Genomic DNA, 55,893 nt, shown 5'->3' on the forward strand with positions numbered 1-55,893 from the left:
TGCGCATGCATTCCGGCACGACAAGCTGCTGGCGCTCCAGCCGGCGATGATCGCGGCGGCCGAAGAAACCGGACGGCGCTGGCGGTCCCAGGGTTCGGGAACCGTCGACATCGGGCACGAGATGATGCGCACGACCTTCGATATCATTGTTGAGACGATGATGTCGGGCGGAGCAGGCATCGACGTGGCAAAGGTCGAGCAGGGCATCACCGACTACCTGAGGCCGAGCGGATGGACGTTCGCCCTCGGCATCCTCGGCGCACCGGACTGGATCCCTTACCCTGGGCAGCGGAAGGCAGGAGAAGCGGTCAGGTTCCTACGGTCCAGCTTGCATACGGTCATCGCGGAACGGCGCAAGAGCGGTGTCGAGAGGCAGGACCTCGTTGCCATGCTGCTCGCGGCCGCGGATCCGGAGACGGGCCGGACCATGACCGACGAGGAGATCGTCGACAACCTGATGACGTTCATCACGGCCGGACACGAGACCACGGCGCTCGGCCTCGCATGGACCTTTCATCTGCTGGCGCTCCATCCGGCTATCGAGGCCAAGGTCCTCGATGAGATCGAAGCCGTGACGCAAGGCCAGCCGATCACGTCGGATCACATAGCCAAGCTGGCCTTCACTCGCCAAGTGTTCTCCGAGGCCATGCGGCTCTATCCGCCTGCCCCCATCATCACCCGGACGGCGATCCGTGACTTCGTACTCGGCGAGCATGCTATCGCCAATGGGACGGTCGTCTACGTCCCGATCCACGCGGTGCACCACCACAGCGCCCTGTGGCACAACCCAGAAGCATTCGACCCCGATCGATTTGTTCCGGAAGCCAGCAAAGCCAGACATCGCTACGCCTACATGCCGTTCGGCGCCGGACCACGCGTCTGTATCGGGAACGCCTTCGCCGTAATGGAGGCCGTAGCCGTGCTGGCCGTGCTTCTTCCGGCATTCAAGGTGACCGCGGCATCGGTCACACCTCCGCAGCCGATCATGAGAGTCACGTTGCGACCGAAGCAGAGCCTCCGGATGATGGTCAAGGAACGGCGCGTTCCCTAATCAGGTCGGTGATACGACGTGGTCTTGTATTCATCGCTGCCGGGAAGCAGCGGTTCCGTCTGGTCCGGCTGTGGAACCCAAAGCCCTTCAACGAGAAGCGGGCAAGATAAGCCCTTCAAGAACGATAGCGGCATGGCTGTGGGCCAACTCCGGCAAGTCGGGGCTAAAACCAGTTGCCTGCCCGAACACCTCCCGGAACAGGATGGCCATGACCATCGGCCCGACGAGCGAGAAGGCCTGAAGCCGCGGGTCGCCCTGTCTGACCTCGCCGTGTTCCTGCGCCTTCAGCAGCGCCCCCGCGAGAAGGTTGAGCACCCGGGCCACGACGTCGTCGTGCCAGATCTGCGCAATGTCCGGAAACTGGCGCGACTCGCCGATCACCATACGCGCGATAGCGGGAATCCGGCTGTCGCCAAGCCCCTCTGCGGCGCCCTTCAGGAGCATGGGCACCAGATCCCTCACTGATCCCTGGAACCCCGTTGCCGCGTGCTCAACGACATCGAGGTTGACCGCTACCGCAGTACGGGCGACCGCCCGAAACAGGTCCTCCTTCGTCTCGAAGTAGAGGTAGAGCGTGCCCTTAGCGACACCCGCCCGACGGGCCACCTCGTTCAGGTTCGTGCCGGCGTAGCCGTTCTCGGCGAACACGCTTGTCGCCGCATCCACGATCTCGGCGGGACGGGCTTCTTTCCGACGCCTGCGCTGCGGGCGTTCTGCTTCTTCGGTCACGCGTGTCCTCCGTAGGTTGGCGGTATCTGGGACGGGATCGCAGCCCGCGGACAGTCCGACACTTGATTACTGACTCAAAAGTCATTAAGTATCAATTCTCGCGACGACGCAGGTGCGGATGTCCGCCCCACACGACTGCCTGATCTCTACGAAGGGAAAGCACATGTCCAAGATCGATGTCCTCATCGTCGGCGCAGGGCCCACGGGTCTCGTCCTTGCACTCTGGCTGACCAAGCAGGGCGTCGGCGTCCGCATCATCGACTGGAGTGCCGGCCCCGGGGAGACCTCGCGTGCCATGGCCGTGCAGGCCCGCACCCTTGAACTCTACCGTCAGCTCGACATGGCCGAGGACGTCGTCGCCGCCGGCTACAAGACCCCGGCCATGAACATGTGGGTCCGCGGCAGCCGCAAGGCGCAGATCCAGTTGACCGACGCGGGCGAGGACATCTCTCCCTATCCCTTCGTGCTCGTCTTCCCGCAGGACAAGCACGAGCGCCTCCTCATAGCGAAGCTCCGGAGCCTTGGAGTCGAGGTCGAGCGCCGGACCGAGTTCGTATCCTTCGAGGACAAGGGCGACCACGTATCCGCCGTCCTGAAGCACGCGGACGGTTCGGAGGAGACCTGCACGGCTAGCTACCTTGCGGGATGCGACGGCGCCCGTTCGCCGATCCGGCACCAGATCGGTGCCGGGTTCGAGGGCGGCACCTACAAACAGATCTTCTACGTCGCGGACGTCGTGGCCAGCGGCGTCGAGCCCGCAGGGGAAGCCCATATCGCGCTCGACAGGTCCGACTTCGTCCTCGTGATGTCCTACGGCGACGCCAACCAGTACCGCCTCATCGGCACGGTGCAGGGCGAACGCGCCGCGCACCCCGAGACCCTCACCTTCGACGACGTGGGGCAGGACGCGATGAAGGGCCTTGGCATCAAGGTCGACAAGGTGAACTGGTTCTCCAACTACCGTGTCCACCACCGGGTCACCGACCACTTCAGCAAAGGCCGGGTCTTCCTCCTCGGCGACGCCGCGCACGTGCACAGCCCAGCGGGCGGCCAGGGCATGAACACGGGCATAGCGGATGCCGTCAACCTTGCCTGGAAGCTGACCGCCGTCGTGAAGGGAAGGTCGCCCGAGACCCTGCTCGACACCTACGAGGAGGAGCGCAAGGCGTTCGCCCACAAGCTCGTCGAGACGACGGACCGCCTGTTCACCTTCGCCACGGCCGAGGGCGGGTTCGCCGCGTTCGTGCGCACCCGCATCGCGCCGATCTTCGCCAGCGTCGCCTACGGCTTCGACAACGTGCGGGAGTACATGTTCCGCGTGGTGTCGCAGACCATGATGGACTATCCGAACAGCCCGCTCAGCGTCGGCAAGGCCGGAAAGGTCAGCGGCGGCGACCGCTTGCCGTTCGTCCGGTTCGATGATGGCGACAACTATGGGTCCCTCTCCTCGATCGGTTGGCAGATACACGTCTACGGCACTGCCTCCGAGGAACTCATGGAGTGGGCAAGGCAGATCGGCATCGAGCTTACCGTCTTCCCTTGGCGAGAGGTATTCGGCAAGGCGGGCCTCGGAAAGAACTCCGCATATCTGCTGCGTCCGGACACCTACGTCGCCCTCGCCGAAGGGACGCCGAGTGCTGAGCCTTTTCGGAACTACTTCGCCGAACGATCGATGCGCCCGACTTCCTGAGCCTCAAGGATGATCCGGTACTTGACGATCGCCGCGGCGACGATCGTAGCGGCGTGGCTTCTCTTCGAGGCTACCATCTACCTGGAATATCGAAGCGAGGCCGCACGTCTGTCGGAAAGGCTTGATCCGGCTCCGGTGCCCGCGGAGCGAGAGGCGCCCGACTGAGCGTCCCGAACGGTCTTGGTCGCCGAGCCGCCAAAGCCTGATCCACCAACCGTAGACGGCTTTGGAAACCAAGGGCATGAACGCATGATGAGGCTTCTGCTGATCGTCCTGACACTCGCGGTCGGGGGCTGCGCCGCGCGACCGGGATACGAGGCCTTGCTCGTCAGCGGCGCGACGGTCCCTGGCGCGAAGACTGTCACAGTGCTCGTGGCAACCGATCGAGGACCTGACGGGGCGCGGCAGGTAGACTTTGGAAGTGGCCGAGCTGCTCTGCGTTACGAGGAGCTGACGATCTCGGTTCCGCCCAGGCACCGCCCGGGTGAGATCGAGTGGACACAATACACCGCGCGCGATCCGGCCAGAAGCTTTTCCGTGGTTCACCGACGCCCCTTGGACGAGGCAGGGTTCAAGAACCGCGCCGCTGCCCGGGCAACTGCGGACGGATCCCTCGGGATCTTCGTCCATGGTTACAACTACACCCTGGCGGAAGCGGCCTTCAGGCTGGCCCAGATCGGCGCGGACACGGGCGCCGTTTCCGTGCCCGTCCTCTTCTCCTGGCCGTCCGAGGGAGCCGTGACGGGCTATGTCGCCGATCGCGACGCCGTCAGCTACGCTCGCGACGATCTGGCGCACGTTCTGGAGATACTCGCCGGCATCCGGACGAAGGACCGCATCGGCTTGGTCGCCCACAGCATGGGAGGATGGCTGGTGATGGAGACGCTGCGTCAGCTTCGTTTGGAAGGCCGTGACAAAGTCATCGAGCGGTATCAGGTGGGCCTGGCCGCGCCGGACATCGACCCTGACGTCTTCCGACGGCAAGTGGAAGTGTTGGGTCCTCTCGATCCTCCGTTGACTATCCTTGTTGCCACAGACGACCGGGCATTGGGCGTATCCGCCCGTCTCGCGGGCGACCGACCGCGGGTAGGAGCGATCGACGTCGACAAGCCGGGTCTTCAGACCATCGCCCGACAGGCAGGATTGCGCATCGTCGACATCACTTCGCTCGAGGCCCACGACGGTGCCCGGCACAATCGGTTCGTCCGCTTCGCAAGCCTTCAGGCGCGTGCGCAGACCACGGACCGTGGTCATCCATATCGATCCCCGAGACAAGCGGGTGCGTTCGTTTTTCAGGCTGCGGGATCAGCCGCGGCCAGCCCTTTCAGGCTTGCGGGACGCGTGTTGGAGGAGCCGTGAGCCGAGGTTTCTTCTTCGCAGTGGTTGCGGTCGTCGCCGTCGGCCGAGGAACCACCGGACGGGCTGGTTGGCTCTCTGACGTTGACGCTGTGATCCTCTCGAGAGCACCCCGTTTCCTCGAGGCTTCACCTAGCCCGGACATGGGCGAGGCGACACATCGAAGACTGGGCATCAGGCATAGATGCCCCTTCGGTGGTCGAAGATCACGAACGAGGGACCTGTGCCTCTACCTTTAGCCACGTTGATGCGGCATGAGAACGGATGGAAGCGAGGCACGATGGGTTGGCCCAAGAAGGTTGAGCACGAACTTCTGAGCATGCTGCTCAGTCCAGTCGTGCCCGTGTCGGCACTTGGGATAGCTACGCTTGCCATCGGTTGCCTGACGGCGATGGCTCTTTCCGACGGTACTCTTCTGGCCCTCACGGCGGCCTCCACGATGGTGACCGTCGTCCAGCTCGGCGTGATGGTTCTCTACCGGATGCGACCACACCGCCTTGAAGTCTCTCGCTGGCGCGGCCTCTACGCCTCCATCGCATGTGTGCACGCCCTAGCGCTCGGCATTATCGGAGCCCGGATCATGCTGGCGCCGATCCAAGACTTCCGCATGCTCATGCTGGCGGCGACGTTCAGCTACGCTGCGGGTGTCGTCGTGCGCGGCTCCGTGCTGAGGTGGATGTGCATGTCGTGCCTCGGCTTGGCCGTCCTTCCGGTGGCCGCCGCACTTGCTCTCGGATCGACAATCGACATCGGTGTCGCCGTTCTGCTGGTCGCGATGATGGTGACGAGCTTCGAGACCGTCCAGACTGCATACGTCACGACCGTCGAGTTGCTGGTAAGTCGAGCCAAGAGCGTCCAGCTCGCAGGATTGGACTTCCTCACTGGCGTATCCAATCGCTTGTCTTTCGAAGCGTATCTCGATGCTGCCCTGTCCGATCCGGCGGCCTCCAAGACCGCGTTGCACTTCATCGATCTCGACCGCTTCAAGGAGGTCAACGATCGGCACGGCCACCCTATCGGAGACAAGGTGCTGGTCGAGGTGTCGACACGGTTGTCCCGCCTTGTTCGCGAGGACGACAGGATTGCTCGAGTTGGAGGTGACGAGTTCGTCATCGTGCAGAAAGCCGTGTCCTCGCGGGACGCTGCCTTGGCCATGGGCGCCCGTGTTGTCGGAGCCTTGGGTGCGCCGTTCGTCATTGACGGCCTCAGCATCGACATTGGGGCAAGCGTCGGAATCGCGGTCGCCCCCGACGATGCCGACACCCGCCGCCCGCTGGTCGCCAAAGCCGATGCCGCCCTCTATCGGGCCAAGCGGTCCACCCGCGGTGTCGTCGTCATGGCATCGTAGGTCTGCATCGTCTGCACGAGTACGCCAACGGTCGGCGGACGAAAGCCCTGTCGCAACTCCGCGCCCCGCTCGCCGTTTCGATCGGAGAACGAACGGAGAAGCCTGATGCGGAAGCCATCGCCCTGCCACGAACGGCCCACCGAATGATAGCGTCCCTTCTCATGGGCATCGTTGCCGGATCGCGATCGATGACACCGCTTGCCGCTGTCTCATTGCTCGCGCAGAAGCACCCTCTTCCCGGCGGCAGACCTCTCGCCACGCTGCTCGGAAGCCCATGGGCCTCGGCTGGCGCAACCGCGGTGGCAGTCGCCGAGCTGTTGGGCGACAAGATGCGTTCGGCACCCGACCGCACCGTCCCGCCCGGCATGGTGGCCAGACTGATCACAGGCGGGGTTGCAGGAGCGGCGCTCGCCGATGACCGCAAGGCTGGAGCGGTGGCGGGAGCGGCGGCGGCCGTCGCGTCTTCGTACGTCACGCTTGCGGTCCGAAAGCGTTCCATTGCCCGCTATGGCCAACGGCCTACGGGCATCGTCGAGGACGCAGTTGTTGTCGCACTTGCCCTCTGGGTTGTCAGTTGTGTGGGAAAGACGCGGAGCGACCCATGAGGCTTCTTCTTCTCGGCGCCACTGGCCTCGTCGGGAGCCACGTCCTCGAGCAAGCGCTGCGTGACCCTCGGATCGCGGTAGTGACGGCTCCAGCGCGCCGGGTGATCCCGTGGCGGGACGGTCTCCATTCCATCGAGGTCGACTACGAGAACCTTCCTGAGCAAGCGGACTGGTGGAAGGCTGACGCCGTCATCTGCGCGCTTGGCACCACCCGTCGGCTGGCTGGCTCGGCCGACGCCTTCCGTCGGTTCGACCATGACCTCGTGCTCGGGGCGCTCCGACTGGCGCGCCGGAACGGGACGCCAACCCTCGCGCTTGTTTCGGCGGCGGGCGCGAACTCGGATTCCCGCTTCCTGTATCCGCGGGTGAAGGGCAACACGGAACGGGACGTCGCATCCTTGGGGTTCAGATCGCTGACCATCCTGCGTCCGGGGCTGATCGCAGGCGACCGAGTGGACAACCGTCCCGTCGAGCGGGCGGCCGTTGCACTCGCCCGCGCGTTTCAGCCGATCCTGCCGTTGGACTGGCGGATCAATCCCGCGGAACGGATTGCCAGAGCCCTCATCATGGGGGCCACCCATCCCTCGCCCGGCCATCACATGGTCATGGCTCGAGACCTCGCCTGAGACGCTGTCTCGTGGTTGCAAAAGAGATACGAGTATTCAATCAAACAATTAGCCGTTTCATGTTATGTTGATCGAGCTCACGAATTCTCGAACACTGAACTGGCGAAGCCTGTGGATGACATTCGTGCTGAACGGCAACGCCTCGATGCGTTGCATGCGCTCGAGATCATCTCCGGCAACGATCCCGGCATGGACCAAATCTGCGCACTGGCGAGCGAACTCTTCGGGGCTCCCGTCTCCGCGGTGACGCTCTTGGACGAAGATCACCAATGGCTGAAAGCGCGGTGCGGTCTCACCGTCGCCTGCCTTCCCCGCGAAACCGCGCTCTGCAACCACACGATCAGGAGCGACGACGTCCTCGTCGTACCTGATGCGTTGACCGATGAACGCTTTGCATCCAACCCCCTCGTCACCGGGGAGCCTCACATCCGGTTCTATGCCGGAGCGCCGCTGGTCACGGAGGCTGGGATCCGTCTTGGTGCCCTTTGCATCGTGGACTTCAAGCCAAGGACGTTCTCGCCTGAGGACAGCCGACGGCTCGCCCAGCTCGCCTCGCTTGTCGTCGGTCAGATCCGGCTGCATGCGGCCAACCTGGCCATGGCGCGAAACGCCGAGCAGCTCGAGATCCGTCAGGCCGCACTGGAGTGGTCGGCAACGCATGACGCGCTGACCGGCCTGCCGAATCGACGTCCGTTTCACGAGGCCGTCGACAAGGCGATCGAGGGAGCGACGCCGGGGCGTGGCGGCGCGGTGCTCATCATGGATCTCGACGAATTCAAGCGCACCAACGACCTGATGGGCCGGGAAGCAGGCGACGCGCTTCTCGTCGCGGTCGGCAATCGCCTCGTCGAGCTCGTCGGGGACCGCGGCATGGTTGCCCGCCTCGACAGCGACGAGTTCGGCATTCTCCTTCACGAGGTCGAGGACGAGGCGGCGGTAAGGGCTTTCTCAGACGAGGTATCCGTCTCGCTCAGGCAGCCAGTGGATCACGACCGCCATTCGTTCTACTGCTCGGGCAGCATCGGAGAAGCAATGTTTCCGGAGCATGCCAACATGGCCTCGGAGATCTTCCGATGTGTGGACCTTGCGCTGTTCGCGGCGAAGGAAGAGGGCCGAAACCGTGCCGTTCTCTTCCGGGACGAGCTGCGAGATCGGTTGCAGGCTCGGATCACTGTCCTCGACCGCGCCCGCCACGCCCTCAAGACGAACGCGATCGTTCCTTACTACCAGCCGAAGGTATCGCTCGGCACCGGGAAAGTGGTCGGGTTCGAGGCGCTCCTGCGCTGGCGCGACCCGATCCTCGGCGTCCAGTCACCGCAGACGATCGCGGAAGCCTTCAACGATCCCATCCTGTCCGTCCAGATCGGCAGCCGAATGCGCGAGCTCGTCATGACCGACATGTCGACATGGAGGCAGGATGGCGTCCCGTTCGGAGCCGTGGCCATCAACGTCTCCGCGGGCGAGTTCTCCGGCGGGGCGCTCGCCACGACGATCCTCGAAAGCATGGCGGCCTTCCGCCTTCCGGCGGACACGCTCGAGGTCGAAGTCACCGAGACCGTCTTTCTCGGAGACGGTGCCGGCGAGATCGCGGACACTCTTAAGGCGCTCAGCGACGACGGCATCGCTATCGCCTTGGACGACTTCGGCACCGGGTACGCATCGCTCTCGCACCTGCGGCAGTTCCCGGTTCAGTGGCTCAAGATCGACAAGTCCTTCGTCTCCGACATGAAGCACAACAGGGAGTCGGCGGCGATCGTCTACACCTGCATCGAGCTGGCCCAGAGCTTCGGCATCGGCGTCGTCGCCGAGGGGGTAGAGACGGACGCTCAGGCCGAGATGCTCAAGAACTGGAACTGCGACGTGGCCCAGGGCTACCTTTTTGGCAGGCCGATAGAGGCGGCGCTGGTGCCTTCGCTGCTGGCCGGCTGGTCTGCCGACGACGCCGATCTTCTGGCGGCACGGCAGCATGCCTGATCGCCGTCTGGGCCCGACATCGAGCTGCCCCTAGCCTTACGCATTCAAGCGGCTCGGGCTGATACACCTGCCAGCGCGTTCAGGACTTCTCGTTGCGAGAAGGGCTTGCCGACGAAGCCGGCCGGATCCCACTCCGAGGCCAGCGCCTGCATCTTCTCGTCGATGTTCCCGCTGACGAACAGCGACGGGATGTCCCAACGCTGACGCAGGACCTTCGCCGTCTCGACGCCGTTCGTCCCGCGCGCAAGGTGGACGTCCATGATTGCGACGTCGATGCCATCACCCTGCCGTTCACACATCGCGATCGCCTGGTGCATATCGACCGCGTTCCCGACCACTCGGTACCCGGCCTCCAAGAGGATATCCTCGAGGTCGAGTGCCAACAGCATCTCGTCTTCTACGATGAGGACGGAAAGGGTCATGCGGTCTCCTCCCGAGAGAACACCAGCGAGACCTTGAAACCCTCCTGCGTGGCCGACCTGTCGACGACGGCCCCGAGCTGGCTCGCCATGGTGGCGACAAGCCTCGTGCCGAGCCCTCCGCCGGCCCCTTCCTTGTTCAGCATGCCGACCCCTTCGTCGGCGACCGTCAGCTCGAGCATCCCGTTCGTCTCCTCACGGAGAGAAAGGACGATCGGGCCGGGACGATCCTCCGGATACGCATATTTTAGGCAGTTGGTGATGAGTTCGTTAACAACGATCGCCAGCGGGATAGCACGCTCCGTCCGCATTGTGACGGGATCAACGTCGACACGCATTCGGGCCCGCATCTCGGGCGTCACGGCAAGATCGTCCGCAAGACCCTTGAGATAAGCCTTCATCTCGACCGAGAGAGGATCGTCGGACTTGTAAAGGCGTTCGTGCACCGAGGTGATCGCCCGGACGCGGCTGATAGCCTGCGTGAAGGCCGCCTTCGTCGCTGGATCCTTGAGCTGTCGGCTTTGCAGGCTGAGGGCGCTGACGACGAGCTGGAGGCTGTTCTTGACGCGGTGGTTGACCTCGGCAAGCAGGACGTCCTTCTCCTCCAGCAGCTTCTCTTGGACCGAGATTGCCTCCGAGAGTTCACGCTCCCGTTCCACCAACCGCCGCTGCGACATCACCAGTCCGGTCGTCTCGATGCATGGGCAGAAAATCCCGACTACCTGACCGTCGGGATCGCGCACGGGGGTGTATGAGAACGAGAAGTGCGTCTCCTCAGGAAAACCTTTCCGGTGCATCAGAAGGTCGATGTCATCCATGAAAACGGGTTCTCCCGCCATTGCCTGAGCGACGATCGGCTCTAGGTCCGCGCGTATCTCGTGCCAGACCTCGAAGAAGGGCATCCCGAGTGCCGCAGGATGTTTCGAGGCAAGAATCTCGGTATAGCCGTCGTTGTAGATGATGCGGTGATCGTCACCCCAGACCACGAACATCGGCTGCTGCGACCCCATCATGATGCTGAGGAGAAGCTTCAAAGCCTCCGGCCAGTTGTCCGATGACCCAAGCGGTGTCGACGACCAGTCATGTCCCCGAACGAGCGCGGCCATCTGCTGGCCGCTGGCATCTACTCGTTTCATACCCAACTCCCCGCTCACGGCCTGCCGCGTCAAAGCTTTTGGATGACATGCCGAACGGCGATCTGGCAATTGGGACGCTCGCGGCTCGCCAGCCTTCGAAGGCCTGCCCCCGTCCAGGCGGTGGGCCAAAGGCGCTCTCAGATGCTCGCCGTTCCATCCCGTTCTGAAGCCAGGGGATCGGGGAACGTGATCCGAACCGTCACGCCGTCTTCGGAGCTGACCTCAATCACGCCTCCGATCTGCTGGACAAGCGCTCGGATCAAGCCGTAGCCGAGTGAGCCTTCCCGCGCCTCAGCCGCGCCGACGCCGTCGTCCTTCACCTCGAGCTCGATGCGCCCTGGCATGCTGCGCCTCGCGCGGGCGAGGATCGTACCCGTCCGCGGGATCGGGAAGGCGTACTTCACCGCGTTGGTGACGACCTCCGTCAGGACGATGCCCAGCGGTACCGCCGTGTCCGCGTCGAGCAAGATGCCCGGCTCCGACATTGCCTCAAGCCGGATGCGGCCCTCGTCCGTCATCGACTGGAGGGCGGTGCACAGGTCCGTCATGTACGCGGTGACGTCGACGTGCTGTTCGCTCTCCGAGTGGCTGAGGAGGTCATGGACGCGAGCCATGGCGCCGAGACGCTCCCGTGCATCCTCGAACAGTGCCTTCACGGCCGGGTCGGTCTGCCGCCTCGCTTGGATGCTGAGGAGCGACGCCGCGATGGCGAGGCTGTTCTTGGCGCGATGGTTGACCTCCTTCATGAGAAGCTCGCGCTCGGCCGCGACGGTCTTCAGCCTCGCGTTCGTCTCCTCGAGTTCCCGGGTGCGGCTTGCGACCCGCTCCTCCAGTTCGTCGTTCACCTTGCGCAGCTCCGCCTCGGCATCGAAACGCCGGGTGACGTCGAGGTAGGAGAGGAAGTGGTTCGCGACCGTTCCCCGGTCGTTGCGGAGCGGACTGGCGAAGAGCATCGAGTGGAACGGGGATCCGTCCTTTCGGTACTGGAGGATCTCCAGCGTCTCGTCCCGGCCCTCGCGGATTGCCTGCTCGTACAGTTCGACCGTGGCGGGATCGGTACCCTCACCGTTCATGAAGTGCGGGTCCTGCCCGAGGAGCTCCTCGATCGCGTAACCGGACAGTTCGATGAAGGCGGCGTTGGCGAAGATAATCGGATTGCCGGGAAGGGCCGCGTCCGTGACGATCATCGGCATGCGGGTGACGCGCACGGCTTCGACGAACAGGCCGCCCTGCTGCCGAACCGCCTCGAGGTGCTGTTCCGCCTGGTCGCGCCCGAGGGTGCCCGGCATGTTCTCTTGATGATCGTTCATTCGGGCCGCTCTCTTGGGTTGGGCGACGAACGGCAGTCCGCTTCCACGTCCGGGAGGCTTACCAGCGAATGATCCGCCACATCAGTGACTCCGACGGTAGCGTCCCGATCAACAGACAGTGCATCGGAACACGCCACTACAGCGGCTTCGAGCCGTCCCTCGACCCCTGTACCGATTGCGGCTAGCAGACGCGCACCATCAATCGCATGTCCGGTTACCATGACAATACCATCAGACGCTCCCCGGGCCGCTCGTCCCCCTATCCCACGCGGCATCTGGGCGCTCGGCTTCGTCAGCATGCTGATGGACATCTCGTCGGAGATGATCCACTCGCTCCTGCCCGTCTACATGGTCGCCGTTCTAGGCACGTCGGCCTTCGCCGTCGGCATCATAGAAGGGATCGCCGAGGCCACGGCCTCGATCGTCAAGGTCTTCTCCGGTGCCCTCAGCGACTGGCTCGGCAAGCGCAAGCTCCTCGCCGTGATCGGCTACGGGCTGGGTGCCCTGACAAAGCTCGTCTTCCCGATGGCCTCCGGGCTGGAGGCGCTAGTGGCGGCGCGGTTCGTTGACCGGGTCGGCAAGGGCATCCGCGGAGCCCCCCGGGATGCGCTCGTCGCGGATCTTGCGCCGCTGGAGATCCGAGGCGCGAGCTTCGGCCTGCGCCAGTCGCTTGACACGATCGGCGCCTTCTCGGGACCGCTCCTGGCCGTCGGGCTGATGTGGCTGTTCGCGGGCAACTTCCAAACGGTGTTCTGGATCGCGGTGATCCCCGCCTTCCTATCCGTCGCCGTGCTGATCGCCGGGGTCCACGAGCCCGCAGGGACGCGAGAACGCCGTCCGGCACGCATGCCGCTGCACCGCGCCGAGCTGGCCCGTCTCGAAAGACCGTACTGGAGCGTCGTCTTGGTCGCGACAGTGTTCACGCTGGCGCGGTTCAGCGAGGCGTTCCTGCTCCTGCGGGCAAGCGAGTTCGACGTTCCGGCCGCGACGATACCGCTGGTGCTGGTGCTCATGGGCGTCGCCTACTCCATCTCATCCTATCCCGCCGGCATCCTCTCGGACCGGATGAACCGCAAGCGGCTCCTGATGGTGGGTATGCTGCTGCTCGCGGCGGCCGACGTCGTCCTCGCGCTTGCTCCAAACGTTGGCATCGCCGCTATCGGCGTGGCACTCTGGGGCCTGCACATGGGCTTCACGCAGGGGATCCTTGCGGCACTGGTGGCGGACGCGTCGCCCAACGATCTGCGCGGCACTGCTTTCGGCGTCCTCAACCTCGTCACGGGCCTTGCTCTTCTGGTGGCGAGCGTCCTGGCCGGGGCGCTGTGGCAAGCGTATGGTTCGTACGTCACCTTCCTGGTTGGAGCGGCTTTTGCGGTAGCGGCGCTCCTCACCCTAGGGTTCAGCCGTATGACCCGCGGGACATAGGTTCGTCGCCTACGTGCAACTCGGTCGGCATCCGCCTCGGCTGATTGAGCCGAGGCGGATGCCGACCCTTATCATCCTTGCGAACGTCGGCTCCTTGCATCCCGTAGCCAGTAGCGGACAGGCAGCTTTCCATTCAGTAGAGCCGATTGGCGCAGATGAAGCGGACGCCTGAACAGGGCCTTCCGCTCTCAACCCCATCAAGACATACAGGTCACCGTTTGGTCACCCCGGAAGCAGTCATTCGTCCGGTGAACGCGAAGCCGCGGCCATCATGCTGCTTCACCTCCGTCAGTCGAGATGCCCCATTTCGGCGGCCGTTGGTTTCACTCGAGAGATGCGCCGAGCCTTCTCCCGAGTTGAACGACTGATCGTCCTAGCTGAGACCTGTAATCCTCGAACTGCCTTCGCCCTTCGGCCGTCCAGCCGTCGTTGACAGCATTGGCAAGAGCCAGCGCATCTCCAGCAGCCTTCGCCACGCCCATCGCAGTATGTGGCCTCGCGACAAAGGCTGCGTCGCCGATTAGGACGATGCGCCTGTCAATCATGCGGGGTGCCTCCATGTCGAAGATCGCCTGCACGAAGGGCGCGCACTCAGCTTCGAACACGAATGCAAAAGCTGGAGGCAGATCTCGCACGGCGGCTTCAAGCAAGGCGCGTTCGGCTCGCGGCTTCAAGCTCCCGGGCGGCAACGAGAACGGATGCGTTCGCCCGTCCTTGTCGGTCAGTGTCGATTGTAAGTCCTCATCGCGGCGGTACCAGACAGCGTTGTAGCGTCTCAGCCCCGGCTCGAGTTCGCCCTTGGCACCGGGCACGGTGTATCCGAGCGCCTGGCCTCCGGGCATGTGGTAGAATGCGAAGCGGTCGGACAGCGCCTCTGCCGCAGGGGCGGGTAGCGAACGTTCCGGCACGATGGCGCGCCAGGCGACATATCCTGCATAGATCGGCCCTCGATCGTCGGGGATGATCGAGGCGCGAACGGCCGATCCAATGCCGTCTGCGCCAACGACGAGGTCCGCCTCGACGCGTGCCCCGTCATCCAGTTCAAGCCACGCCGACCCGGTATCCTGTCCAGCAGCCACGACGGCGCGGCCGACATGGTGGTCCTGGCTTGCGATCACCTGGCGGACCGCAAGGTAGAGCCGATCCCAGGAGATCTGCATCTGCGGTCTTGGATCTCGCTGGAGGACTTCTCCAGACCTGCCGAGAACGATGCGCTCGCGTGCAACGACGCCAACGCGTGCCGCCTCGTGAAGCCCGAGGGTCTGGAGGATATCGAAGACCTCCTGCTGAGGCACGAGGCCCGCGCCCCGTCCTTCCAGCCCCGAGCGCGAGCGCTCGAACACCTGGACCTCATGACCAGTCCGGGACAGCAAGGCCGCAGCGAACAAGCCAGCCATTGATCCGCCTGCGATCGCGATCCGCATGGTCATGCCCTCCGCAGGAGGTTGAGAAGTTGCAGGGCGGTCGCAAGGGCAGCGAAGATGGCGCCGAGGGTGGCAACCGCGCCCCATCCTCCAACGGCCCAAGCCTTGATGGCGGCAGCCGAGCCAAGGGCTCCACCGAGGAACATCGCACACATGAAGATGGTGTTCAGGCGTCCACGGGCCTCGGGACGAAGCGCATAGACGAGGTGCTGGTTGGAGACGAGCGCCCCCTGCATGCCGAAGTCGAGGATCACCACGCCGACGACGAGGCCCGGGATCGAGGTCCAGAACCCGAAGAGGATCCACGACAGGAAGACCAGCGCGGCGCCGAGCACGATCACTTCGTGCGGTCCGCGTCGGTCGGCAACGCGTCCAGCGATCGGCGCCGCCAGGATGCCGACGGCACCGACGATACCGAACAGGCCGGCGATGTCAGCTCCGAGCCCAAAAGGTGGCTCTTGGAGACGGAGCGCGAGGATGGTCCAGAAGGCGCTGAAGGCGGCAAACAGGAGGCCCTGCGTGATGGCCGCTAACCGCAAGGCACCGAACTCGAGCCAGAGGCCGACGAGCGAACGCATGGCGGCGGGGTAGCTCAACGCGGCGGCAGGGACCCTGCGGGGAAGCCGTGCTGCCATCAGCGCCCCGGCCGCCAGAGCCATGGGAACGCCGAGCCAGAACATGGCGCGCCATCCGAGATTTGTAGCGACGAAGCCTGCCAGGGTCCGGCTGAGGAGAATGCCGCAGAGAAGGCCCGCCATAACGGTGCCGACCGTCGCACCCCGCCGCTCCGGGGCCGCCAGATGAGCTGCAAAAGGAACGATCTGCTGCGCGGCGGTGGCGGCCGCCCCCACCAGCGCCGAGGCCAGTACGATGGTGATCGCACTCGGAGCGATCGCGGCCATGGTAAGGGCTGCCGCAAGCGCCAGGAACTGCACGACGATGAGGCGCCTGCGTTCGAGGATATCGCCGAGGGGCACGAGCAGGAACAGTCCAGCGGCATAGCCGAGCTGTGTCGCCGTCGGCACCAGGGTGGTGGCCGTCCCGGGAAGGTCTCGCTCCATCACGCCGAGCATCGGCTGATTGTAATAGATGTTCGCGATCGCGATGCCCGCCGCCGCCGCCATGGCGAAGGTCAGGCCCCGTCCCATCGCAGCGCTGGGCGCCTCGTCCGTTTGCGTCGATACCGTTGTCATTTGAACCTCCGAGAGCCGTCCGCTCAGTTGCAATTCGAGGTATTCGCAGGCCGCGCCAAACTGCTGCGTCCGATCGTCGGACGAGATCGGCTGGCGTGAAGAGCGAAAGGGCAGGAACACTCTTGGGCTCGGTGCGAGCATCAAAGCCGAGTCAATGTACCCTTGTCTCGCGTCGAAATTGCACTGCGTGATGACCGGAGCCCACCCATACTTAGATATGCAAATCTTGGTATGGATTGGAGTATCGGCTCATCGGCGTAACTCTTTGGACATCGAACGGCATGCCGCCGTTCAGTGGAAAAGGAGATCAACATGGACACGAACATCGAATCCCTCACGATGGCACATCGCGAGCTCGGCACCCCCACGGATCTTGGGTCGATTTCGACGGGCGAGATCGGAGCGGGGCTGAAGGGACTTTTGGCGGACGTGTTCGCCCTCTACCTCAAGACCAAGAACTTCCACTGGCACATGAGCGGTCCGCACTTTCGCGACTACCACCTGATGCTGGACGAACAGGGCGACCAGATCTTCGCCATGACGGACTCGATCGCCGAACGGGCTCGCAAGCTCGGCCGGACCACGATCCATTCGATCTCCGACATCGGCACCCGCCAGCGCATCCTCGACAACAATGCCGAGTACGTGGAGCCCAAGGACATGCTGGCCGAGCTTCACAGCGACAACAAGCAGCTCGTCGCGGAACTGCGTGCCGTTCACGCCCTTTGTGACGAGTACAATGACGTCGCAACGGCCAGCCTGATTGAGGTCTGGATCGACGAGACCGAACGGCGCGCGTGGTTTCTCTACGAAAGCTGCCGCTCCCCTGCCACCACGTAAACGATAGGCACGCAGCAGGCTTGCAAGGTTCAAGCACATCACCCGTTCCGGCCGTCCAGGCCCGGGGCGGATGATGTGCTGAGAGCGTGATGCTTCGTGAAAGAGTTACAGCGCCAAAGGAAGCCGCCTGTCGACGTGGCGTCGATACCGCCGGAGGCGCAGGTCTCGCGCTGGATCGCACCGACCGCCGGGACTGCTCGGATTCTTGGATTCTTGTGCGTCTGACAGGATCCTCTCGGGTGAACGCCGCTGACGGCTCGATCAGTGGATCGCGTCTTCGATCGCTTCCAGCAGAGCATCCGGATCGATCGGCTTTGTCAGAAACGCCCGTGCCCCGGCGCCGAGGGCTTGGTCGCGGGCGGCGGCAGTCGGGAAGGCGGTCATGACGATGAGAGGTTGCTTGCAGCCACGTCGTGCCATCTCAGCCTGAAGTTCGAGTCCCGTCATGCCGGGCATGTGCAGGTCCGTGACGATGCATGCGAGTTCGTCCAGCGCATCGCATGAGAGCAGGTCCGCCGCAGCCGAGAAGCCCATCGCGATCATCCCTGCCGAACGCAGCAGGCTGTCGATGCTCCCGCGGACACCGGGGTCGTCGTCCACGACGGCTATCAAAGGGGATGGGGTCAAAATTCTTGCTCCGGTGGTCGTCGCAGCAAGCCGCTGAACACTCCATACAAATGTGCCCAAGCGAGCCCGAGCACCACCATACTCAGGTGTTATAGCGATGGATTGACTCGTCCCGGACGCCCAGGACCTCGGCCATCCGCACGAGATCGGCCAGGGACTGTGCGTCCATCTTGCGCATCACGTTGCCACGATGGATCTTCACCGTGATCTCGGACAGCTCCAGCCGGGCGGCCACCTGCTTGTTCATAAGCCCCGTAACGACGAGGCCCATCACGTCACGTTCGCGCGGCGTCAGCCGATCGTAGGAAGCCCGGAACACGGCGTTGCCTGCGTCCTCGGTCCGGCGCAGGCGATCGGCCTCGACCGCCGCCCCCACCGCGTCGAGGAGCTGATCGTCGCCGAAGGGTTTTGGCAGGAAGTCGATGGCGCCCGCGCGCATGCCCCGCACCGTCATGGGAATGTCCCCGTGCCCGGTGATGAGGACGACGGGCACACGGATCCCGTTCGCCGCCAGGTGCTCCTGGAAGTCGAGGCCGCTCTCGCCGGAGAGCCGCACGTCGAGAAGGAGGCAGGAGGCGAGGTCGTGCGCGGGATCGGCCATGAAGGCGGCCGTGGTCTCGAACAAGGCCACCTCGAACCCGCTCGACCGCAAGAGGCTGCCAATCGATCCCCGAACCTCTGCATCGTCGTCGATCACGCAGACATGGCCAATCAATCCACCAGCCTTCATGCTGCGACCCTTTCAGCACTCGTTTCGACAGGGAGATGAAAGCGGAACGTTGCCCCACCGCGGGCGTTGGCTGCCGCTGTCAGAGCGCCACCATGCTGCTCGACGATCGAGCGGCAGATTGACAAGCCCATGCCCATGCCATCGCTCTTCGTGGTGAAGAAGGGACGGAATAGGGTCTCGGGATCCAGATGCGCGACGCCGACGCCGCAGTCGTTTACCTCGACGAGGACCCGGGCTCCATCGAGCTTTGCCTCCACACAGAGTTCTCGCTGGCCAGGATCGACGGTAGTCATCGCCTGCTGCGCGTTCAACAAGAGGTTCATCAGCACCTGCTGGATCTGCACGCGGTCGCCTGAGATGTCCGGAAGATCCGGGGCTACGGAAACGTGCAGATCGACCGCGTTTGCCTGGAGGTCCCGTTCGAGAAGAGCCACCGTTTCGTCGATCAAAGGGCGGATCTCCAGCCGGCTGGGCTTCGGGTCCGCGTTGCGTGCCAGATCCCGAACGCGCGCTATCACCTCGGCGGCCCGTGTTCCGTTCGCCGCGATGTGGTCGAGGCAGTCGGAGACCTCGGTGGGGTTTGGGATATCGCGGGCAAGCCAGCGCTTGCCGGACTTGGCGTAGGTGATGATCGCCGAAAGCGGCTGGTTGACCTCGTGCGCGATGGAGGCGGCGAGTTGGCCAAGCGTCGTCACACGCGCCATGTGGGTGAGCTCGGCCTGCGACTGGGCCAGCCTTGCCTGTGTCCGGTTGCGTTCGGTGAGGTCAAGCGCCATCACCAGCACGTGCTTCCAACCGTCATGGTCCGCCGGGAGCGTCACGCGCAGCACGACCTCGACAGTCTGCCCGGCCAGTGTCTTGAACTCGACCTCTTCCTCAACCGTGGCCTCGCCGTTCATCAGCCGGGCGAAGATTCGGGCGAGCCCTTCTTGAGCGCTTGTCGTGTGGTGAAGGGAGAGCCCGTTCACAATAAGCGCGTTTCGATCGTCATAGCCGAAGAGCTGAGCCGCAGCCTCATTCGCATTCCGGATCTTCGCTCTGTCCGACACTGAACGAACAAGTTCGAGCGTGGGCTCCGCACCGCTGCGCAGATGTGCGTACGCCGCCGACCAGTCGGACTCCCAGATGGGAAAGCCCGCAGCGTTGAAGATCAATCGATAGCGCGTGTCAGATCGCTGGCGCTCGGCGGCGGCATTGATCTGCCGGGCAGAAAGAATGGCCGTGATCCAGATCGCGACGAGGCTGACGGCCAGACGGATCGCAGGTGAGCCCAGCGGCTCCACCCAATGAGACAGGACGTAGCCGACGAGGGCCAAAGCCGTGCAGACAGCAGCGGTGGTGAGCACGAGCTTTCGAGAGTGACCCCGAGCGGATATCAGGACAACCGTGGTGTAGAGGACTGCGACGGCGCCCTGGAACGGGGTGAGAACATCCGCTGCGAAGATCGCAAGTGCTGTCATGGCGGCCGCGGCAGCCTGAACTCGCGCAGCCAGTCGCCTTGCACCTGGATTGCCCATCATCGCCGCCTTTTTCCAGCTCGCCGCCGCACCTCGGCAGGTCACCGGCAAGCTGTATGAAGGAGCGCCCCTGCGCAACCCGCGTGTCGTGAAGTGGGAGATCCATGAGCTTATGGACAGGGAACATCGAGCACGAAGCGGGTGCCGGGTTGAAGATTTTCCCACCGAACGTAAGCGCCGAGGCGCACGGCGGTTGTCCTGATCAGCCTGCTTCCGAGACCGCTTCCCTTCGTCTCGCCATCGAGGCCTGCGCCCTTGTCTTCGACGACGAGCCTGTAGCCATCCCCAATCCGTCGAACCGACAGCGACACGAAGCTGGATACTCCAGCCGGATAGGCGTATTTGCAGGCGTTCAGAATGACTTCGGTGACGATGATGCCAAGCGAGCTTGCGTCCCCTGCCTCGACGTTGATCGATCTGTCGTCGCCGGCGGCGTCTACGACGATGACGTGCTGGCCTGCACAACCAAGAGCCAGTTGCCGGACGAGTTCACCAATATAGGCGCCGAGGTCGACCGCTCCTGGCATCGAGCGGTGGAGTTGACGGTGAACACCCGCCACCGCGGCGATGCGATGGAGCGTGCGTTCGAGCGCGGCACGGGCATGCGGATCCTTCGCCTGGCGCGCTTCCATGCCAATGAGGGCAGACAGAAGTTGCAAGCTGTTGGCGATCCTATGGTCGGCTTCTTCTGCGGCGGTGGGAACGGGGAGCGTACGGGAGCCGAGGACCGCCATCCCCTCAAGGACCATGCTGTTGCCGGACATCATGCTCATCGGGTCCACCGTTGTCGTTGAGTTGGTCGTGACGAACCTTCGCCGATGGGTCCCGTGCGCGGTATCATACGCAGGTTTGGGGCTATCAGCCGCCAGTCCCAAACCTCCGTATGATACCGCGCCACCCCCGACTGTCCGATGTTGAGGCCACCGGACGCATCACGGCGAAGCGTCCCTCATCCGGAGGCCGACATGGCTTACTTTACCACCACGGACGGTACGCAGATCTTCTACAAGGACTGGGGTCAGGGGCAGCCCATCCTCTTCAGCCATGGCTGGCCGCTTAGCGGCGACGCATGGGACTCGCAGATGCAGTTCCTTGGCTCGAAAGGCTACCGCGTCATCGCCCACGACCGCCGCAGCCATGGACGGTCCGACCAGACGTGGGACGGCAACCATATGGACCGTTACGCCGCCGACCTGTCGGAGCTCATCGAGTTTCTCGATCTCAAAAATGTCGTCCTCGTGGGCCATTCAACGGGAGGGGGCGAGATCGCGCATTACGTCGGCACCTACGGCTCAGCACGGGTCGCGAAGATGGCCCTGGTCAGCGCCGTGCCGCCGCTGATGGTGAAGACGGCGGCAAACCCCCAGGGCACGCCGATCGAAGTCTTCGACGGCATCCGCAAGGCCGTGCTCGACAACCGCTCGCAGTTCTATCTCGATCTCGCCACGGCCTTCTTCGGCTTCAACCGCGACGGCGCCGCCATGTCCGAGGGTACGCGCCAGGAGTTCTGGCGCGAGGGAATGCAGGGCGGCATCAAGGGCCACTACGACTGCATCCGGGAGTTCTCCGAGGTCGACTACACCAAGGATCTGAAGAAAATCGACGTTCCGGTCTTGGTGGTGCACGGAGACGACGACCAGATCGTGCCGATCGATGCGGCGGGACGGCGCTCAGCGGAGATCCTCCCCCATGCCGTCCTGAAGGTCTACGAAGGCGCGCCGCACGGCCTGCCCATCACGATGCACGATCGGCTGAACGCTGATCTCCTTGCCTTCATCGCGGGCTGAGCGCGACCTATGGCGGCGGAGCCATCCGCCGCCACCCTGAACCCAGGAAAGGCCAACACCGTGAGCAACACAGCCAATCGCGACCACCAGATGTTTCCGGTGCTTAATGCATCGCAGATCGCGGCTGCGCGTCGCTTCGCCAGCGGTCCGGAAACACAGTTCGAGCCGGACGCCACCATCTACGAGATCGCGGCGGAGAACGCACCAACCTGGCTCGTCCTTCAGGGCACGATCGAGATCGTACGGCGCGACGGGCTCAGCCGCGAGGCCTCCGTGACGCGCCAGGGCATCGGCCAGTTCACGGGCGAGGTCGCGCAACTCGCCGGACGTCCCTCGCTCGTCGCCGCCCATGCCGGACGCGACGGCTGCACCGCCCTTCCCTTCGATCCCGCTCATCTGCGTGCGCTGATGGTAGGTTCGGCCGATCTCGGTGAGATCGTGATGCGCGCTCTGATCCTCAGGCGCGTCGCGCTGATAGCGGAAGGCGGTGCCGGCACGATCCTTATTGGGCGGCCCGGCAGCCGCCAGATCGTGCAACTCCAGGGCTTCCTGACACGGAGCGGCTTTCCCAACCTCGTGCTCGACGCAGAGGTCGACGAGGAGGGCCGCGCGCTGATCGAACGGACAGGTATCCTGCCGGACGATCTGCCCCTCGTGGTCTGTCCAAGCGGGACCATCCTGAAGAGGCCCTCGGAACGCGACGTCGCCGCCTGCCTCGGCATGATGCCGGCGATCGATCCCGAGACGATCTACGATGTCGCCGTCGTCGGCGCCGGGCCGGCCGGGCTCGCCACCGCCGTCTACGCGGCCTCGGAAGGGTTGCGCGTCATCGTCCTCGATGCTCGCTCGACGGGGGGACAGGCGGGCGCCTCCGCCCGGATCGAGAACTATCTCGGTTTCCCCACAGGCATCTCCGGCCAGGCCTTGGCCGGCCGCGCCTTCAACCAGGCCCTCAAGTTCGGCGCCGAGATCGCCGTCCCGGTGGAGGTCGAGCGGCTCGACTGCACCGATGAAAAGCTGTCGCTGGAACTGGCTGGAAACCAGCGCCTACGGACGCGCTCGGTCGTCATCGCGTCCGGCGCCCGTTACCGAAAGCCCGACATCCCGAACCTCGCGACTTTCGAAGGGGCGGGCATTTCCTACTGGGCCTCGCCCATTGAGGCGCGCCTTTGCGTGGGCGAGGAGGTCGCGCTTGTCGGCGGCGGCAACTCGGCGGGACAGGCGGTCGTGTTTCTCGCGCCCCAGGTGAAACGCTTGCACCTCGTCGTTCGGCGAGACCTTTCTCAAACCATGTCGCGCTACCTCATCGAACGCATCGAGGCGCTGCCCAATGTCGAGATCCATGTCGGGCTGGAGATCGCAAACCTTGAAGGCGACGCAGGGTCCGGTCTCGAAGCGGTGACGTTCCGGGACAAGTCGGGAGCAACCTCGCTTCGGCTGGCTCTGCGTCATCTCTTCCTCTTCATCGGCGCCGACCCGAACGCTGACTGGGCCCGGGGCTGCGTCGAGACCGATGCCAAGGGCTTCATCGTCACGGGCCAAGGCGCCCAACCGCTCGCAACGAGCGTGCCAGGGGTCTTCGCGATCGGCGACGTGCGCGCGGGCTCGACGAAGCGCGTGGCGGCGGCCGTCGGCGAAGGCGCCGCCGTCGTCGCGCAAATCCACGCAATGATCGCCGAGCGTTCGGCCAAGGAGGATGCATGACCGCCTGTTCTCACCTGAACACGATACGTTACGTGACCCCGAGCGCACGCGGCTGCGAGGAGTGCCTGAAGATCGGCAGTCCTTGGGTGCACCTCAGGCTCTGCCGAAGCTGCGGGCATGTCGGCTGTTGCGACGACTCCCCGCATCGTCACGCAAGGGCCCATTTCGAAGCTACCGGCCATCCCGTCATTGAGGGCTACGATCCCCCAGAGGGCTGGGGCTGGTGCTACATCGACGAGACCGTCGTCGACCTGCCCGACCAGACGCAGCAGATCGGACCGATCCCGCGTTACGTCTGAGGAAGCGCAGAGCAATAAACGTCGGCTTCCTCGCGTAGGTGCTCCTAAGCAGACAGACTGGAAACCACCCGCATTGGAGAGAATTGCCGACTCGAATCCGGGCCATAATTGGCTATCAGCTTCCGGTGCGTCGTCGGGGATAGCGGGATAGCTGCCATTCCGCTCGAGCGAGTAGGGACAACTGCTGTCGGATCCTATCATCGGACACCGGCGTGCGCATGATAGTGCCCATTAGTTCGGATCTACTCGAAGAGGTCGGGATAGGCGGCCTCGGTCTTCGGCAGGGCTCGCAGAATTTCGGTGAGGTGATAGCGCATGGCGGCATCAGCGGCATCTGCATCTCCCACGTCGATCGCCGCCATGATCGCCCGGTGCTGAGTGACCAGCGGCAACATTGCATCAGCGCCCGGCAAGGTCAGTTGGCAAACGCGGTCCATGTGCGCCTTGATATCCCGGATCGCCTCCCAGGCCAGACCGCAATCGGTGCCCTCTGTCAGTTCTACGTGGAACATCTCGTCATAGCGTTGAAAGCTCGCATGATCGCCGCGCTCGGCGACGGTCTCCTGCATAGATAGAAGGTCGGTGATCCGTTCCCGGCTCTGCGGTGCGAACGACATGCAAGCTTGGCGAACAACCGCCACTTCCACCGCCTCGCGAACGAAGCGTGCTTCCATCATCTTGCGGACGGAGAACTTCACGACGACGGTGCCGCGCTGTGGTTGAATTTCAACGAGGCGTGTCTTGGACAATGCAATCAGCGCTTCGCGCACTGGCTGGCGGGAAACGCCATACCGGACAGCGATCTCCTGTTCCGACAAACGCGTGCCCGGCGGAAGCTCCAAAGCGACGATCGCCTCCCGCAATGCCGTCTCGACCCGCTGGGCACTGGAAGCCGCAGATGGATTTGGTGGCCTAGCCAAAAGAAAACTCAAATCAGCACCCCTTGAACCATCTTGTCTGCCATACGAAAACATACTACCATACAATCTCTTCGGATCGCCAATGCCGAAGCAAAAATCTTATGCCCGCCATGGACAGCCTAGAAGGGCGGCGACGGGTCATTCCTGGGAGGAAAACATGACTATACGCGGCTTTGCTATGGCCTCCGTCGCCACCCTCGCGTTTTGGGGATTTGCCACCGGCGCCGTCCTTGCCCAATCCGTCACCCTCCGTTCGGCTGACATCCACCCGGATGGCTATCCGACCGTCGAGGCCGTGAAGTATTTCGGCGAGTTGGTGGACAAGGGCACCGAGGGCCGCGTCAAAGTGCAGGTGTTCCACTCCGCGCAGCTTGGCCAGGAGAAGGAGACCATCGAGCAGGCCAGATTCGGCGTGATTGACTTCAACCGCGTCAACATGGGCCCGTTCAACAACATCATCTCCGAGACGCTGGTGCCGGCTCTTCCCTTCATCTTCCGTGACCCCGCCCACATGCGTAAGGTGATGGACGGCCCGATCGGCGACGAGATCCTGAAGGCCTTCGAGCCGCTCGGCCTCGTCGGCCTCGCCTTCTACGACTCCGGCGCCCGCTCCTTCTACAATTCCAAGCACCCGATCAACACCGTCGCCGACATGAAAGGCATGAAGGTCCGGGTGATCCAGTCCGACCTCTTCCTCGACCTCGTCAACGCGCTCGGTGCCAATGCGACGCCGATGCCGCCCGGCGAGGTGTACTCCGCGCTGCAGACCGGCATCGTCGACGGTGCCGAGAACAACTGGCCGAGCTATGAGAGCTTTCGCCATTTCGAGGTGGCGAAATACTATTCAATCACCCAGCACTCGCTGTCGCCCGAGGTTTTCGTGATGTCGAAGATCAGCTTCGACAAGTTGGCGCCGGCCGACCAGGAGATCGTACGGAAGGCCGCCAAGCAGTCGGTGATTAAGATGCGCGAGCTGTGGGAAGCCCGCGAGAAGGTGGCAGAGGAGAAGGTCCGTGCCGCGGGCATTCAGTCCAACACGGTCGACAAGGCGCCCTTCATCGAGGCGATGCAGCCGGTGTACGCGAAATATCTCGCCGACCCCAAGCTGAAGGATCTCGCCGATCGGATCAAGGCGACCGAATAGGCCTGCTGCGCCGCGCCCTTGCGGCCCGGCCCTCAGATACCGTCGGCGGGCATCGACCCCGCCGGTTCCTCCCCTTTTGAAGGTATAGCCATGCGCGCTTTCGTTCTCGCGCTGCCCTCCGTCCTGTCGCGGCTGAGTACGGCAGCGCTCTGGATTTCCGGCCTTGGCCTGATTGTCATGACGGCGATCGTCGGATGGCAGATTTTCGGCCGCTATGTCCTCAATAATTCGCCAAGTTGGACCGAGCCGGCAGCGCTGCTCCTGATGAGTTGGTTCATCCTTCTCGGCTCGGCCATCGGCGTGCGCGAGGGTAATCACATCGGCTTTGAGACTGGACTTCACTATGCGCCGCGGCCGCTGCGTTTCGTCATGCTGTTCGTCACCGAAATGCTTGTGATTGGCTTTGGCGTCGGCATGGCCTGGTATGGCGCCATGCTGGCGATAGAGACCTGGCCGGCGAACATGGCGGGCCTGCCGGTACCACAGGGTATGGACTACCTGCCGCTCGCCGTCGGCGGCGTGCTCATCACCCTCTTTGCGCTGGAAAAGCTGGTGCGTTTGCTAGTCCTCGGTGAGGCGGTTCCGCTGGTGGCGCCTGATACCGACCCCGATACGGTCCCGCTCGACCGTTCCCTTCTCGCTAGACCGGAATAGGCCATGGAACTTACCATTCTGTTCGGCAGCTTTGCGTTGCTGCTGGTGATCGGCACGCCGGTCGCCTTCTGTCTCGGCTTCGCATCGCTCGCCACTGTCCTCTACATGGGCCTGCCGCCCATCGTGGTGTTCCAGCAACTGAATTCCGGCATGAACGCCTTCGCCATGATGGCGATTCCCTTCTTCATCTTCGCCGGCGACCTGATGATCCGGGGCGGCATCGCCGCCCGTCTGATCAACTTTGCCGCCAGCCTCGTCGGTCATCTCAGAGGTGGTCTCGGTCAGGTAAACATCGTGGCCTCGACCTTCTTCGGCGGCGTCTCGGGCTCGGCCATCGCAGATGCGTCGGCGGTCGGCGGCATCATGATCCCGCAAATGGAGAAACGCGGCTACGCCAAGGACTATGCCGTGAACGTCACGGTGAACGCGGCGATCATCGCACTCCTCGTGCCGCCCTCGCACAACATGATCATCTATGCGATCGCGGCAGGTGGCATCGTCTCGGTCGCTGACCTCTTTACAGCCGGCATCGTGCCCGGAATGATGCTCGCCGGCGCGCTGATGATCACCGCCTATATCGTCGCCGTGCGGCGCGGCTATCCGTCCGAACCCTTTCCCGGCGTGCGGATGGTGATCACCTACTTCATCGCCGCCTTTCCCGGGATTCTCCTGATCGGCCTGATCTTCGGCGGCGTGCGCTCGGGCGTGTTCACCGCGGCGGAAAGCTCGGTCGTGGCTGTGTTCTATGCCCTCTTCGTTACGGCCTTCGTCTATCGCGAGCTGAAGTTCGCCGACTTCATAGAGGCAACGTTGGCGGCCGTGCGCACCACCGCCATGGTGCTCCTGGTGATCGGCACGGCAAGTTCCTTCGGTTGGCTGATGGCCTTCCTGCAGGTGCCACAGCAGGCGATTTCCTTCATGCAGTCGATCTCCGACAACCCGATCGTCGTCCTCCTGCTGATCAACGTCGCGCTGCTGGTGCTCGGCACCTTCATGGACATGGCGCCGATGATCATCATCTGCACGCCGATTTTCCTGCCGGTGGTGAAGGCCTTCGGCATCGACCCCGTGCATTTCGGCATCATTATGATCCTGAATGCCGGCATTGGCCTCAACACCCCGCCCGTCGGCTCCGTGCTGTTCGTCGGCTGCGCGGTGGGCAAGATCAGCATCGGCGAGGCGATGAAGACGATCTGGCCTTTCCTTGGCGCCAGCGTCGCGGTGCTGATGCTGATCACCTACATCCCCGGCCTGTCGATGTGGCTGCCGCGTCTCTTCCACTGAAGGAATTCACATGATCTCCGATATCCGCCAGGTGTCCCATCCCGAAGCCGTGCGCCGCTTCGACACCGAAGAGCTGCGCCGCCATTTCCTGATCGAGAACGTCTTTCGTGCAGGAGAAGTGACGCTCACCTACAGCCATATCGATCGTCTGGTAGTCGGCGGCGCAACGCCGACTGCGGCGGCGATCCACCTTCCCGCCTCGAAGGCCATCGGCACAGCCAGTTTTCTACAGCGCCGTGAACTCGGGGTCGTGAACATCGGAGGCCCCGGCCGCGTGCTCGTCGGCGGCGAGACGCATGACCTCGGCTCACGGGATGCGCTCTATGTCGGCATGGGCGCCGGCGAGGTGTCGTTCGAGAGCGTCGACGCGGGCATGCCGGCGAAGTTTTATCTCGTCTCCACTCCGGCGCATGCGAGCCACCCGACGGTGAAGATCAACAATGCGACGGCCCGCAAGGTACGGCTCGGGGAAGACATCAACGCCAACCGCCGGACCATCAACCAGTACATCCATCCCGAAGTGTGCCGCTCGTGCCAGTTGCTCTTGGGCCTCACCGAGTTCGAGCCGGGCAGCATCTGGAACACCATGCCAGCCCATCTCCACGATCGACGCTCAGAGGTATATCTCTATTTCGACCTGCCGGAAGAACACCGCGTGATCCACCTGATGGGGGAGCCGCAGGAGACGCGGCACCTCGTCGTGGCCAATGAGGAGGCGGTACTCTCCCCCGGCTGGTCGGTTCATTCCGGTGTCGGCACCAGCCGCTACGCCTTCATCTGGGCGATGGGTGGCGACAACCAGGATTTTACCGACATGGACATGATCGCGATCAAGGACCTCAGGTGACAGACCTCTTCGATCTCTCCGGCAAGACGGCGATCGTCACCGGCGCGAACACCGGCCTCGGCCAGGCGATCGCGGTGGCACTAGCGGCGGCCGGCGCCGGCATCGTCGCCGTTGGCCGCTCAAGCATGGACGAGACCGAGGCGGCCGTTGCAGAGCATGGCCGGCCGTTCCTTGCAGTGTCGGCAGACCTTGGCTCGCTGGAGCCGATCGATCGTATCGTCGCCGAGGCCAGGGCGCTTGGCCGGGTCGACATCCTGATCAACAATGCCGGCATCATCCGCCGCGCCGACGCGATCGACTTCACCGAGGCGGACTGGGATGCGGTGATGGACGTTAATTTGAAGACGCTGTTCTTCCTGACGCAAAGTGTGGCGCGGGGGATGCTCGCCGACAACGGCGGAGGCAAGGTAATCAACATCGCTTCGCTGCTCTCATTCCAGGGCGGGATCCGCATCCCCTCCTATACCGCGTCGAAAAGCGGCCTTGCGGGGCTGACGCGGCTGCTTGCCTGCGAGTGGGCAGCCAAAGGCATCAACGTCAATGCGATCGCGCCTGGATATTTCGCCACCAACAACACGACAGCGCTGCGGGACGATCCGGAGCGCAGAGCTGCCATCCTCGCCCGTATCCCCGCCGGTCACTGGGGTGCGCCGGAGGAGATCGGTGGTGCAGCTGTGTTCCTTGCCTCTCGCGCCGCAGATTATGTGCATGGCGTGACTCTGCCAGTCGATGGCGGCTGGCTCGCTCGATAGGAGACGTAATGACCCGGAAAGACGATGCTTTTGCCCTCGATGCCGACCTCGCATGGGAGCCGGCTGGTGACGGCGTCGTGCGCAAGGTGCTGACCTATGAAGGCGCGGTCATGATGGTGCGCGTTCGTTTCGAGGCTGGGGCAATCGGCCCGGCGCACAGCCATCTGCACATCCAGTGCTCGCTGGTCGAGAGCGGCGTGTTCGACGTCACCATCGACGGGGTAACAAGACAGCTCGTCGCCGGTGACAGCTTTTTAGTCGCACCGGATCTCGTCCACGGCGTGACAGCAGTTGAGGCCGGTATCTTGCTCGACGTATTCACCCCGATGCGTCAAGATTTCGTCAATTAAGAATGGCGAATCGCCCATCATAGTTCTGCCGATTGCCTGAGTGTAATGGAAGCGATCCGCGACGACGGCCCGGAAGCGGACGGACCGCTTCCCACCCGGTCAAGCCAATCGGCGCCGGGGAAGCGGACGCCCGGAACCGGGCCTCCACTATTGTCTCTTATACGACGTTGAGCAGTTCGCTGAGCAACGCCTGAAACGGACATCACTTCACACCCGAGACGATATCAATCATCGGCCGCTGTCCTGTTGACTTCCAACTCTTCCTCCAAGCGACTTGTCAGGACGCCTAGGGCAACTGTGGCGGATAAGTTCGGGTCGCGTTCCTGGTAGACCCGTGGCGCAACGTGATCGAGCTCCTCCAGTCCAAAGTCTGAGCGGAACGTCCGGCCCCCGGCACGTTCGACCGGGCCGACGAAGACGTTCAGTCGCTTTCGCCCTAAAGCGAGATACGCAACGAGCTTGCCGTCCGGCAAGATTTGCACACCAGAGAACGCGTATGCAGCGAACAACGTCGCGATGGGAAGACGGTCTGTTTGGAGCATGTCGAGCCTCAATGATGCGGTCGCTGGTGCTGCCCGACTGCGCAGAGCCTCGAGAACGAATTCAAGACCTCGAGGCTTTCGCAATCCAACGGAAATGTTTCCGGTTCAAGGGGGATCCCCCATCTTCAAACGCGCTTCAGCAAAAGCGGGCAGAGGTTCGAGAACATCATCCTCGCCTTCTTATCGGGACACCAATTCTGCTTGTACACGCCCGCAACGATCGTCTAGTGACGTTCGGATAAAGCTTTCGAACGAGCGGCGGTCGGTGCACTCGAGACGGATGCCATTATACCCGGCTAAGTCCCGCCACGTTCGTAGGAGGTAGGCCGACCATTGCCGTACCCTGGATCGGGCTTGAACGGCGCGTTTCCGCACCCGCCCTCGAGACGTAGCCCGCCGGGTTGTATTGCTGGTTGAATTGAGGACGGTTGTGGTCCTCCCGTGCGGGACGCGGATGCCAAGCATCGCCAATCCCAGCGGCGGATTTTCGTCGCGGTGTTCGCATCGCGATCAACGACATGGCCGCACAAGTCTGAAACACATCGGAAGGTGCGCTCCGACAGTTTGAGCTTTTCGTCTCCCACGCGGCGTTCGCGCATGCCAAGCACGCCCGGGTGGAGGCTTCGAACTCCCGATGAACAAGATGCCCGCCGCTTGTCGTCACCCTGTAGGCAAGCTGGCGCAGGAACTCGCAAAGGCAGCATCGGCAACCAACAGGGCCAGGCTAAGGTTGGCCGCCATGCCGCAGAAGCTCAGGTCGTCGACGCAGACAACCGCGTACCTGTCGGCGATGCAGCCCGAAAGCTTGTGGTAAAAGTCGGCTCGCTGGTTCGCGACGTTGCTGTGCAAGGACCGGACTCTGTCCGCCTGCTTGCGGCGGCGCACCGAGCCCCTCTTGCGTGTGCTGAGAACTCGTTGCGCCCGCCGCAGCTTACCCAAGGCCTTGCGCTGGCGTCTCGGAGCCTCGACGTGCGTTGCTGTCGTCCCGGCGAACGTCGTCATGAGGCTGGAGACCGAGGTGGATCCCGACCCAGTTCTCAGCTGAAAGGGAAATCAAAATCGTATGACGAATAGCCGATCTTATTCCTTCGGCGTCAGTCTGAAGCTTCGATCATCTGATGCCCGAGGAAGGCGCTCGCCAGATGGGCGATCTCGTTCGCGTGGGTTTCCAGGGCGAAGTGGCCCGCGTCAATGAGATGGATCTCAGCCTTTGGCAGATCGCGCCGATAGGCCTCGGCACCAGCAGGCAGGAAGGCGGGATCGTGGCGCCCCCAGACCGCAAGCAGGGGCGGCTGACGTTCGCGGAAGTAGCGCTGAAAGGCCGGGTAGAGCGCGACGTTCGACTTGTAGTCGCCGATCAGATCGAGCTGGATGTCGTCGGCGCCCGGCCGTGCCATGTAGGCAATATCCAGCTCGTAGCCGTCCGGAGACAGACGTTCTGGGTCGGAACCCGTGCCGTACTGCCAGTTGCGGATTGTGTCGGGCGCAAGCGACGGCCGGCAGGCTTCGCGGTTGGCCTCGCTTGGCTCGCGCCAGTAGGCTTCCCATGGCCCCCACGCATCGCTGAAGCCATCGAGATAGGCGTTTCCGTTCTGCGACACGATCGCCGACACACGTTCGGGATGGCGTATTGCGAGGCGCAGTCCGACGGGAGCACCATAGTCGAAGATGTAGAGGGCGTAGCGGTCGAGCGACACCGCCTCAGTGAATCCTTCGACGATGTCGGCAAGACGATCGAACGTATAGTCGAATGCTCCGCGCGGCGGCGCCTTCGTCTGGCCGAAGCCAGGCAGATCTGGAGCGACGAGGTGGAAGCGGTCGGCAAGGAGCGGGATCAGGTCGCGGAACATATGGCTTGACGAGGGAAAGCCGTGCAGGAGCAGGAGTGTCGGCTTCGAACGGCTTCCCGCTTCGCGATAGAAGACCTCGACGCCGTCGACTTCGACGCTCCGGTAGCGAACGTCTCTCATGCTTGCTCTCCCTGGATGTTGGCTGCGGAAACCGATGCGGCTCGCAAGGTGTCATTCTCAGCCTCGAGCGTGGCGAGGCGATCTCGCAGAGGCTGCACCGCCTCATCGATCTCGGCTTGCGTGTAGCGCGGCACGATGTGCTGCGGGCAGTTCCAGTCGAAGGCCTCCAACTGCAGCCGGACTATGCGTTCGATCCTGGCCCGGTAGCCCGGAACCGTGACGTCACCAACGAGCTCCGGCGTGGTGTCCGGGGAGATGGTCTCGGCACGCGCATAGATCTTCAACCGGGCTCGGCGCCGATAGTCCATCAAGATCAGGCAGGCCCGGCCGTTACCGGCAAGATTGCCAGTGCTGAGATACTGGCGGTTGCCCGCATAGTTGGCGAAGGCAAGCGTCCGGTCGTCAACGGCCCTCAGGAAGCCGGCAGGGCCCCCGCGGTGTTGGACGTAAGGCCATCCCGTTTCGGAGACTGTGGAAATGTAAAAGCTATCGCGCTCCGCGATGAACGCTTCTTCGTTCTCGGTGAAGCGGTCACAAGCCCGGTCGCCCGCGAAGTCGCGCCAGATCTGCTCAGCGCCCATCGCGGCTTGTAAGGCCCTCACGCTGGGAGTCATGGCGATGTCGAGGAAGCCGTAGGACATGGGGTAAGATCCAGTCGTTACGAGCCAATAGGCTCTTCGCTTGAACAGATGCCCCTTTCTCTAAATGGATGTAATAGGGCAGAAACGTAAATCACCTTCCCGGAATTCGGAAAGACGAATGGATCGCTTCGAAGCCATGACTCTCCTGCGTGAGGCGGTGGACCGCGGCAGTCTGTCTGCGGCAAGCCGAGCTATGCGCGTTCCGGTACCGACGCTTAGCCGGAAGATCTCCGATCTCGAGACGCGGCTCGGAACGAAGCTCCTGGTTCGCACCACACGCAGCCTGACGCTCACCGACGCGGGCGTGGCTTATCTAGCTGCGGCCCGGCGCATTCTCGACGAGGTAGAGAACGCTGAGCGCGAAGCGGCCGGAGAGTTCTCAGAGCCGAAGGGGGACCTTGTGCTGACGGCCCCGCTCCAGTTCGGTCGCCTTCATGTCCTTCCGGTCGTCGCAGACTTCCTCGGACACTTCCCTCGCATCGACGTTCGGCTGCTGCTTGCTGATCGCAACATTCATCTCGTGGACGATCACGTGGACATGGCTGTGCGCATAGGCCAGCTGGCGGATAGCACCATGTTCGCGACAAGGATCGGCACCGTGCGCATCGTTGCAGCAGTGAGCCCGGCTCTTCTTACAGAATTCGGTGTCCCCGGAGTTCCAGACGACTTGCGCGCCCTGCCCGCCGTCGCGGTGGACGGCCCGATGCCCGAAGTGAACTGGCGCTTCTATCCGTTGGGCCACGCAGCGCCGATTGATGTCCCAATGAAGCCGCGTCTTTCTGTGACAACGACGGAAGCGGCGGTCGACGCTGCGATCCGGAGTATCGGCATCGTTCGGCTGCTGCATTATCAGGTGGCCGAGGCGGTTGAGACCGGGAGGCTGCGACTCGTCCTTGAAGACTTCGAGCCTGAACCGGCGCCTGTGCATCTGGTCCACGCAATGCGCGGGCAGATGCCGCTCAAGCTGCGCCGCTTCTTTGATTTCGCAGCCCCGGCCCTGCGCGAGCGGCTATCCAAGCTTTCGCGACAAAAGGACAAGGCGTGACAGGCGACAGGCCTCATCAGCCGCTTCAGCGTCGGCGGGACGACTGTTCGGCCAGAAGCCCGTTGCCATCGCGCAGAACGCTTCGATCGCCTTAGGCAGGACGGCACTCGGCGTCTCGCTGGCGCCCACCCAGAGAGCTGCGTTGAGGGCCGCACCGCTGAGAAGGCGGGCTGCGGCCTCGACGTCGACGGGTTTCATGATACCGTCGGCGATGAGGCCGCACGGTGCATGGGATCGCCCATGCGCATTGTCGGCGTTAAGCCGGCCGAAAAGTCTTCCTACAGGTAGTGGCAGACGTCACGTCCAAACCGCGTGCAAACGAAGCCATGTTCGGCTGGAGGTTTGGATCTCGATGCTCTCGGGCGCGCCTGGATCAGCCCGGACCTCGTATGTTGCGTCCTCGCCGCGGTGGTCGTACCACTTCGCGAATTCGTCGCACCAGTAGGTCCGGCCTTTCCATACAAGCCCATGAGGACCGATAGGCCGGAACAGCTCGCGCCGGAAGTAATCGCCGGGTGCTTCCGGAGGCACAAAGCGGGGTACGAAGCCAACTGCGTATTCCTCCCAAAGGTCCAAAGGCGAACGTTCGATCCCGGGGATGGGAGCCGCGTTGTAACGATCGATGACCCAACGTCTGAGATCTCGTTCGACGTCCGCGATCAAGACATGTTCGACGCCCTTGGGTTTGAAGCCCTTACTCCAGTAAGCCTCGGCGGATCGTCCATCTCCGATGCTATCCACCGCTACGCCCGACTCTTCCGACCATCGATTGGCGATGTCCGACACCAGTGGCCCAAGGAAGTCCACCTTCAACAGCTCGAAGCCGACCGACTGCCGGAACCGCCGGAAACTGGCGTCATTCGAGTGCGGTAGGGTAAGAACAAATACCCGGTCAGCCACACCTTCGCATGGCCACCAGCTCTCAGCGCCATACTCAGCCGCGTCGTGCGGCAGGAACGCGTCCGCCAAGCACTCCATCAGCTCCAGGGTACCGAACTGGTTGTAAGCGACGTGTACGCCTGCGACCATCAGGGTTCGTCGACAGATCGCGATGGCAGCGACAGGACGTCCGCGCCAATTTCCGTCAAGGTGGTTTTTCGCATGCAGTTCCATCGCGAACGCACCAACAACCAACTCGGACATGGGCACACAAAGACCGCTCCCTGTCTTGCCCGCAAACTCCTCGACCATGGCATGTTTTCCATTAAGCTCAGCGACCCGGCACCCGGTGGGGAGGGCATGCCCCGTACTGCGTTCGTCTTTGGTTTCCTAGAAGGCAGGAGAGAGTTCAACCGTTCAGCGTAGTGGACAAAGCGTTCCGGTTGCGCAGCCTTAGATGCGGTCGCCGCGACGTGGCTCTTGTCGGCCTCCACAAAAACTCAGACTGCTACGCGTTCGGCAGACTGCAAGTAGCGCCCGACCTCGACGCCGTAGCGCCCCACGAGTCCTTCGTCGCCCCACCGATAGGAGCCCCGCGGCATCCGGAAAGCCGCCAAGATCCCAAAGCCAAACGCGTCGGGCTTGGCGGGCGAGAGCCAGACTCTAATGCCATGCAGCAACCCGAGGTCCGCCTGGAAAGCCCAGAACTCGTCCTCGATCGTAAAGCCATCCTCGATCTCGACGTTGGAGAGGATCGGCCCATTGACGAGCGTCATGACGACGTTCGGGTTGGTTTCGGACCGGAAGGCGTCGATGAGAACCTTCCTGATCTGGGCGGTTTCGATGGACTCGTCGATGGCCCAATCGTCACGGAGAGAATGTTCGTCCACTCGCACGTCGAGCCGCTCCGCAGCCACTTCGGTACGCACCAGAGCTGTCAGCTCCTCCAGCGTGTTGATCCTGATCTGCATGCCGCTCTCCCGCTCTAAGAATGGCCCTGAATGGCCGACTGATCGGATGCTGATCCGGAAAGGACGCACCCGCAAGCCGGCTGCCACAGGAATCTACACGAACCGTCATGCGCCTCGCGGACCGCGGCGGAGGCGGAGTTGTCGACGCGTTAGCCACTCCGATTTCGGCCTTGCGGACTGACCGCATCCGGGGAACGCTTTGGTCAACGCACCCCACGTCGCTCGTCGTCACCATTGGTGACAGCCGACTTGGGGAAGGCTGACGGAAGGCCGATCGCGGCCATCCACACCGAAACGCATGACAAGGAAGGATTGGGCGTTGAAACAAGAGACCCCCGATGGAGCAGCCTACCCAACTGAGGAGAGCATCGTGCGGATGGTCATCGCCGGCGATATGAAGGCGGTGGCCGCGGCCCTGCAGCAAATGAAGCGGGACACCCGCGCCCGTCATGCGACGCTCAAGGCAGCCGAACATGCTGATCGTCCGAGGTACGCCGTCTCTGAGGACTGGGGTCACTACTTCGCCGACGGGGCACCTGAGGTCGACACACGCTGGGTCTTCGATCGGCACGAGTGGAACTTGGCGGTGATGCACGTGAAGACGCAGTCCAGCTTTCACTGGCTCATCGGGCTTCCGGAAGAGTTCGCCGACCTTGAGGACAGCCTCGTGGATGCTAACGCCGACGCACTCGATGTCAGGATGGACGAGTTCGGCGTTCGAGAGACGGACGTGCTTCCCGCGTGGGTAGATGAGGCCGCTGCGATCAAGTGCCCTCCGTTCGTGGACGGCACTGCCATGACGCCGACGGCACACGAGGTTCGTCACGCCGAACTGCCTGTCAGCCCAACCAGCCAGCAGGGCGAAGGAACGCAAACGCACGCGGATGGCAAGCTCGACGGCGATCGCCGAGCCCGCCCGGGCGATGACCGCCAGAAATTCCTGGGTTGCGCGGACTGGATGCACGCTTTCCACGGCTCACTGCGGGACACGCCTGTCAGGTGGGTGTTCGACCGACATGCGATGCGCATCGAGGTGCTTCACGTTCGTGATGTCGAGAATGGCATCTGGCTCGACGGAAACCAAGACGAGATCCTGGACCTCGAGCATGGGCTCCTCGGCCTCTACCCCGAGGTCTTCAGCAAGGGCGATCGGCCGGGCTTCACGAACGGAGACGCCTTTCCGGAATGGGTTCACGAGCCCGTCTTCGTCGACGCCGACCGTTATCTCGGAGACCGAACATGAAGGACTTTCTGGTGCCGACGGAAACGTTCAATTTGAGCGACTACGATCTGGGGTCAGACGGGCCGCGCTACATACACACCCCAACCTGGGAGCACTGGTTCGACGATCGAAAAGCCAAGTCGGAAATCCGTTGGGTCTACAACCGTCGAACGCGGCGGCTTGCCTTCATGCAAATCCTGGACGAGGGCAACCGTAACTGGGTGGCCGGCACTCCGGAGGAAGCGTCGGAGGTCGAGCTGGATCTCATCGAAAGCGACGGGCGGTTCCTCCAAGAGCTCGAGGAATGGAGACTGCTCGAGTCCAACGTCCTGCCGTCCTGGACGAAGAATGCGTCGATGCAGGACGAGCATCCGCCGGTCCGGAAGGATGATCTCCAGCTCGCAAAGGCGAAGGCCGACGATCGTCCGATCGAAAAGGCGAAGTCCAACGTCTACTGGCTCAGCGACTATCGTCGCCCTTCGGGCTCGTTGGAGGGCGGCTGATCGGCTCGTGCGCCGAGGATCGTCAAAAACGTGGTTCGAGAAGTGAGCTGACGTTTGATCAGCTGAACTCGGGACTTTTTGACGAGTCCATCACCGGATAATTTTTCCGATCCTCTAGGGTGGCCGCTTTGCTGCGGCGTCTTGGCTCCGCTGTGTCTCGATGTTGCGTTAAGCCATCCGGATCAATCCAAGAAATGATCCTGCCGGGGACTTGCCGGACGAGACCATGCGCGGGAGCCTTGGTCGTCCACTTCCGGCGCCGTCGGTTGAGCGGTTCAAAACAATCCCCACCGCCACTCATCAAACCAGGGTTACACCCGGGAGCAATCGACATGCCCTACCTCGTATTCAGCGACACGGACGCTGATGATGCCGTCACCGCGCTCGAGAATGCCAACGCGGCGATCTTGGCATTCGAGCTCGACGAGGGCGACGGCGAGGACACGTTCCTCGGCGAAGGATCCGTCTACGCACGTACCAAGGCGGAGATCGACCTCGCGATCGAGACCATCTCCAACAAGGGGCTGACGCACCGGAGCGCCGCTCAGGGTGTCTTGGCACTGTTCGGGGCAGTCCTGCTGATCACCTATGAAGACCAGTACGACCTCATCGAAGCTGCGCGTCAGATGTCGATTGCCGCTGGCGGCCGCGTCGTAGGCATCTCGCTGCGGTCCGCATAGCGGCGGCCGACAAACCGCTTATGAACACGATCTGGGTACGCGCGCGTCCGCAGCGATGCGGTCCACTCGCTACATGGGCCTGAGCCACGGACTTGCAGCTTCCCGGAGGCTCCCTCTGACGGCCAGCCGAGCCACTCGCGAGTTTCGGCAGGAAGCGTGCACGACCGACAACCTCGCCGTTCGCACAGCGGCTCGAAATTTTCGTCCACCCGCTTGCGCCCCGCTCGCATCCGAGGAACCATTTGTGGACGGACCGCGACACGAGGAGTTTTAGATGAAGACCATACCCAGCCGCATATACAAGCTTCTGATCGGCGACCAAACCATGGCAGCCATGTTCGCGGTCAAGGGCGTGTACTCTGCAGAAGAGGGCGACGACCCCTGGGTGGGCGTGGCCAGGATCCTCGAGGAACGTCTGGACGTCGACCTCATGGACCCGAAGAACGCTGGCGTTGGGATCAGGATCAACAACGAGGACTTCAGCTATCTGGCGCCGCAGCCGCAGATCGGGGTCTACACCACGATCTCGTCCCTGCTGGAGATCTACGACAACAATCGTGCCGGCTGGGACGAGCTGCATCACGAAGTCCAATATCGCTACGGGATGCTGAGCGGATCAATAGGCAACCTCATGTTCTCGCTGGTGGATGCCGAGGAAGAGCGCAAGGCTCTGGCGGCTTAGGCGGTAAGCATCCCGGCCTTCGGAAAGGGTCGGCAAGCTCTCAGGGTGAGGTGCCCTCATCCCGAGAACCAGCGGACCGTTGGTGAGACCTTCCTGCGCAGCATGCCTATTGAGCTCAGCGAACAGGCCGTCGGTTCGGTCAGGCACACCGACCTGGAAAGCAGCCGCCATGCCTCCTCCTCGAGGATGCGGCCATCCTGCGCCTCCATGCGAAGCCACCACATGAACCCACCTGTAGCATCCAGGACGGCGAGGCGTTCTTTCCGATTGATCGGCCTCAATCCAACAGGGCGAGCAGCTTTCCGAACAGTGGAGGACGACACGTCAAGCGCGTAGGCGGCGTCCTCGTAACTGCACCCGGCAGCGAACAGGCGAGCGATGTCGGTCTGCTCGACTGTCCGGGGTCGCCCCATCGTCTGTTCTAACTGTTCATGAGCGTTTGTTGAAGGTTAGCAACTTAGGCGGCGCGGCAGACCGACGAGAACCTCTAAGTCCATCGTCCAGTACAACAGCCATGGCGCAACGGTCTGTGGCTGACGGGCGTAGCCTCTCGCCTCCGCCCCTCTGCCCATGCATGGTGGCCGTCCATGCATCGGGAGCGCGCCGCATGTCTGACCTCCCGCTCGACGACGTTCATCGCCTGCTCGACGTCGTCGAGAGCGGCATTCGGGAACTCGATGCCCTCGAAGGATCCACGCTCGACGTCGCCGACATGCCCGAAATCTGCGCTGCCGTCATCGAAGTGCACGACTGGCAACAGACGGCCTACAACGGCACCCCTCTAGGGCTTGAGCCTTCGGTTCTCTCCAAGTTCATCAAGATGCGCGGGAGGGTCTCCCGTCAGACGGCACGCGTGGTCGCCGACCGCGTCAGGAGCTACCTCCGAAGCCAAGACCAAGCATCTGGAGAGGTCGACACCGATCCGGACACGATGGACGACGACTTCGACGAGGGCGCAGAGGACTCCAGGTCAGCCGCTGCGCAGGGCGCATCCCTTGCCATCGCCGCCGAGCGCTGGGTCACCGTCCCCCAGCGCAGCGAGATCCGTCGGAAGATCGAGGTCGTGGCCTCCCTCCTCGAGAGCATCATCGCGCAGGTCGGGCGGTCGAACGCGCCGCCATCCGAGGAGGCCCTGACCGCTATGGAGCGCGCCGAGCTCATCGCCATTCTCGAGACGACGCTTGCCGTCTTGAAGGCGCCGATGACTGAGAAGGGCCTCATGAAGAAGGCTGGCGAGGCTCTTGGCCGGGCCGCCGGGAAAGCCGCCGAGAAGGGCGTGCAGGAGGGTGTCGGGGCGATGATGGTCGTCGCAAAGGAACGCCTCGTCGAGCTACTGTCCCTGCTTTTCTAAAACGGCGAAGGCCCCGGCATCGCCGCCGGGGCCTTCGTTCATTCGGCGCCGATGTCGAGGATGTTCGACAGGCCGTGCGCCTCGTTCTTCGTGTCGATCCAGCGAGCCAAGACCTCCGTCGCCTCAGCGTCGGAGAGGCTGTAGCGGGGCAGCACGGAGGCTGCGTCCCCAGATGCCCACGTCGACACGATGATGTCCTTCAACGCCGCGTCGTCGTCGGGCAACGCCCCCTCATGACCGTCGAGCACGAGGTCCATCCAGACCTCGCCGCGATCGTCGAGCCAGCGCTCCATGAGAACCCTGCCTTCCGAAGGGGACACGTCGCGAAGGTCGATAAGGGCGGCGCGGCAGCGCTTGGCCAATGCCTCCAACGTCGCAGGGTGGAAAAGCTCAAGCTCGCGCACGATGTTCAGCATGATCTCGTCCAGGGGAGGCACCTCTGCCTCCGCAATCGCCTTGATCTCGACGTGCTTCTTCCAGAAGGCATCCTGCGTTTCGCGAAGGAACTGCGCGCGCGCCGAGTGCAGCACCAGCCACTCCGCCGCCTGGCGCGTCGTCAGGTGTCCTTTAACCTGAGGCACGCCAAGGAGGCCGTAGTTCTCAGGATATCGCGCGTACTCGAACTCGATCGAGTTCGCGCACGTCGTCGCCATGGGATCGCTCGGCTCGCCTCGGCCGAGCGTCTTGATCTCCTCGGCGTGCATGTGCGCTCGAACGCTCGCTCCAGAGCTCCAACGGACGTCGACGGCCTCCTTCAGATTGATCACTGTAGACATGGGATCTCCTCTCCCGGTGAGCCCAACGTTCTGCCGGCGGAGTCATCCCAGAAGAGTCTCGGTCCGCGATCGCTTTTTAATCAACTGTCGAATCCTTGGATAATTGTCTCTCGCATCGTCGCCCGTGACCCTCGACGTCCAACCCGAGGGAGAACGCACACATGCTCGCAGCCATCGTCAATGCCATGAAGTCCATGGCCTCCAGCCTCGCCGCCGCCGCGCGCTACGCGTGGTGGGCCTTCGATTGGACCCTGCACCTCCCGTTCCGCTTTCTCGGCGGCGGGTCTGGAGGCTCGGTGCCGCACCCCGGCTACCAGCCGCCCGTCGTCGACCCGACGGCCGAGCTGGCCGCTCTCGTCGACAAGCGCGGCCGCGCGCGTGCTGTGAGGGGCGCCCTGCCGAGCGATCTCGAGCCGCGCGCCGACGGCTCCGACCCGGTCGCCACGGCGGTGTTGGCGTTCGCCCGCGCGCTGCCGTCCGAACGCGACCGGGTGAACCTTCAGGCACTGTCGCCCGACCAGCTCGGCTGGCTCCTCGGTCAGTCCGCGGATAACCTCGCGCGCATGACGGCGGCCGGCGGGCTGACCTGCGGACGTCTCGCAACCGGAACGGCGGGAGGCGCCCTTGGCGTGAAGCCGTGCCGTCGTCGTGAGCCCGAGCCCGAGTTCGACGAGCCGGACCTGACGGATCGCGGCCCGGTGCGCCTGGACTACGCACCGGGCTTCGCGGCCCGCGTCGACGGCATGCGCATGGCGCCCCGGCGTCGCCGCGCGGCCTAGTCGAGGGGCATGCGTTCAAACGAAGACGGGGGCCCGGTGTTATGCCGGGCCCCCGTCTTCGTTTCAGGAGTCACGCTTTACGCGGGACTCGTCGATTTCGGGAGGTGCAATCACCCCAACGACCTTCGACTTGCCCTCGAGAGAGGCCTCCCTAAGGGCCTCCAGACGGGCAAGGGCCGCGTCTTGGGCTTCTGGCCACTCGTGCAACCCGTGAAGGCCGTGCTCAATGAAGAGGTCGCTCACTTGGCCAACACTCGGATTGCGGCATCGCGCTGGGCGACGGCGCGGCGGAGCTGCGCGATCTCGAGGCGGAGGTCCTCGGCCTCGTCCTGCGCGTCGAGTGCGGCGACCACCGCCGTCTTGGCGAGGGCAGCCATGGACTGCGCGGAGTGGCGGGCCTCGCCGAGCGCGTGGTCCCAATCTGCCATCGCGTGCGCGTCGGCACGATCAGCTCGGGCCGCGCGGATCCCGTCGATGAGACCCATCATCATCTGGTGTCCGACGACGGCGGTCAGGGCGCCCGTCGCCAGGACGGAGGACTGAACGGCGGAGGGGTTCGTAAAGGCCATGGCGGGATGCTCCTCGGATGAGGGCCGCAACCTGACGCCGACATCCGACAACGTCAACGATCGCCTACGGCCATGGCCGGCGAAGAGCTCACGATTTCGTTCGAGGTTTACGCATCCGCCGCAGCGTCGACGTCGTGCCAGTCGTCGTCGATCTCGCCGAGGGCGATGCGCTCGATGCGGTCAGCCTCGGCCTCTATCTCGTCCCACAGTGGGTAGGCTTCGTCGGTCATGGCGTTCTCCTCAAATCAAGGAGAACCCGGCCGGCGGAAGGCGACAACCCGTCCCTTGTGACCTGAAGGTCGCCCATGGCCACCGTAGGCGACCTTCAGGTCACATTGAAGCAACGCGGCCTTAACGACTGCCATGCTCTGTCGCTCGCATGGCAGACATCTATCACTACACCGACACCGCCAGGCTTCCGTGGATCATCGAGTCCGGCGAGCTGTTGCCCGGTCGCAACCGGATTGGGGGATTTCCCGAGGACTTCCTGTGGGCCTCGTCGTCGCCTCTCGGCGACCGCACGGCGACCGCGCATCGTGGCGACCACTGGCGCAGCGGCGCTCTGTGGCACGTCCGTTTCGTCCTAGACTCGACCCACTTCATTCGCTGGACGGATGCGCGTGACAACGCGGGCGAAATGCTGCCTGGGTGGACTGCCGAGCACATCCGTAAGCTGGAGTCGACGCCGGATGCCCGTCCGGACGAATGGTGGTTCCGGGATGAGCCGCTGTCCATTGCCGACGCGGACCGCTTCGAGTTCAAGAGCTACGCGAACAATGCGTGGCGTGAACTGATGGTCACCCTGCCGTTCGCCGGACCCGACGGCAGCCTCTGCATGGAAGTCGGCGATGGCGACAAGGCCTTCCGCTCGCGCCAAGAGCCCGGCGTTGCCGGAGGGCTGTCTTACAGCATCCTCTAGTCGTCCGACGGCTCCGGCTCGTCAGCCGCACCCGCAGCGCGGGCCTCGCGTTCCTCGTCGAGGATCGCCTGCTGTAGATCAAGTGTCGGCTTCAGCTCGTCGAGGGTCACCGGGCGGTAGCCCCACACATCGACGCCGACGTCGAGTGACCGCCCGATACCCGGCAGAGCGCCGTGGGAATGTCCGTACAGGTGGATCGCCCCGTAGTGCGACTTGGGCCACGTCCTCATCGCGTAGTGGTCCAAGACCACGGGGAGGTCGGCCGCCGGCATGCGGACGGCCCGGCGGTCCCGAGGCTCCGAGGACCATGGCAACGAGAGGGTAGCCCTGCCGTCGTGGTTGCCGATGATCAGGTGCTTGCGCCCGTTCAGTTTGCGGAACAGCTTCTCGACCCGTTCGGCGTCCGCTTTGAACGCGAAGTCGCCGAGGTGCCAGATGTCGTCGCTCCTCGAGACGACGGCGTTCCAGTTCGCGATGATGGCGGCGTCCATCTCCTCGACGGACGCGAACGGTCGGGCGCAGTGCTTGATGATGGATGCGTGGCCGAAGTGGGTGTCGGACGTGAAGTAGGTCTCGGGCATGGGGGTCGCTCTCGTGTCGGGGTGCGTCGGCGCGCGGCCCCGGGGAGCGGGACCGTCAGGCTGCGGGGCGACGTATGAGGTGCGAGCGCGAGATCATGGGGAGCCTTGTGCGGCGTCGCGGGGTGGGCGTCAAGCCGGCGGGAGGGGCAAACGAAAAGCCCCGGCGCGTGGCCGGGGCTTGGTGGCAGTAGCAGCGGTCCGTTAGCTCTCGGGATCCGAACCCACCCGAAGTGTCCTGCCGTCGTCGTCGCCGCCTGTTCGGCGCGGTCGCCCGAGGGAAGCTGGCGTACGCAGGGGCCAGGATCCGCATGCTCTTTGCGACAGCCCCTATGGTAGCGACGGCGATGCAGGCGTCAAAGCGGATGTCGTAGGTCTTGCGTTCCACTCCTTGATCCGAGCGATAAGGGTCTCGGCCTTTGACCAGACGTCGGATGCCCACAAGTCGTGGTAGTGGCGCTCCTCGATCATGGTCTCGACGACCTCAGTGAGAAGCTGCCTGAATCTGGGCGTGGTCGCGCTCGAACAGGAGCGCGACATGCCCCGCGATCCTTGCGTTCTCGCGAAGAGCATCCCGGCTCACCTCAGCCGCCTCCGCCCGACGAAGTGCGGACGAGAGCTGCTTGGTGAGCTTGGCGTTCTCCGCCATGAGTCCGCGGATCAGCTCCTTCAGGTCCGCGATGGTGTTCTTGTCCTCGTCGGCCATGCCGTCCTCCATCAGATCTGGAGGACCAGCATGGGGCGCCGGATCGCGCGCGCAAAACAAGCGGCGGCCGCGCCGTCGAATCTTGCGGCGAATTCGGCGACTCAGGCAGGACCGAAGGATCTGCCTCGGGACCGGACACCCCTCCCCCACCTCTGTGGACAGCGAGGAAAGACGCCCGGTGGATATGGAGTGGATATGGAAATGACCAATCAGCCATATCTTGTCGCAATTTCACGCTAGAACCCTTAATTCATCGGGGTTATAAAAACCCCATTCGTGATGGAACAGCGGACTCTGACTCCGCTAGTCTTGGTTCGAATCCAGGTTCCCCAGCCAGACCATATCAAGTGTTTCAAATCGCTATTATTTTTGGCAGCCGAGTTTCTACTCAGTGCTGTTTTCACGTCTTGGGCCCAGACCGTGAGCCCAAGGGTGATGGCCACTGCCGTCCGTAGGACTCCAAGCTCGAAGAATCCGCTCGTTGGCGACTTGGCATCACACAAGCGATCTCGAACGGCGTGGTCAGTCCGGGAATGTCTACTCGGGCCGACTTCGCTGCCAGCAAGGCTCTCTACGCGGCGGCCAAAACCCGATTGTCGTGACGGCATCTTTTGCCGCACCTCAAAGCGCATCAATGTTCGCGCAGGTTGAACGACTGTATCAGGTCCAGTCTGCGGGCTTACCCATGCCGTTGCGGGGCAGCTCGGCGCCGAAACGATATGTTTTCGGGCGTTCGACAGCGGTAAGTTTTGTCGCCGCGACCCGTTCCAGAACCTCCTCGAGCTCAGCACAAGTGACATGGGCGTCCGCAACGACAAATGCTTTCAGGCGACCACTCTCGCCGAGCCTGACAGCGACGTCGGCAACCCCATCGGTTTCGCGGAGAACAGCAGCTACCCGGTCTGGCCAGACATTCAGCCCGCCGATCTTCACGGCGTGGTCACGGCGTCCGGCCGGCCTGATGCGGCGAGGTCCCAACTGATCGATATGATCAGGCAGCGCGGCGGCAAAGCCCTTGCGGTCGACAATTTGGAATGCACCATCGCCAGAGCGGAGTTCCCAGCGCGGCAAAAGCGCGTATCCGGCCGCTGGCGCGTCGCGCATGGCAATCGCGCCCGTCTCGGAGGATCCATAGACATCGACGACCCGGCTGAAGCCGGCCTCGCGCAGGCCGGCCGCCATGCTGTCCGTGAGGACACCAGCAGAACTTACCGCGACGCACGCGGCAGGCACGGCCGGTTTCAATCGCACGAAGGCCCCCCATTGCTCCGGCACTGCGACGACCAGATCGCCCGGCATAAGACCGAGCGAACTGCCAAGCGCCCGCTCTACCACCGGAACACCGAGGGACGCTGGCAGCAGAACCGCCCAGATGATTCCATAGAGATGGTTCGCGGGCACCAGTGAAACGACCCGGCGACAGTGCGGAAACTCGGTTGCGAGATATTCCGCCTCGTCAATGATGTCGGCGACATCGTGCAGGCAGGTCTTGGGTATGCCGGTCGACCCGGAGGTTTTGACACCGAACGAGTTTTTATCCGCCTGATGACCGCGCTCGACCCAGTCGAGCCAGTCACCGGCCGTGGCTGGGGGCGTTTCCGGAAGGAGGTCGTCGCCGAGCAGGAACGTCTCGGCCAGTGCGCCAAGCGCTCCAAGCTGCTCCAGAGAGTCGAGACCCAAACCGTCGTCTCCGATGGCGGTCTCGTCCGACCAGTCCCCCGCAAGGAGATGATGCGACGAACTGCCCCGCAATCGTTGCACTTCCGTCCGGACAACGGCACCGAGAAGGCGACGCAGCGCGGAACGCTGTAAGATTTGCGCGGTCACGCGGCAGTACTGACAGCGTCTATATCCAAGGGTTGGACCCGATTGCGGCCAGCCTCCTTGGCTGCGTACAAACGTCGATCAGCGAGAGCGATGAGTTCATCGGTCGAACCCGCTGCTTCATCCAGCGCGGCACAGCCAAAACTGGCCGTCACCTTCAGCGCTCCGCCTTCGACCATGACTTCGAGTGCCTCGATCGCTTCCCGCAGCAGTTCGGCATATCTGAAGGCATCGGTCAGTCGGCACTGCGGTAGAAGCACCGCAAACTCTTCGCCGCCGAGACGCGCGAACAGTGAACGCTGCGGCAACAAGGCTTTGCAAAGCTCAGCAACACGCTGCAGGAGAATATCGCCAACGGGATGGCCATGGGTATCGTTGACGGCTTTGAAGTGGTCAAGATCGAGCACGACAAGGCCCAGCGGATGCCGGAGCTGTTCCCACCGTTTGCGTTCGCGCTCCAGCGTTTGACTGAAATGCATCCGGTTGGCGGCGCCGGTGAGGTGGTCGCGCGTGAGAAGGCGTCGCAGATCGTCGGATGCCGAGTCGCGATAGGGAACGTCGCGCAGGATAACCCGGAAGCTCACCGGGGCCTCTGCCTTTCCTCCGCGCCGAGCGACGACAAGGCGCTGGCACCAGAAGCGCTCTCCGTCCAAACGCATCTGCCAGCTTTCCTGGAGATGCCAGCCGTCTCTGGCCGCAAGCTCCATCTGGTCTCTCAAAGGCAAAATTTCGTCTGCGGTATTATAGCCGAGCGCAGCCGCGAGCGATCGCCCAACGAGCTCATCCCGGTTCTGACCGAGTTGCGTGATGAAGGCGTCGTCGAACGTGACGATCATTCCCTCTGGTGTGATGGTCACCACGGAGTAGTTATTGATCTTATCGAGGAGCGTCGAAAACCACGCATTGGCCTGACTTAACCGCTCTTCTTGTGCGACTTGCCGGCTGATATCGCTCAAGGTGACCATATGCCGGTTTGGTCCGAGCTTGATGATCGCGCAATCGAGCACGACCGGCTGGCCGCCAATGCGGCCTTTGCCGAGATCGACGACGATGCGGTGATTCTCGCAAACCCGCCCGGCCTGTTTTGGAAAGCTGGTGACGAGGTTACGCAGTTCGGGAGCGTGTTGCTCGAAGGCTGCGAAAAGGTTGCCGACATCGCGTTGAGCGGCCACCGGCAGCAGAAGCTGCATGGCATGCGGGTTGATCATGGCGATCTCGCCCTTGCCATCGCACTCGATGAGTCCGATGGGACAGGCGTACAGGAACTCGAGCAGTCTCTCTTCGTCGGAAGCCAAGCTCTCGATCCTCTGTCTCAGCGCTCGATCAGGATGTATCGAAGCGGATGGCTGGCCGAGGCAAGAAGCCGAAGCCTCACGCGCGTTGGACGCATGCGCAGCGTCAGCACATAGGGCACGATCGCATCGAGTTCGGGTTCATCTTCAAACCGCTGAGCAACCATGAAGTTGTTCATGCACTGCCCAACTGCCTCGAAGAACGGAACACCCAAAACGGTTTCCGCATCGAGCCCGGCCATACGAGCCTCCGCAGCATTGTAAACCTCGACGGCCGTATTGGGGGAAATTCCCACAACCCCGAAGCTGAGTGCGTCGCACTCAGCTTTTCCCATGGTTTCGAGATCCGTCAGCGTGACCGTCTCGAACGTCCTGTCTTGCAATGCCAAAATCCACTCTCCCTGTTCTCCACAGGCTACAGTAGGTTCGCTAAAGAATGACTATCGGGTCCAAATAGTTCGTAAGGCTGAGTTGGAGGGCGTACTCACCAAGCCAAAGGCCGCCCGGCTAAGGACGATTCGGGTCATCATGGCAGGACGCCAGCCGTATGATTAGTTCCTCCTCGATCGAGCCTTTCCTCAGATGTTCCGATGAAACTCTCCTTTTCGGCCAGTCCGCTACGAAGGCGGGCTGGCTTGGTCCGGAGCACGGGCGGCGAAGAGGTCTTTCAGCCGCTGGAGCGTGGCGGCATCCAAAGCGGGAGGATCCGTCACCGCGCGCCAGGCGTCGATGTAGTGCTGCGGCGCATAGAGATGGCCGAAGCCGATCGGACTGGTCGTGGCGATCGCCATGTCGAAGGCGAGCTGCAGCATGGTGACGACCGGGAGCCAGCGAAACTCCGGTGCGACGTCGGGCCCGCGCGGGTCTTTCATCCAGTCCGGCTCGCGGTAAAGGCTCGACAGTTCAAAGAAGGTGACGGGATCGCTGGCATACTGAAGAAATGCGATCCGCACCGGACCAAACGGCGCCCCTTCGTCGAAGCCGCCGTTCTGGTTGCCGAAACGGACCACGGAACCGTCGCGGAAGCGGGGCCGCCAGGCCGGCGTCCCGGGAACCCTTGTTTGCGTCATCTCCCGCCAGGTGGCGCTGCCGAAGGGAGGGCCGCTCCAGAGCGCCCCGTTGAAAGGATCGGCGATCACGTCATAGAGGTCGGCCGACAGCATCGAGTTCATCGCCCCGAGGCTGAGCCCGTAGAGATACAGGCGGGGCCGACTGTCTCGGGGCAGCGCTGTCCAGTGCCGGTAGACGGCGTTGAACAGGGCGCGTCCGGCTTCCGAACCGTAGCCTGGCTCGACCATCAAGGAGAGAAAGCTGTTGAGGTAGGAGTATTGCAAGGCGACCGAGGCGATATCCCCGCGGTGAAGATACTCGACCGTATCGAGCGCCGCGGGGTCAACCCAGCCGGTTCCGGTGGGAACGACAACGACGAGAACGGACCGGCCGAAGGCGTCCACCCGCAGCATTTCGTCCAGTGCGAGCTGCGCGCGCTCTTCCACCGTTGGCCGCGAGTTCAGGCCGACGTAAATCCGCAACGGCTCGCGGGCGCTCGTGCCGAAGAAGCGGCCGATCGCCTCACCCGTCGGACCAGACGCGACGAAGGCACGCCCCTGCGCCCCCAGCGTTTCCCATGCCACCAGGGAGCTCGAACTCCCGGTCTTCTCCGGCATGGAAGGCGGTGCGAGGTCGACATCGACATACTGGTCGATCTCGCGCAGCGAGCTGTCGGCAAGCTTCAGGACGCCCCTGAACACGATCCCGTCCGCGATCGCCAGGAAAACACAGAGGGCAGCGGCTGCACCGACCAGCCAGGCGAGGCGCGGCGGCAAGGAACGGCGCCGCATTCGCCCGGCGATGAACGCGGTGGCCCGGCGGAAAATCCTCGCCAGCGCCAGCAGGACGGCAAAAAGGCCGGCCGCGATCAGCGCGACCTCGACAGGGTAAATCGTCTCGATCGGATCCATGCCCATCACGCTGCGGACCGAATTCTGCCACGCCGCAGCTTTCGACAGGACGAAGGCAACTAGGAGCGCGCACAGGAAAGCCGAGGACCGGACGACGACCATGCGCTGGCGCTCTGATCCTTCCGGAAGCTCGGCAAAGCGCCATACGGCCCGGATGCAGACGCCAAGGAGATACCCGACCGAGAGCGACGTCCCAGACAGCAAGCCTTGGATGACCGCGTCGCGCGGCAGAAGACTGGGCGTCAGCGACGCCGCGAGCAGGAGCATGCCGACGAAGAGCCCCTTTCGGGAAAGAGGCGCTAAAGGCCGTAGTGACATGCCCCGCCCCTCATATGGCTCACTGCGGACAATGCCAGGCCGTGAATGTTCCGCTTCCATACCCTCGCATCGTTTTCCGCCGACAATCAATTCGGCTTGGGCAACCGTCCTTGATCGCGTGGGTGAACATCGGGTCTCGATACGCCCTACTGCCTGACGAGCTCAACACTTGTGAATGTTTGCAGGCCATACAAATAGACATACATGTAAAACTACATTGACACATCGTTACTTGATGATTAACCTCCTACTCGAATTAGTGAATATTTTGTAGTGATGCCGACCTACAGTTCCAATCGCGCACAAGCAGGGAGTGGGGCTGAAGGGGTTCCAGCAACTCTCACCAAGTTCCACAGGTAAGCACGCCGCGCACTATGTCTGTCGCGATAGCAGCACGTCATAAGCACATGAGGCATCGCCGCAGTGCGCAGGCTCTTTTGCCTGTCGGTAGCGCCACCGTTTGAAGCCTTCATCAAACGCGGAAAATGTCCAAGCCTACTGACAGCCGAGTACCGGGGGAAACTGCCGAGGCCGCCGCGAAACGAGTTGTGGCTTTCTCCCCTGCGGCCGGCTCGGCCATGCTTCCGGCATCTTACCGCAGCCCGTCGTGCCGGCACGGCGTCATCCCCTCTAACGGCGACCCCTGGGATCCGGATGAGCGACTGGGTTGTGAACACGTTGCGCCAGTACCCGGAGCTCGCGATCTTCGTTGCGCTCGCCATCGGGTTCTGGATAGGGCCGAAGAAGATCGCGGGATTCAATCTCGGCAACGTCACGGCGACGCTGCTGGCCGCCGTCGCCATCGGCCAGCTCGGGATCGCGGTGCCCGGGCCGATCAAGTCGACCTTCTTCATGCTGTTTCTGTTCGCCGTCGGCTATGGCGTTGGCCCGCAGTTCTTCGCGGGGCTGAGCAGAGATGGGCCCAAGCAGGTCGTGTTCTCGGTCCTCGTGCTTTCCCTGTGCCTCCTGGTGCCGCTCGCCTGCGCGACGATCGCCGGCCTCGACATGGGCTACGCCGCAGGCCTCTATGCCGGCTCGCAGACGACGTCCGCCGCCATCGGCGTGGCGACCGATCAGATCAGCCGGCTCGGGCTCCCGGCCGATCAGGCGAAGGCCTATGCCGACGCCATCCCGATCGCCTATGCCGTCAGCTACATCTTCGGCACCATCGGCTCGGCGATCCTTCTCGCCCAGGTGGGTCCGAAGATGATCGGTGTCGATCTGGCGAAGGCCTGCGCCGAGTACGAGATCGAGATGGGCGGCGTGAAGGGCCGCGACGCCGGCGTGTTCTCGGCCTACCGCAACGTCGATGTCCGCGCCTACCGGGTGGACTCGGCCGTGCTGACCGGCAAGCCGGTCGCCGAGCTGTTTCCCGACCTTCGCATCTTCATCGAGCGCGTACGCCGGGGGGACCGGATCTTCGATGCCGATGCCGCGACGGTCCTGGCGCCGGGCGACATCGTCGCCATTTCAGGACCCCGCCCGATCCTCGTCGAGCAGATCGAAAGCATCGTCGCGGAGGTCGACGATCGCGACCTCCTCGACATCCCGGTGGAACAGGCGGAGATCTTTGTCCGCAGCCGGAAATATTCGGGCCACACGCTGAGCGAACTGGCCGACGAGCCCGTCACGCGCGGCATCTATCTGCGCAAGATCATGCGCAACCTCATCGAAATCCCGGTGCTGCCGGAGACGGAGGTGCTGCGCGGCGACATCCTGACGGTGCAAGGCAGCCGGACGCATGTCGACGCCCTGGTGAAGGCGGTCGGGTTCGCCGATCGCCCGGTGGAGGCCACCGACCTGATGGTGGTGGCGGCCGGGATCGTCATCGGCGGACTGGTGGGCGCGATCAGCGTTCCCGTCGCCGGCATTCCCCTCGGCCTGTCGACGTCCGGCGGGGCGCTGCTGGCAGGCTTGCTGCTCGGCTATGTCAGGACGATCCATCCGACCTTCGGCAGCATTCCCGGCCCGGCTTTGTGGCTGCTCAACACGCTCGGCCTCAACGTCTTCATCGCCGTCGTCGGCCTCAACGCAGCGCCGGGCTTCGTCGCCGGCCTGCAGCAGGTCGGGATCAGCCTCTTCCTCTGGGGGGCGGTGGCGACCGCCATCCCGCTCCTGTTTGCGATCCTGCTGGGGCACTTCGTCTTCAAGTTCCACCCCGCGATCCTCTTCGGCATCTGCGCCGGCGTCCGGACCACGACGGCGGCCCTCGGCATGATCCAGGAGACCGCGCGCAGCAAGGTCCCCGCCCTCGGCTACGGCCTGCCCTATGCCGTCGGGCAGATGCTGCTGACGATCTTCGGAATGGTGATCGTCCTGATGACGCAGAACGGCTGAGCACGGTCGCGCGCTCGGCACCCTCGTAACATGCTCTGGGAGGAGCCCTCATGGATGATCACCGCCTGGCCCCCTACGAGGCGCTCAGCCCCTTCGAGATCAAGGACTTCCTGTCCAAGGCGGCGCTGAAGTCGTCCTCCACCTCCGCCTCCGCGCTGACCTACATCAATGCCGGCCGGGGCAATCCCAACTGGATCGCGACGGCACCGCGCGAGGCCTTCTACACCCTCGGCCAGTTCGCGATCACCGAAAGCAAGCGGGTGATGGATCTCCCGCCAGGGATCGGCGGCATGGCGAGGCCAGCCGGCATTGCCGAGCGGGCCGAGGCATGGCTGGCGGCGCACGCGGCCTTGCCGGGCGCGACGAACCTTGCGGCGATGATCAAGTGGACGATCCAGCATTTTGGCTTCGAGCCCGACAAGTTCGTCCATGAACTGGTCGACGCGATCAACGGCGACAACTATCCAGTTCCCGACCGGATGCTGGTGCACAACGAGCAGGTGGTTCGCGAATACCTGCAATGGGCGATGTGCGGGGACCCGAAACCCGCCGGCAAATTCAACATCTACGCTGTCGAGGGCGGCACGGCGGCGATGTGCTACATCTTCAAGTCTTTGAAATCCAACCGGCTGGTCAATCCGGGGGATACGATCGCGCTGGGCGTTCCGATCTTCACCCCCTATCTCGAAATGCCGCATCTGGAGGATTTCGCGCTGGAGGTCGTCGACATCCGCGCGACGCAGGAGAACCATTTCCAGTTCAGCGATGCGGAACTGGACAAGCTGCTCGACCCGAAGATCAAGGCGTTCTTCGTCGTCAATCCCGGCAACCCCAGCGCCATCGCCTTGTCGGACGCGGTCATCGCCAAGATCGGCGAGATCCTCGAGAAACGCCCGGACCTCATCCTTCTGACCGACGATGTCTATGGGACCTTCGTGCCGGGCTTCCGGGGGCTGATGGGGGCGTTCCCCTTCAACACGATCGGGGTCTACTCCTACAGCAAGTATTTCGGGTGCACCGGATGGCGGCTCGGGACCATCGCGGTGCACGAAGACAATGTCTTCGACAGGCTGATCGCCGCTCTGCCCGAGGAGACGCTCCGTCTGATCGACAAGCGGTACGGCGCCCTGACGCTTACGCCCCGCGACATCAGCTTCATCGACCGCATCGTCGCCGATAGCCGCGACGTCGCGCTGAACCACACGGCCGGGCTGTCGCTGCCGCAACAGGTGATGATGATGCTGTTCTCGATCAGCGAGCTGATGGATGTCCGGAAGGACTACCAGCGCGGCTGCATCGGCATCGTCAAAAAACGCGTGGAAGCCGCGATCGAGGGACTGGGGATCGACGTCGGAAAGGACAGTCACTTCGACTATTACTATGGCTTGATCGATTTCGAATTCTGGATGCGCAAGTATGTCGGCGCGGAGGTCGTCGACTGGGTCAAGGGCAATGTCCATCCGCTGGATCCGGTGTTCAAGCTCGCCGAGGATCATGGGATCGTGCTCTTGAACGGCAGCGGCTTCGATGCGCCCGCCTGGTCCGTGCGCGTCTCCTTCGCCAACCTGCCGGACCATGTCTACGACAATATCGGGCGCGCCATCCGCAGCGTCGCGGCGGGATACGCGGCCGCGTACGAGGCCAGCAAGACAGCCTGAGACGAACCAGGACCGGGCGCTCTGTCGGCGGCTCGGTCCGCGGCCGGCAATGCCTCCTGTGAAGAGCGACGCTGGAGGATTTGCGGGGCAAACAGGCTTGCTGGCTGAGGCAGGGAGGAAACCGTGGGCAGTTCATGGATGAGCTTGGTGATGATCGCAGGCGCGGCGGCGTTGCTGGCGGGGGCCGTGGGAACCGTGCAAGCCGAACAAGGCGCCCAGCGCGTCACGATCCTCGCAACGGGCGGGACCATCGCCGGCGCGCAGGCGCCGGAGGGCGGCTACGGCTACACATCCGGCTCCTTCGACATCAAGGATCTCGTGGCCGCGGTTCCCGGCCTCGACAAGCTCGCCGTCATCTCCGGCGAGCAGGTGGTCAACATCGGCAGCCAGGACATGAGCGACGCGGTCTGGCTGACCTTGGCCAAGCGGGTCGAGGCCTTGTCCGCGTCGCCCGACGTCGACGCGCTGCTCGTCACCCACGGCACCGACACGATGGAGGAGACGAGCTATTTCCTCAGCCTCGTCACCCGGTCGACAAAGCCGATCGTTTTCGTCGGATCGATGCGACCGGCGACGGCCGTCAGTGCGGATGGGCCGAGCAATCTCTATAACGGCGTGGCGGTGGCCACCGACCCCGAGGCGGTGGGGCGGGGCGTGCTGGTGGTGCTGAACGACCAGGTTCACTATGCCCGCAACGTCGCCAAGCTGAGCACGACCGACGTGCAGACCTTTCAAAGCGGCAATCGCGGCCTTGCCGCCGTGTCCAATACCGGCGTCGTCACCTGGTTTGCCAAGCCTGCGTCGCGATGGGGCCCGTCCAGCGAGTTCGGCATCGAGGGTCTTGAGAGCCTGCCGCGGGTCGACATCCTCTACGCCCATGCCGGAATGAGCCCCGACCTGATCGACGCCGCCGTGGAGAAGGGAGCGAAGGGTCTGGTGATCGCGGGCGTCGGCGACGGCAACATGACCGGCCCGGCTCTCGAGCGGGTGGCCGCTGCGGTGAAGGCCGGCGTCGTCGTGGTCCGCAGCACCCGGCTGCCGTCCGGAATTGTCTACCGGAACAACGAGGTGGACGACGACAGTCTGGGGCTCGTCGCGTCCCTCGAGTTGAACCCGGCCAAGGCCCGGGTGCTGCTGAAGCTGGCCCTGACGAAGACGAAGGATGCCGCCGACATCCAACGGATGTTCCGCGAATACTGAAGCACCGCCGCCAGTGCCGTCGACCACAGCGCCTTCGATCCCAGTGCATGAAAGACCGAGCAATCTGACTTCCGGGGCCATTGGACGATGACTGCAGAGAGCGAGCCGGGGGCGCATTTCGGTCCCCTTTCGACCGAGCCGCCGATCCCCGCACCCACAAAGCCTGTCCTGTCGAAACTGCCGGCCCTCCTCGCCGGCCTGATCATGGCGGCGATCTTCGGGCTGTCGCTCTGGTATCTGCTTCTGCCGCTACCCCTCCTGATCCAGGGCGAGGCAGGGGCAACCCGGATCGACATTGCGGCCCGCGTCGATGGCCGGGTCGCCGGCCGCCCGGTGACGCGCGGCGAGAATGTGCGCGCCCAACAGGTCCTCTTCGAGATCGACAATCCCGAGATCCAGATGCGCGCCAACGAGGCGCGGGCAGCGCTCGCCGTGGCTGAGGCCGATCTCGCGAGGATCGAGGCCGGAACCCGTGCGGAGGTGATCGCACAGAAGAAGGCTGCCATCGAGAGCGCTGCGGCAGACCTCGCCACGGCCAAGTCCACCCATGCCAGGGTGTCGGCCCTGACCGCCAGGGGCAATGCGACACTCCAGAGGCTCGACGAGGCCACGAACGCACTGCAAATCGCGCAGCAAGGGGCAGAACAGGCCAAGCTTGCCTATGACGAGGCGGCCGCGGGTTCGACGCGTGAAGAGCGGGGCGTGGCCTCGGCCAATGTCGCGCGGGCGCAAGCCGCCGTCGCGACGAT

General features: G+C 63.6%; 57 protein-coding genes and 1 pseudogene (1 of these 58 only partly in view). 31 read left to right on the plus strand and 27 right to left on the minus strand.

The annotated features are described in order from the left end of the window. On the plus strand, positions 1-1,051 hold a 1,051-nt coding region (locus ACZLZQ_RS00005), incomplete at its 5' end, for a cytochrome P450 (RefSeq protein ID WP_472947489.1). Between the two features lie 87 nt (positions 1,052-1,138). Here the strand turns inward: ACZLZQ_RS00005 and ACZLZQ_RS00010 are convergent. After that, entirely contained in the window at positions 1,139-1,780 is a 642-nt protein-coding gene (locus ACZLZQ_RS00010; protein ID WP_472947490.1) for a TetR/AcrR family transcriptional regulator, read from the minus strand. A 163-nt stretch (positions 1,781-1,943) separates the two neighbouring features. Between ACZLZQ_RS00010 and ACZLZQ_RS00015 the strand changes: the two genes are divergently transcribed. The 7 genes from ACZLZQ_RS00015 (at position 1,944) to ACZLZQ_RS00045 (ending at position 9,379) form a co-directional block, all read left to right on the plus strand. Next, complete coding sequence (locus ACZLZQ_RS00015) at positions 1,944-3,470, plus strand: FAD-dependent monooxygenase (protein WP_472947491.1); 1,527 nt, start codon at positions 1,944-1,946, stop codon at positions 3,468-3,470. A 21-nt stretch (positions 3,471-3,491) separates the two neighbouring features. Further along, positions 3,492-3,635, plus strand: a complete 144-nt coding sequence (locus ACZLZQ_RS00020) for a hypothetical protein (RefSeq protein ID WP_472947492.1) — start codon at positions 3,492-3,494, stop codon at positions 3,633-3,635. A gap of 87 nt (positions 3,636-3,722) precedes the next feature. After that, a complete protein-coding gene (locus ACZLZQ_RS00025) occupies positions 3,723-4,829 on the plus strand; it encodes an alpha/beta hydrolase (protein ID WP_472947493.1) in 1,107 nt (368 codons plus the stop codon). Between the two features lie 277 nt (positions 4,830-5,106). Next, on the plus strand, positions 5,107-6,174 hold the full coding sequence (locus tag ACZLZQ_RS00030; RefSeq protein ID WP_472947494.1) for a diguanylate cyclase domain-containing protein: 1,068 nt from the start codon (positions 5,107-5,109) through the stop codon (positions 6,172-6,174). Positions 6,175-6,362: 188 nt separating this feature from the next. Then, entirely contained in the window at positions 6,363-6,779 is a 417-nt protein-coding gene (locus ACZLZQ_RS00035) for a DUF4126 domain-containing protein (protein WP_472947495.1), read from the plus strand. Then, entirely contained in the window at positions 6,776-7,405 is a 630-nt protein-coding gene (locus ACZLZQ_RS00040; RefSeq protein ID WP_472947496.1) for an NAD(P)H-binding protein, read from the plus strand. Before ACZLZQ_RS00035 ends, ACZLZQ_RS00040 begins: the two co-directional genes overlap by 4 nt. 111 nt (positions 7,406-7,516) lie before the next feature. Beyond that, on the plus strand, positions 7,517-9,379 hold the full coding sequence (locus tag ACZLZQ_RS00045; protein WP_472947497.1) for a putative bifunctional diguanylate cyclase/phosphodiesterase: 1,863 nt from the start codon (positions 7,517-7,519) through the stop codon (positions 9,377-9,379). A gap of 44 nt (positions 9,380-9,423) precedes the next feature. Here the strand turns inward: ACZLZQ_RS00045 and ACZLZQ_RS00050 are convergent, their stop codons facing one another. From ACZLZQ_RS00050 to ACZLZQ_RS00060, 3 genes are all read right to left on the minus strand, one after another. Continuing rightward, a complete protein-coding gene (locus ACZLZQ_RS00050) occupies positions 9,424-9,801 on the minus strand; it encodes a response regulator (RefSeq protein WP_472947498.1) in 378 nt (125 codons plus the stop codon). Next, positions 9,798-10,967: a histidine kinase dimerization/phosphoacceptor domain -containing protein gene (locus ACZLZQ_RS00055; protein ID WP_472947499.1), complete on the minus strand. Its 1,170-nt coding sequence runs from the start codon at positions 10,965-10,967 to the stop codon at positions 9,798-9,800. Before ACZLZQ_RS00055 ends, ACZLZQ_RS00050 begins: the two co-directional genes overlap by 4 nt. A gap of 104 nt (positions 10,968-11,071) precedes the next feature. After that, entirely contained in the window at positions 11,072-12,244 is a 1,173-nt protein-coding gene (locus ACZLZQ_RS00060) for a sensor histidine kinase (protein ID WP_472947500.1), read from the minus strand. 219 nt (positions 12,245-12,463) lie between these two features. Between ACZLZQ_RS00060 and ACZLZQ_RS00065 the strand changes: the two genes are divergently transcribed. Next, the gene (locus tag ACZLZQ_RS00065) at positions 12,464-13,669 is read left to right on the plus strand and encodes an MFS transporter (protein WP_472947501.1); all 1,206 of its coding nucleotides are present in this window, start codon (positions 12,464-12,466) and stop codon (positions 13,667-13,669) included. A 323-nt stretch (positions 13,670-13,992) separates the two neighbouring features. Here the strand turns inward: ACZLZQ_RS00065 and ACZLZQ_RS00070 are convergent, their stop codons facing one another. Then, entirely contained in the window at positions 13,993-15,093 is a 1,101-nt protein-coding gene (locus ACZLZQ_RS00070; protein ID WP_472947502.1) for an FAD binding domain-containing protein, read from the minus strand. Positions 15,094-15,095: 2 nt separating this feature from the next. Continuing rightward, positions 15,096-16,286 (minus strand): MFS transporter, encoded by a 1,191-nt coding sequence (locus ACZLZQ_RS00075; RefSeq protein WP_472947503.1) that lies wholly within the window; start codon positions 16,284-16,286, stop codon positions 15,096-15,098. A gap of 312 nt (positions 16,287-16,598) precedes the next feature. Here ACZLZQ_RS00075 and ACZLZQ_RS00080 point away from each other — a divergent pair, with 312 nt between their 5' ends. Continuing rightward, positions 16,599-17,126: a Dps family protein gene (locus ACZLZQ_RS00080; protein ID WP_472947504.1), complete on the plus strand. Its 528-nt coding sequence runs from the start codon at positions 16,599-16,601 to the stop codon at positions 17,124-17,126. Positions 17,127-17,387: 261 nt separating this feature from the next. On the opposite strand, the gene ACZLZQ_RS00085 is transcribed toward ACZLZQ_RS00080, so the two are convergent. The 4 genes from ACZLZQ_RS00085 to ACZLZQ_RS00100 form a co-directional block, all read right to left on the minus strand. Further along, complete coding sequence (locus ACZLZQ_RS00085; RefSeq protein ID WP_472947505.1) at positions 17,388-17,726, minus strand: response regulator transcription factor; 339 nt, start codon at positions 17,724-17,726, stop codon at positions 17,388-17,390. Between the two features lie 109 nt (positions 17,727-17,835). Continuing rightward, positions 17,836-18,483, minus strand: a complete 648-nt coding sequence (locus ACZLZQ_RS00090; protein WP_472947506.1) for a response regulator transcription factor — start codon at positions 18,481-18,483, stop codon at positions 17,836-17,838. After that, positions 18,480-20,003: a sensor histidine kinase gene (locus ACZLZQ_RS00095; RefSeq protein ID WP_472947507.1), complete on the minus strand. Its 1,524-nt coding sequence runs from the start codon at positions 20,001-20,003 to the stop codon at positions 18,480-18,482. Before ACZLZQ_RS00095 ends, ACZLZQ_RS00090 begins: the two co-directional genes overlap by 4 nt. 107 nt (positions 20,004-20,110) lie before the next feature. Continuing rightward, positions 20,111-20,773, minus strand: coding sequence for a sensor histidine kinase (locus tag ACZLZQ_RS00100; RefSeq protein WP_472947508.1), 663 nt, complete (start codon positions 20,771-20,773; stop codon positions 20,111-20,113). A gap of 192 nt (positions 20,774-20,965) precedes the next feature. Here ACZLZQ_RS00100 and ACZLZQ_RS00105 point away from each other — a divergent pair, with 192 nt between their 5' ends. The 3 genes from ACZLZQ_RS00105 to ACZLZQ_RS00115 are packed head-to-tail and all read left to right on the plus strand — an operon-like array spanning position 20,966 to position 23,790. Then, positions 20,966-21,787 carry an alpha/beta fold hydrolase gene (locus ACZLZQ_RS00105; protein ID WP_472947509.1) on the plus strand — a complete coding sequence of 274 codons (822 nt, stop codon included), beginning with the start codon at positions 20,966-20,968 and terminating at the stop codon, positions 21,785-21,787. A gap of 60 nt (positions 21,788-21,847) precedes the next feature. Further along, positions 21,848-23,491 (plus strand): FAD-dependent oxidoreductase, encoded by a 1,644-nt coding sequence (locus ACZLZQ_RS00110; protein ID WP_472947510.1) that lies wholly within the window; start codon positions 21,848-21,850, stop codon positions 23,489-23,491. Next, a complete protein-coding gene (locus ACZLZQ_RS00115) occupies positions 23,488-23,790 on the plus strand; it encodes a UBP-type zinc finger domain-containing protein (protein WP_472939491.1) in 303 nt (100 codons plus the stop codon). The genes ACZLZQ_RS00110 and ACZLZQ_RS00115 overlap by 4 nt, the downstream gene beginning before the upstream one ends. A gap of 242 nt (positions 23,791-24,032) precedes the next feature. On the opposite strand, the gene ACZLZQ_RS00120 is transcribed toward ACZLZQ_RS00115, so the two are convergent. Beyond that, positions 24,033-24,710, minus strand: a complete 678-nt coding sequence (locus tag ACZLZQ_RS00120; protein WP_472948416.1) for a GntR family transcriptional regulator — start codon at positions 24,708-24,710, stop codon at positions 24,033-24,035. Positions 24,711-24,867: 157 nt separating this feature from the next. Here ACZLZQ_RS00120 and ACZLZQ_RS00125 point away from each other — a divergent pair, with 157 nt between their 5' ends. The 6 genes from ACZLZQ_RS00125 (at position 24,868) to ACZLZQ_RS00150 (ending at position 29,741) form a co-directional block, all read left to right on the plus strand. Then, positions 24,868-25,854 (plus strand): TRAP transporter substrate-binding protein, encoded by a 987-nt coding sequence (locus ACZLZQ_RS00125; RefSeq protein ID WP_472947511.1) that lies wholly within the window; start codon positions 24,868-24,870, stop codon positions 25,852-25,854. A 90-nt stretch (positions 25,855-25,944) separates the two neighbouring features. Beyond that, positions 25,945-26,508, plus strand: coding sequence for a TRAP transporter small permease (locus tag ACZLZQ_RS00130; protein ID WP_472947512.1), 564 nt, complete (start codon positions 25,945-25,947; stop codon positions 26,506-26,508). A 3-nt stretch (positions 26,509-26,511) separates the two neighbouring features. Further along, the gene (locus ACZLZQ_RS00135) at positions 26,512-27,792 is read left to right on the plus strand and encodes a TRAP transporter large permease (protein WP_472947513.1); all 1,281 of its coding nucleotides are present in this window, start codon (positions 26,512-26,514) and stop codon (positions 27,790-27,792) included. Positions 27,793-27,802: 10 nt separating this feature from the next. Beyond that, entirely contained in the window at positions 27,803-28,639 is an 837-nt protein-coding gene (gene kduI / locus ACZLZQ_RS00140) for a 5-dehydro-4-deoxy-D-glucuronate isomerase (protein ID WP_472947514.1), read from the plus strand. Then, the gene (gene kduD / locus ACZLZQ_RS00145) at positions 28,636-29,391 is read left to right on the plus strand and encodes a 2-dehydro-3-deoxy-D-gluconate 5-dehydrogenase KduD (RefSeq protein ID WP_472947515.1); all 756 of its coding nucleotides are present in this window, start codon (positions 28,636-28,638) and stop codon (positions 29,389-29,391) included. The genes kduI and kduD overlap by 4 nt, the downstream gene beginning before the upstream one ends. Positions 29,392-29,399: 8 nt before the next feature. Further along, complete coding sequence (locus ACZLZQ_RS00150) at positions 29,400-29,741, plus strand: cupin domain-containing protein (protein ID WP_472947516.1); 342 nt, start codon at positions 29,400-29,402, stop codon at positions 29,739-29,741. 224 nt (positions 29,742-29,965) lie between these two features. Here the strand turns inward: ACZLZQ_RS00150 and ACZLZQ_RS00155 are convergent, their stop codons facing one another. The 4 genes from ACZLZQ_RS00155 to ACZLZQ_RS00170 form a co-directional block, all read right to left on the minus strand. Continuing rightward, complete coding sequence (locus ACZLZQ_RS00155; RefSeq protein WP_472947517.1) at positions 29,966-30,283, minus strand: hypothetical protein; 318 nt, start codon at positions 30,281-30,283, stop codon at positions 29,966-29,968. Between the two features lie 660 nt (positions 30,284-30,943). Next, the gene (locus ACZLZQ_RS00160) at positions 30,944-31,285 is read right to left on the minus strand and encodes a transposase (RefSeq protein ID WP_472947518.1); all 342 of its coding nucleotides are present in this window, start codon (positions 31,283-31,285) and stop codon (positions 30,944-30,946) included. A gap of 92 nt (positions 31,286-31,377) precedes the next feature. Further along, positions 31,378-32,253, minus strand: a complete 876-nt coding sequence (locus ACZLZQ_RS00165) for an alpha/beta fold hydrolase (RefSeq protein ID WP_472947519.1) — start codon at positions 32,251-32,253, stop codon at positions 31,378-31,380. Beyond that, the gene (locus ACZLZQ_RS00170) at positions 32,250-32,894 is read right to left on the minus strand and encodes a pyridoxamine 5'-phosphate oxidase family protein (protein ID WP_472947520.1); all 645 of its coding nucleotides are present in this window, start codon (positions 32,892-32,894) and stop codon (positions 32,250-32,252) included. The genes ACZLZQ_RS00165 and ACZLZQ_RS00170 overlap by 4 nt, the downstream gene beginning before the upstream one ends. Positions 32,895-33,012: 118 nt before the next feature. On the opposite strand from ACZLZQ_RS00170, the gene ACZLZQ_RS00175 reads away from it, so the two are divergent. Beyond that, complete coding sequence (locus tag ACZLZQ_RS00175) at positions 33,013-33,939, plus strand: LysR family transcriptional regulator (protein WP_472947521.1); 927 nt, start codon at positions 33,013-33,015, stop codon at positions 33,937-33,939. On the opposite strand, the pseudogene ACZLZQ_RS00180 reads toward ACZLZQ_RS00175, so the two are convergent. The 3 genes and pseudogenes from ACZLZQ_RS00180 to ACZLZQ_RS00190 all read right to left on the minus strand — a co-directional run. Continuing rightward, a pseudogene (locus ACZLZQ_RS00180) lies at positions 33,904-34,155 on the minus strand (TetR family C-terminal domain-containing protein); the annotation flags it as partial. The gene ACZLZQ_RS00175 and the pseudogene ACZLZQ_RS00180 sit on opposite strands and share 36 nt — an antisense overlap. A gap of 81 nt (positions 34,156-34,236) precedes the next feature. Then, positions 34,237-35,130: a TnsB C-terminal domain-containing protein gene (locus tag ACZLZQ_RS00185; protein ID WP_472947522.1), complete on the minus strand. Its 894-nt coding sequence runs from the start codon at positions 35,128-35,130 to the stop codon at positions 34,237-34,239. 188 nt (positions 35,131-35,318) lie between these two features. Then, positions 35,319-35,789 carry a hypothetical protein gene (locus ACZLZQ_RS00190; protein ID WP_472947523.1) on the minus strand — a complete coding sequence of 157 codons (471 nt, stop codon included), beginning with the start codon at positions 35,787-35,789 and terminating at the stop codon, positions 35,319-35,321. A gap of 319 nt (positions 35,790-36,108) precedes the next feature. Between ACZLZQ_RS00190 and ACZLZQ_RS00195 the strand changes: the two genes are divergently transcribed. The 5 genes from ACZLZQ_RS00195 (at position 36,109) to ACZLZQ_RS00215 (ending at position 40,227) form a co-directional block, all read left to right on the plus strand. After that, complete coding sequence (locus tag ACZLZQ_RS00195) at positions 36,109-37,032, plus strand: hypothetical protein (protein WP_472947524.1); 924 nt, start codon at positions 36,109-36,111, stop codon at positions 37,030-37,032. Then, positions 37,029-37,514, plus strand: a complete 486-nt coding sequence (locus tag ACZLZQ_RS00200) for a hypothetical protein (RefSeq protein WP_472947525.1) — start codon at positions 37,029-37,031, stop codon at positions 37,512-37,514. The genes ACZLZQ_RS00195 and ACZLZQ_RS00200 overlap by 4 nt, the downstream gene beginning before the upstream one ends. A gap of 332 nt (positions 37,515-37,846) precedes the next feature. Further along, complete coding sequence (locus ACZLZQ_RS00205) at positions 37,847-38,194, plus strand: hypothetical protein (protein WP_472947526.1); 348 nt, start codon at positions 37,847-37,849, stop codon at positions 38,192-38,194. A 274-nt stretch (positions 38,195-38,468) separates the two neighbouring features. Continuing rightward, complete coding sequence (locus tag ACZLZQ_RS00210) at positions 38,469-38,876, plus strand: hypothetical protein (protein ID WP_472947527.1); 408 nt, start codon at positions 38,469-38,471, stop codon at positions 38,874-38,876. 574 nt (positions 38,877-39,450) lie between these two features. Continuing rightward, the gene (locus tag ACZLZQ_RS00215) at positions 39,451-40,227 is read left to right on the plus strand and encodes a hypothetical protein (protein ID WP_472947528.1); all 777 of its coding nucleotides are present in this window, start codon (positions 39,451-39,453) and stop codon (positions 40,225-40,227) included. Positions 40,228-40,265: 38 nt separating this feature from the next. On the opposite strand, the gene ACZLZQ_RS00220 is transcribed toward ACZLZQ_RS00215, so the two are convergent. Beyond that, positions 40,266-40,931: a hypothetical protein gene (locus tag ACZLZQ_RS00220; protein ID WP_472947529.1), complete on the minus strand. Its 666-nt coding sequence runs from the start codon at positions 40,929-40,931 to the stop codon at positions 40,266-40,268. Between the two features lie 233 nt (positions 40,932-41,164). Between ACZLZQ_RS00220 and ACZLZQ_RS00225 the strand changes: the two genes are divergently transcribed. Then, positions 41,165-41,782 (plus strand): hypothetical protein, encoded by a 618-nt coding sequence (locus tag ACZLZQ_RS00225; RefSeq protein WP_472947530.1) that lies wholly within the window; start codon positions 41,165-41,167, stop codon positions 41,780-41,782. A 239-nt stretch (positions 41,783-42,021) separates the two neighbouring features. On the opposite strand, the gene ACZLZQ_RS00230 is transcribed toward ACZLZQ_RS00225, so the two are convergent. Both ACZLZQ_RS00230 and ACZLZQ_RS00235 read right to left on the minus strand, forming a co-directional pair. After that, positions 42,022-42,351 carry a hypothetical protein gene (locus ACZLZQ_RS00230; protein ID WP_472947531.1) on the minus strand — a complete coding sequence of 110 codons (330 nt, stop codon included), beginning with the start codon at positions 42,349-42,351 and terminating at the stop codon, positions 42,022-42,024. A 107-nt stretch (positions 42,352-42,458) separates the two neighbouring features. After that, the gene (locus tag ACZLZQ_RS00235; protein ID WP_472947532.1) at positions 42,459-42,581 is read right to left on the minus strand and encodes a hypothetical protein; all 123 of its coding nucleotides are present in this window, start codon (positions 42,579-42,581) and stop codon (positions 42,459-42,461) included. Positions 42,582-42,730: 149 nt separating this feature from the next. Here ACZLZQ_RS00235 and ACZLZQ_RS00240 point away from each other — a divergent pair, with 149 nt between their 5' ends. Next, positions 42,731-43,270 (plus strand): hypothetical protein, encoded by a 540-nt coding sequence (locus tag ACZLZQ_RS00240; protein WP_472947533.1) that lies wholly within the window; start codon positions 42,731-42,733, stop codon positions 43,268-43,270. Here ACZLZQ_RS00240 and ACZLZQ_RS00245 read toward each other — a convergent pair. The 6 genes from ACZLZQ_RS00245 to ACZLZQ_RS00270 form a co-directional block, all read right to left on the minus strand. Then, on the minus strand, positions 43,267-43,851 hold the full coding sequence (locus tag ACZLZQ_RS00245) for a metallophosphoesterase (protein WP_472947534.1): 585 nt from the start codon (positions 43,849-43,851) through the stop codon (positions 43,267-43,269). The genes ACZLZQ_RS00240 and ACZLZQ_RS00245 overlap by 4 nt on opposite strands. Positions 43,852-44,332: 481 nt before the next feature. After that, positions 44,333-44,554, minus strand: a complete 222-nt coding sequence (locus ACZLZQ_RS00250) for a hypothetical protein (protein ID WP_472947535.1) — start codon at positions 44,552-44,554, stop codon at positions 44,333-44,335. 660 nt (positions 44,555-45,214) lie between these two features. Continuing rightward, positions 45,215-46,381 (minus strand): AMP-binding protein, encoded by a 1,167-nt coding sequence (locus ACZLZQ_RS00255; protein ID WP_472947536.1) that lies wholly within the window; start codon positions 46,379-46,381, stop codon positions 45,215-45,217. Further along, positions 46,378-47,673, minus strand: coding sequence for a sensor domain-containing diguanylate cyclase (locus tag ACZLZQ_RS00260; RefSeq protein ID WP_472947537.1), 1,296 nt, complete (start codon positions 47,671-47,673; stop codon positions 46,378-46,380). The genes ACZLZQ_RS00255 and ACZLZQ_RS00260 overlap by 4 nt, the downstream gene beginning before the upstream one ends. Positions 47,674-47,690: 17 nt before the next feature. Next, positions 47,691-48,059 (minus strand): hypothetical protein, encoded by a 369-nt coding sequence (locus ACZLZQ_RS00265; protein WP_472934916.1) that lies wholly within the window; start codon positions 48,057-48,059, stop codon positions 47,691-47,693. A gap of 228 nt (positions 48,060-48,287) precedes the next feature. Beyond that, a complete protein-coding gene (locus ACZLZQ_RS00270; protein WP_472947538.1) occupies positions 48,288-49,898 on the minus strand; it encodes an alpha/beta hydrolase in 1,611 nt (536 codons plus the stop codon). Between the two features lie 705 nt (positions 49,899-50,603). On the opposite strand from ACZLZQ_RS00270, the gene aspT reads away from it, so the two are divergent. The 4 genes from aspT to ACZLZQ_RS00290 all read left to right on the plus strand — a co-directional run. Then, the gene (gene aspT, locus ACZLZQ_RS00275) at positions 50,604-52,286 is read left to right on the plus strand and encodes an aspartate-alanine antiporter (protein WP_472947539.1); all 1,683 of its coding nucleotides are present in this window, start codon (positions 50,604-50,606) and stop codon (positions 52,284-52,286) included. Between the two features lie 50 nt (positions 52,287-52,336). Beyond that, positions 52,337-53,944, plus strand: coding sequence for a bifunctional aspartate transaminase/aspartate 4-decarboxylase (locus ACZLZQ_RS00280; protein ID WP_472947540.1), 1,608 nt, complete (start codon positions 52,337-52,339; stop codon positions 53,942-53,944). Positions 53,945-54,067: 123 nt separating this feature from the next. Continuing rightward, positions 54,068-55,144, plus strand: a complete 1,077-nt coding sequence (locus ACZLZQ_RS00285; RefSeq protein WP_472947541.1) for a type II asparaginase — start codon at positions 54,068-54,070, stop codon at positions 55,142-55,144. A gap of 87 nt (positions 55,145-55,231) precedes the next feature. Further along, positions 55,232-55,893, plus strand: partial view of an HlyD family secretion protein gene (locus ACZLZQ_RS00290; RefSeq protein ID WP_472947542.1) — the 5' portion only. The gene runs 403 nt beyond the window's last position; 662 of the gene's 1,065 nt are visible here — the first part of the coding sequence; its start codon is at positions 55,232-55,234; its stop codon lies beyond the right edge, outside the window.

This window comes from Mesocryomonas lacus (assembly GCF_055730105.2).

Coding starts and splice junctions, on each gene's coding strand:
- ACZLZQ_RS00075 (WP_472947503.1), bottom strand. CDS start 16,286: ATGACAACGGTATCGACGCAAACGGACGAGGCGCCCAGCGCTGCGATG.
- ACZLZQ_RS00215 (WP_472947528.1), top strand. CDS start 39,451: ATGGTGGCCGTCCATGCATCGGGAGCGCGCCGCATGTCTGACCTCCCG.
- ACZLZQ_RS00235 (WP_472947532.1), bottom strand. CDS start 42,581: ATGACCGACGAAGCCTACCCACTGTGGGACGAGATAGAGGCCGAGGCT.
- ACZLZQ_RS00160 (WP_472947518.1), bottom strand. CDS start 31,285: ATGACGACGTTCGCCGGGACGACAGCAACGCACGTCGAGGCTCCGAGA.
- ACZLZQ_RS00185 (WP_472947522.1), bottom strand. CDS start 35,130: ATGGTCGAGGAGTTTGCGGGCAAGACAGGGAGCGGTCTTTGTGTGCCC.
- ACZLZQ_RS00125 (WP_472947511.1), top strand. CDS start 24,868: ATGACTATACGCGGCTTTGCTATGGCCTCCGTCGCCACCCTCGCGTTT.
- ACZLZQ_RS00245 (WP_472947534.1), bottom strand. CDS start 43,851: ATGCCCGAGACCTACTTCACGTCCGACACCCACTTCGGCCACGCATCC.
- ACZLZQ_RS00200 (WP_472947525.1), top strand. CDS start 37,029: ATGAAGGACTTTCTGGTGCCGACGGAAACGTTCAATTTGAGCGACTAC.
- kduI (WP_472947514.1), top strand. CDS start 27,803: ATGATCTCCGATATCCGCCAGGTGTCCCATCCCGAAGCCGTGCGCCGC.
- ACZLZQ_RS00050 (WP_472947498.1), bottom strand. CDS start 9,801: ATGACCCTTTCCGTCCTCATCGTAGAAGACGAGATGCTGTTGGCACTC.
- ACZLZQ_RS00230 (WP_472947531.1), bottom strand. CDS start 42,351: ATGGCCTTTACGAACCCCTCCGCCGTTCAGTCCTCCGTCCTGGCGACG.
- ACZLZQ_RS00070 (WP_472947502.1), bottom strand. CDS start 15,093: ATGCGGATCGCGATCGCAGGCGGATCAATGGCTGGCTTGTTCGCTGCG.
- ACZLZQ_RS00250 (WP_472947535.1), bottom strand. CDS start 44,554: ATGGCCGACGAGGACAAGAACACCATCGCGGACCTGAAGGAGCTGATC.
- ACZLZQ_RS00165 (WP_472947519.1), bottom strand. CDS start 32,253: ATGAGAGACGTTCGCTACCGGAGCGTCGAAGTCGACGGCGTCGAGGTC.
- ACZLZQ_RS00015 (WP_472947491.1), top strand. CDS start 1,944: ATGTCCAAGATCGATGTCCTCATCGTCGGCGCAGGGCCCACGGGTCTC.
- ACZLZQ_RS00150 (WP_472947516.1), top strand. CDS start 29,400: ATGACCCGGAAAGACGATGCTTTTGCCCTCGATGCCGACCTCGCATGG.
- ACZLZQ_RS00220 (WP_472947529.1), bottom strand. CDS start 40,931: ATGCACGCCGAGGAGATCAAGACGCTCGGCCGAGGCGAGCCGAGCGAT.
- ACZLZQ_RS00135 (WP_472947513.1), top strand. CDS start 26,512: ATGGAACTTACCATTCTGTTCGGCAGCTTTGCGTTGCTGCTGGTGATC.
- ACZLZQ_RS00155 (WP_472947517.1), bottom strand. CDS start 30,283: ATGCTCCAAACAGACCGTCTTCCCATCGCGACGTTGTTCGCTGCATAC.
- ACZLZQ_RS00060 (WP_472947500.1), bottom strand. CDS start 12,244: ATGAACGATCATCAAGAGAACATGCCGGGCACCCTCGGGCGCGACCAG.
- ACZLZQ_RS00040 (WP_472947496.1), top strand. CDS start 6,776: ATGAGGCTTCTTCTTCTCGGCGCCACTGGCCTCGTCGGGAGCCACGTC.
- aspT (WP_472947539.1), top strand. CDS start 50,604: ATGAGCGACTGGGTTGTGAACACGTTGCGCCAGTACCCGGAGCTCGCG.
- ACZLZQ_RS00210 (WP_472947527.1), top strand. CDS start 38,469: ATGAAGACCATACCCAGCCGCATATACAAGCTTCTGATCGGCGACCAA.
- ACZLZQ_RS00035 (WP_472947495.1), top strand. CDS start 6,363: ATGACACCGCTTGCCGCTGTCTCATTGCTCGCGCAGAAGCACCCTCTT.
- ACZLZQ_RS00190 (WP_472947523.1), bottom strand. CDS start 35,789: ATGCAGATCAGGATCAACACGCTGGAGGAGCTGACAGCTCTGGTGCGT.
- ACZLZQ_RS00080 (WP_472947504.1), top strand. CDS start 16,599: ATGGACACGAACATCGAATCCCTCACGATGGCACATCGCGAGCTCGGC.
- ACZLZQ_RS00130 (WP_472947512.1), top strand. CDS start 25,945: ATGCGCGCTTTCGTTCTCGCGCTGCCCTCCGTCCTGTCGCGGCTGAGT.
- ACZLZQ_RS00170 (WP_472947520.1), bottom strand. CDS start 32,894: ATGTCCTACGGCTTCCTCGACATCGCCATGACTCCCAGCGTGAGGGCC.
- ACZLZQ_RS00240 (WP_472947533.1), top strand. CDS start 42,731: ATGGCAGACATCTATCACTACACCGACACCGCCAGGCTTCCGTGGATC.
- ACZLZQ_RS00025 (WP_472947493.1), top strand. CDS start 3,723: ATGAGGCTTCTGCTGATCGTCCTGACACTCGCGGTCGGGGGCTGCGCC.
- ACZLZQ_RS00030 (WP_472947494.1), top strand. CDS start 5,107: ATGGGTTGGCCCAAGAAGGTTGAGCACGAACTTCTGAGCATGCTGCTC.
- ACZLZQ_RS00115 (WP_472939491.1), top strand. CDS start 23,488: ATGACCGCCTGTTCTCACCTGAACACGATACGTTACGTGACCCCGAGC.
- ACZLZQ_RS00280 (WP_472947540.1), top strand. CDS start 52,337: ATGGATGATCACCGCCTGGCCCCCTACGAGGCGCTCAGCCCCTTCGAG.
- ACZLZQ_RS00100 (WP_472947508.1), bottom strand. CDS start 20,773: ATGAGCATGATGTCCGGCAACAGCATGGTCCTTGAGGGGATGGCGGTC.
- ACZLZQ_RS00090 (WP_472947506.1), bottom strand. CDS start 18,483: ATGAAGGCTGGTGGATTGATTGGCCATGTCTGCGTGATCGACGACGAT.
- ACZLZQ_RS00270 (WP_472947538.1), bottom strand. CDS start 49,898: ATGCTCCTGCTCGCGGCGTCGCTGACGCCCAGTCTTCTGCCGCGCGAC.
- ACZLZQ_RS00065 (WP_472947501.1), top strand. CDS start 12,464: ATGACAATACCATCAGACGCTCCCCGGGCCGCTCGTCCCCCTATCCCA.
- ACZLZQ_RS00095 (WP_472947507.1), bottom strand. CDS start 20,003: ATGATGGGCAATCCAGGTGCAAGGCGACTGGCTGCGCGAGTTCAGGCT.
- ACZLZQ_RS00175 (WP_472947521.1), top strand. CDS start 33,013: ATGGATCGCTTCGAAGCCATGACTCTCCTGCGTGAGGCGGTGGACCGC.
- ACZLZQ_RS00225 (WP_472947530.1), top strand. CDS start 41,165: ATGCTCGCAGCCATCGTCAATGCCATGAAGTCCATGGCCTCCAGCCTC.
- ACZLZQ_RS00205 (WP_472947526.1), top strand. CDS start 37,847: ATGCCCTACCTCGTATTCAGCGACACGGACGCTGATGATGCCGTCACC.
- ACZLZQ_RS00105 (WP_472947509.1), top strand. CDS start 20,966: ATGGCTTACTTTACCACCACGGACGGTACGCAGATCTTCTACAAGGAC.